Raw genomic sequence first — 56,259 nt, forward strand, 5'->3', positions numbered from 1 at the left:
GCCGATGTCGTTGACGCCGGCTTCCCGCGCCAGATCGCCGCCGGATTGATCGCTGCCGCCCGGCCGCCGGTCTTCAACACTGCCGCGATGGCCACCGGTGTCGCCGCCGAAGGCCGCCTGCTGGTTGCCGCCGCCGCCCATCATCGAGCGGATGCTGCCGAGCAGCATCGATCCGCCGACCACGCCGGCGGCTGCCGCCGCGGCCGTTCCGAGGAACGAGCCACCGCCACCGCCGCCGAACGGCGGCTGCTGCTGCGCCGGTTGGCCATAGGCAGGCTGCCCGTAGCCGGGCTGGCCGTATTGGCCCTGTCCTGGACCTTGGGTCTGCTGCATCACCTGGCCGCTATTCCAAACCGGGCGGCCGCCCATGCCGGGCGCGCGAACGTTGGGTACAGAACCTTGCGACGACTGGTTCTGCCCGAAGATCGCATCGCGCATCGAATCGAGGAAACCGCCGGGCTGATTCTGTTCGCCCGCGTGTCCGCCCTCCAGTTGCTGGATGCGGTCGTTGGCCCGCTTCAGCGCCTCGTCCTGCACCAGCGTGGTCTGCACCAGCGCGTAGACGGCATTGGGCGCACTACGCAGGCCCTGCATGATCGCGGACATCGCTTCGGCATCGCGCGGGGCGTTCTCCAGCTTGGCAAGCCGGTCGAAAAGATCGTCAATCAGTTGGCGTTCTTGCGGTGTCATGGCGTTCTCCATCGCATCGAGTGCCGAAGCGCGGGGCAGATGTAGGACCCGGTTTGTGTCGCAAGTAGTGGGGCTGCAGATTAAATTTCTGTATGCGACAAAACGACCGGCCGGTTTATTGAGCAAACTCAATTCAGTGTAACATTGTTCCTTGCCAGCAGCGGCGGGAATTGCGCGCCGGCGAGAAAGGCGTGCTCGGTTTCGCGCTGCGTAGTCAGGGGATCGAGGCTGACGAGCGTTTCATCGACAAAGCCGGGATGGCACATCACCAGCCCGCCGTCCGGCATGCCATCGAGGAATTGTCCCATCAGGACGCCGAAATCCGGGGCCTTCGAAAAATCATAGGCGCCGGCAAAGGCCGGATTGAACGGGATGCCGGCCTTGGCGGCGAGCTTGCGAAATCGCGAACTGAGAACATCGAGCAGCAGTGCCTTGGGCGTGCCGAGCCGTTTCGCCAGCGGCTGAACGCGTCCGCCCTGGCGAACCCAGGCGGCGGGCGCGGCCTCTTTCACCGCGCGCAGAAACGGCTCGCGGACCTGCGGGAATAGTTGCGTATGCTGATGGCCGTCGACGAAATCCGGCGGTCGGCCGAACAAATCCTGGAACGCCGCCAGTTGATCGATCAATTCGCCATGGATCATCTCGGGATCAAGCCGCCGCAACAGGCCTGATCGCAGCATCGCCGGCAACGGCAGAAACATGCCGCCGTCGGTTGGTCGAAAATGCATCGTCAGCGGACGGAACGGTGCGGTCAACGTCGCATGCAGGCCAATGGCGCAGCGCGGGTTAGCGGCGGCGGCGTCCTGCAGGGCCTTCACTTCGGCGCGGCCGATCGCCGGGCCGACCACCATCACCGATGTCGCATTGAGCCGGCCTCGGCCGATCAGGTCGCGAATGGCGCGATTGACGCCCTCGCTGATCCCGTAATCATCGGCGCACAGCCAGATACGGCGCGGCGGCGCGCTATCGTTCATTCCGCGGCGGTCCGTTCGGAGGCGGGCCGTTCGGGAGCGCCGGCGGCCGCTTCCCCATTCGCGTGCTTCTCGGAATGCTCGGCGACGAAATAGATCGGACGCGCCTTCAGCTCCGACAGGATCTTGCCGATATATTCGCCGACGATACCGATCATGATCAGCTGAACGCCGCCGATCGTCATCAGACCGATCACCAGCGAGGGATAGCCGGGGACTTGCTTGCCGGTGGTCAAGACTTCCCAAAGAATAGTCAGGCCAAACAGGAACGCGATCGTCGCCAGCAGGACGCCGAGCAGACTGGCAAAGCGCAACGGCGCCACCGAGAACGAAGTCAGCCCCTCGATCGACAGGCCCACCAGCCGGCCCGGGCTGAAAGTGGTGACGCCGTGCGCGCGCGGCGCCGGCTCATAGTCGACGCGGATCTGGCGGAAGCCGATCCAGCTCGCGAGACCCTTGAAGAAACGATTGCGCTCGGGCAGCTGCTTGAGCGCTGCCGCGGCGCGCGGCGACAGCAAGCGGAAGTCGCCGGCATCCTCGGGGATTTTTTGCCGCGCGCCATAATTGATCAGCGCGTAGAAGCCGTGCACGGCCAGACGCCGCAGGAACGATTCATTGTCGCGATGCGCTTTCGCCGTATAGACGACGTCGTAGCCGTCATCGATCCAGTGGCTGACCAGCTTCTCGACCAGGGTCGGCGGATGCTGGCCATCGCCGTCCATGAACAGCACGGCGCGGCGCCGCGCATGGTCGAGCCCCGCCATCAAGGCGGCCTCCTTGCCGAAATTGCGCGACAGCGACACCACCTGAACGTCGAGCGCGTCGGCCTTCAGCCCGCGCGCGATGCTGAGCGTGGCATCGGCGCTGCCGTCGTCGACATAGACGACCTCGCAGGCGAGGCCGTAGCGCTGCCGCAAGGTTTTGGCGAGCCCGATCAGCCGCTCGTGCAGCAACGACAGCCCGGCGGCTTCATTGTAAACCGGCACGACAATCGACAATCCTTGCGCCGCGGCGCTCGCCGCGGTGGTGGACAGGCCGGAAACATCAGAGCCGAGCGTCATCGATCAGGTTCCAAATCATGGACAACAGCATACGTTACTCGTCACTAGCTGTCGCTACGATGAACGAAAACAAGCCCGACTAAGCCCGGCTTATTGTCGCAAGAACGCCTCGAGCCGGGCGAACAGCGGGTTTTCCCGGTCGAGCACGTAGTCGAGGGAAGCCACCGAAACCGTGTCGGCGCCGTGCTCGCGCAGAAAGCTGCCGAGCGCGTAAAGCTGCGACGGCGGGCAGTGCAGCGTCAGCATGCCCGACGAGGTCGGGCCGCCGAACGGCGCAACGACACCGAAGCGGTTATGTGCCTCGGCCAGCAGCTTGTCGTTGCAGCCGGCAAAGCGGGTGCGGACTTCGCGATATTTGCTGGCGCGGGTTCTTGCTGCGATGTGATCGAGAATGACGCGGGCGGTCTCGCGGGCCTCGGTCGACCAGTCGGCCTCCTTTGAGGCGACGAGGTTGGCCTGGCTGCGCAGGATCACGCCGTCGTCGAGCACCTTGAGGCCGTTGGCGACGAGGGTCGCGCCCGACGTGGTGATATCAACGATCATCTCGGCGGTGCCGACCGCCGGTGCGCCTTCGGTGGCGCCGGCGCTCTCGACGATGCGGTAATCGACCACGCCGTGGCTGGCAAAGAAGTTCCGGGTCAGGTTGATGTATTTGGTCGCGACTCGCATCCGCCGGTTATGTTGCGCGCGGAAACCCGTCGTGACGTCGTCGAGATCGGCCATGGTGCGGACGTCGATCCAGGCTTGCGGCACCGCAACCACGACATTGGCGCTGCCGAAGCCGAGCGTGTCGATCAGCAGCACGCGCTTGTCGGCATCCACAATGCTTTCGCGCAGCAGATCTTCGCCGGTCACGCCGAGATGCACCATGCCGCGGGCGAGCTGCGAGGCAATCTCGCTCGCCGAGAGATAGGCGATCTCGACATTGTCGAGCCCGGAGATGGTGCCGCGATAATCGCGCGCACCGCGCGGCTTGGCGAGGCTGAGGCCGGCGCGCGTGAAGAACGCCTGGGCTTCTTCCTGCAGGCGGCCCTTGGAGGGGACGGCGAGAACGAAGGGCGCGGTCATGATGTGCTCCGGGCCGGCTTGCGCAGTTGCGTCAGGGCTTCGATCCAGACCGAGAAGCCCACCGCCGGGATCGGCGCCGCCGAACCCAGCTGGCTCATCAGCCCGTCATAGCGCCCCCCTGCCACCAAGGGCTCGATGCCATCGCCCTTGATCTGACCGTTGGCATAACCCTTGGCGTGCAGTTCGAATTCGAAGCCGGTGTAATAGTCGAGGCCGCGTCCGAAGGAGGTCGAGAAGCGCGTCAGGCTGGTGTCGATGCCGCGCGCGGCCATGAAGCCGACGCGGCTTTCGAGCTGATCGATCGCCGCCGTGAGGTCGAGTTTGGTGTCGTCGGCCAGCGCGCGCAGTTGCGCCACCGCGTCATCGGGATCGCCCGCGATCGAGAGAAAGCGCTTGATGGTGGCGAGCGCGTCGGGCGGCAACGCGCCGCTCTTGAGCGTCGATTGTTCGAGGAAGCGGTCGGCGATTTCGGCAACCGTGCGGCCGCCGACATTGGTGGTGCCGGCGATCGACATCAGGTCGGTGACCAGCGCCAGCGCGGCCTTGCGGTCGGAGCCGGCAAGGGCCGCCAGCACGCCCTCATATTCGTTGCGGCCGGGGGCCGTCGCCAGCGTCAGCTGTTCGATGTCATGGGCGAGGCTGACCTTGCGGTTGAAATCCTTGATCAGCCGCCGCTTCCAGACCGGATAAAGCTCGAGCGCGTCGATCAGCGCGGAGAACAGCGCGACGTCGCCGGTGCGGATTTCGACATCGCTCAAGCCGAACGCCGAAGTGGCCTCCAGCGCCAGCGCCAGCATTTCCGCGTCGGCCGCGGCGCGATCCTGCCGGCCGAAGGATTCGATACCGGCCTGCAGGAATTGGCTGGGCTGGCCGTCGCGAAACCGAAACACCGGCCCGAGATAGCTGAAGCCTGCGGGCTGGCCGGCGCGGCCAGAGGCCAGGTAATCCCGCGCCACCGGAATGGTGAGATCGGGACGCAGGCAAAGCTCCTCGCCGCTGGCGTCGGTGGTCAGATAGAGGCTTTTGCGGATGTCCTCGCCCGAGAGGTCGAGGAACGGCTCGGCCGGCTGCAGGATATCGGGCTGGGCCCGGACGTAGCCGGCCTGCGCAAATGACAAAAGCAGCGCGTCCGCCCATGTGGCGGACCCGGCGGCACCATCGATGGCGGCGGTTACGGTCATTTCGCGTCCAAATATCCCGAAAAGTCGGGTTCCAAGAGCATCGAGCGTTTGTTGGCGGAGGCCTTAGCATGGCCGGGGCAGGGTTTCGACAGAGATTGGTGTCGTCACTTAACGCGGGGTTCAATGAGCCTTAACGGCCTGGGCGCCTATTCCGGCCCCGCCCAGTCGCCGAGCGCGGCCTGCACCAGCGCCAGCGCGGCGACGCCCGCGGTGTCCGCGCGCAGGATTCGGGGACCCAGGGAGAGCCGCAGCGTTCGCTGCTGGCGCAGCAACAGCGCGCGCTCCTCCTCGGCAAATCCGCCTTCGGGACCGATCAGGATGTCGATTCCATCAGCGGCGGTTAATCCGTTTTGCAGCGCCTGCATCGGGCTCGCGGTTTCCGCCGCCTCGTCGCAGAAGATCAACAGACGCGCCGGCTGGCGCTGGCTCAAAAAGCGATCAAGCGGCGTGGGGTCAACGACATCGGCCAGGCTCAGGATCCCGCACTGCTCGGCGGCTTCGATGACATTGGCGCGCATCCGCTCGCCATTAACCCGCGAGACCTGGGTGAAGCGCGTCAACACCGGCTGCAGCCGTGAGGCGCCCATCTCGACCGCCTTCTGCACCATGTAGTCGAGCCTTGCGTGCTTGAGCGGCGCAAAGACATAGGCGATGTCGGGCAACCGATCCTGCGGCCTGGTCTGGGCGAGAATCTCGAGGCTGTCCGGCCGCTTCCGGCCGGCAATCTGCGCCTGCCATTCGCCGTCGCGGCCGTTGAACACCAATATCGATTCGCCGGCGGAAAGCCGCAGCACATTGCCGAGATAATTGCTCTGGCTGCGCTCCAGCGCGACCCGTTCCCCCGGGCTCAAGGGGGCATCGACGAACAGGCGAGGGGCACGAAAATCGAGTTCAGGCATCGGTGATTGTTCCGTTTCGCGCCGGTTTTAGCCTAAAGGGTTAGAATCCGGGGACAATTTAATGATTCGGTGCGGCCCAGCGCCGCGCTGTCGCCTAAATCCACGGGTTGTTAAGAGTCGGCAGGAATCGTAAAAAGCCCCCCGTCGGAATTGTGCTTCGATCGGAAGTCGCCCGGGCCCTGCTGGACCTTTGCCGGAGAAACACCTTTGATGATCCGCCACCTGATTGCCCCCCTGACAATTGCCGTCGTGACCATCCACGCGGGGCAGGCCTTTGCGCAGGGCGCTTTTCCGGCGCCACTGCCCGGACAGGCTGCCCCCGCAAGCAACGCATCGCCATTCCCGCCTGTGAACGGCGCGGCGCCGGCGGCATCGGTGGGCGCTCCGTCGCCGTTCCCGTCGACTGGAGCGGCCCCTGTCGCGGGCTCGGCATTCGAGCGGGGACCGCCGCCGCCAGCGGGCGGCGCAGCGGATGCCTGCATGAAGGCGTTCGTTCCCCTGCGCGAGGAAGCCGAGAAGCGGGGCAAGCTGATCAAGGCGGCCAGCGAGCGCAAGGCGTCGCCGGACGAGGCCTGCAAGCTGATCCGCAATTACAGCGCGGCCGAAGTCAAGATGATCAGATATGTCGAGGCCAACTCTGCGAAATGCGGAATTCCGCCGCAGATCAGCGAGCAGCTCAAGAACGGCCACAAGAACACCGAAAAAATGCAAACGCAGGTCTGCACCGTCGCGCAGCAGGGGGCGCAAGCGCAGCGCGCGGCCGCGCCGAGCCTGAGCGAGGCGCTGGGCTCTTCGGCGGGACTGCCCGAAGCGCAGACCGTGCGCAAGGGCGGCAGCACCTTCGATACGTTGAACGGCAACGTTCTCACCCGATGACCGCCATCCGATGAGCGACGTCACGACCCGCGTTGCCGATGCGACCGGCAACTGGGTCGATACGCACGCGCCATCCTGGTCGCGGCCCTATTTGCGCCTCTCCCGTTTCGACCGCCCGATCGGCTCCTGGCTGCTGCTGATGCCGTGCTGGTGGTCGGCGGCACTGGCCGCCGGCATCGCGCACGACGCCAGCCAATTGTGGCTTGTCATCGCGCTGTTCTTCATCGGCGCCTTCGTGATGCGCGGCGCCGGCTGCACCTGGAACGACATCACCGATCGCGACCTCGATGCCAAGGTCGAGCGGACGCGCTCGCGCCCCATTCCGGCCGGGCAGGTGAGCGTGCCGCAGGCACTTGCGTGGCTGGTGCTGCAGGCGCTGATTGGGCTCGCGGTCTTGCTGCAGTTCAACCGCTTTGCGATCATGACCGGCATCGCGTCGCTGATCATCGTCGCGATCTATCCCTTCATGAAGCGCATCACCTGGTGGCCGCAGGCCGTATTGGGCCTCGCCTTCTCGTGGGGCGCCTTGATGGGATTTGCGGTCACGCTCGGGCGGATCGATCTGACCGCGCTCGTGCTCTATGCCGGCTCGATCGCCTGGGTGATCGGCTACGACACCATCTACGCGCATCAGGACGCCGAGGACGACGCGCTGATCGGCGTCAAATCGACCGCGCGTCTATTCGGCGCGGCGACGCATCGGGCGCTCGCGGTGTTTTACGCGCTCGCGGTGGTTTTGATCGGCGTCGCGCTGGCGCTGGGTGGCGCGCGTTGGCCCGCATGGCTCGGGCTGATCGCGTTCGCGGCTCATCTTGTCTGGCAGATCCGGCGGCTCGACATCGGCGATCCCGCGTTGTGCAAGCGCGTCTTCCATTCCAACCGCGATGCGGGGCTGTTGCTGTTTGCGGGACTGTTGGTGGATGCGGTGATGCGGGCGAATTAACCGACGTCATCCTGAGGCGCTCGCCGTCTTCGGCGAGCCTCGAAGGATGGCAGGCCCCGGCGTATGCGGCCATCCTTCGAGGCGCGCAAAGGAGCGCGCACCTCAGGATGACGTCGGCATTTACAGCAAAATGAAACGCTAATCCCTTGCAATAATCTCGCGCTCGCCCTGATGAATATTCGCGGGGTTGAGCAAATCTCCAGCGCGGCGGCGGACCAAAAACTTCGGGCGGCGGGCGCGGATTGCGTTGTGGCGGCGGCGGCGCTGGGCCGGTTCGCGCGCCTTGTCTTCCGGCAATTGCGGAAGCGCGAAGATCTCGCTCCACATCTGCCAGGCGGTTGAAATCTCCTCGGCATCGGAACTGACGCAGAGCGGAATGTTCAGCGAGGGATCGCGATGCACCAGCACCAGCATCTGTGCGTCGTCGAGACCGCGCAAAGCCACGCCGAGAAAATCGCTGACGCGAACATTGACGGCCATCTGCATGCCGTGGACGGCACGGCGCAGCACGACGCGTTCGCGGTGAAGTTCGATTTGCCGCACGCCGCCGTCGGCGCGGGTGTCCTGCGCATCGAAGCGGAGCGGAAGGGAAAGAGGGTCGAGCCGCAATGCGCGGCCCGACCCGGCGGGATTGATCCCGCTTATTGCTGTTTGACGCCTCACGGCTTTAGTCTCCCCGCCGGAATTATGTTCCCGGTCGATGCGTGAGACCTTAGCCGAGCGGTTTCCGTTTCAGCTTAAAAAGGCTGGTTAACCCATGGTGACCTCCGCTGCTTTTGCCCGCATGATTGACAATTGCTTGGCGCGCATGATTGACAAGTTCTTGTTTTGATACCGAAAATGATTGGCTTTTGAGGCGTCAAAATGCTTGAAATCCCGGTGAATCAGGCACATCTGATGGGTCGGCCGATCTGCGTTCCCACCCGCTTCAATGTCAGGGATTTTGTTTGTGAACTCTTCACCATCCAAGACTTCATCTTCCAGGACTTCATCTTCCGACCTGTTCGACCAATCGGCGCTGTCGGCGCTGGCGCAGCAACTGGTCGAGGCCGCCAAGCGCGCCGGCGCCGATGCGGCTGATGCGGTCGCGGTGCGCGGCGTCTCGCAAGGCGTCGAAGTGCGCGACGGCCGCGTCGAGGAATCCGAGCGTTCTGAAGGCGATGATGTCGGATTGCGCGTGCTGGTGGGCCAGCGCCAGGCCGTGGTCTCGACCAACGACGTCAGCGGCGATGGCATTGCGAAACTGGCCGAGCGCGCGGTGGCGATGGCGAAGGTGGCGCCCGACGACAAATATGTCGGGCTTGCCGATCCCGCGTTGCTGGCGCGCGAGTTCGCCGATCTCGATTTGCTCGATCGCACGGTTCCCTCGACATCCGAACTCGAACGCCGCGCCGTTGAAGCGGAGGCCGCAGCGCTTGCGGTCAAGGGCGTGACGCGATCCGGCGGCGCCTCGGCCTCGAGCGGCATCGGCGGCATGGTGCTGGTAACCTCGACCGGTTTCCACGGCTCGTACTTGCGATCGAGCCAGGGCATCTCGATGACCGCGATATCGGGCGAAGGCACCGGCATGGAGCGCGACTACGACTACACGTCGGCGCCGCATGCGTCCGATCTCGTCGCGCCCGAAAGCGTCGGCCGCAAGGCGGGCGAACGCACCGTGGCGCGGGCCAATCCGCGCAAGGTCGAGACTTGCAAGGTGCCTGTCGTGTTCGATCCGCGGGTGTCGGGTTCGCTGGTCGGCCATCTCGTCGGCGCCGTCAACGGCGCCTCGATCGCGCGCAAGACCAGTTTCCTGAAAGACCGCATGGGCGAGCAACTGTTCGCCAAAAACATCCGCATCATCGACGATCCCCTGCGGGTGCGCGGCTTGCGTTCGCAAACCTTCGATGCCGAAGGCGTCACGGTGAAGAAGCTCGCGATCATCGACGAGGGCGTGCTGACCTCGTGGCTATTGGACACCGCGACCGCGCGCGAGCTCGGACTGGTCACGACCGGGCACGCGCATCGCGGCGTGTCGTCGTCGCCGTCGCCGGGATCGTATAATCTGCACATGGAGGCGGGCGAGCCGACGCCGGCCGAGCTGATATCCGACATCAAGCAGGGTTTTTACGTCACCGATTTGATCGGCTCCGGCGTCAACGGCGTGACCGGCGATTACAGCCGCGGCGCGTCCGGCTTCTGGATCGAGAATGGCGAGATCACCTATCCGGTCAGCGAGGTGACGATCGCGGGTCATTTGCTGCCGATCTTCCAATCAATGACGCCCGCCAACGATCTGGAATTCCGCTATGGCGTCAATGCGCCGACGGTGCGCATCGAGGGTTTGACGCTTGGCGGACGCTGATACGCTCGACCTTATCAAGGCGCGTGACGCGGCGCTGCTGACGGAAACGGTGCGGGAGGCGGGCGCGCTGGCGCTGTCGTTGTTTCGCACCGAATTGAAGAACTGGACCAAGGGTGCCTCGTCGCCTGTGTCGGAAGCCGACATCGCCGTCAACGATCTCATCGAAAGCCGGCTGCGCGCGGCAACGCCAGATTACGGCTGGCTGTCGGAAGAAAGCGTCGATGATGATGCCCGTCTCGGCAAGAAGGTGGTCTGGATCGTCGATCCCATCGATGGCACCCGCGGCTATCTTGCCGGCCGCGAAGACTGGTGCGTGAGCATTGCGCTGGTTGCCGATGCTACGCCGGTGCTGGCCGCAGTGTTCGCGCCGGCGACCGACGAGTTCTTCTTTGCGATGCGCGGGCAGGGCGCGACACTCAACGGCAAGCGCGTGCTCGCGAGCGCGGGCACCGATCTGGATTTTTCCCGCATGGCCGGACCGAAGCCGCTGGTGCAGCGGCTGAGCCCGTCACCGGACGACATCACGCTGCATCCGCGAATCGGCTCATTGGCGCTTCGGTTGTGCCGGGTCGCCGACGGCAGCCTGGATGCGGCCTTTGCCGGTGGCCAGAGCCGCGATTGGGACCTTGCGGCGGCGAATTTGATCGTGCAGGAAGCCGATGGTAGAATGACCGCGCTCTCGGGGGACACGATTGAGTATAATCGCCGGGAGGTGACGCACGGGGTGCTGGTGGCAGCGGGACATGATCGGCATGCACGCATTGTCGAGCATTTTCGAACCCGACCGCTGCCCTGAACACGCCATGCGTCAGGGCTCGTCATGCCACGCCATCTTGCGAACCAGAATCTTGCGAACCAAATCGCCAACCTTGCTTGCCGGGCGCCTCGTTAGGAAAGACCATCATGCCAGATAGTGCCCAGCCGCAATTGCTTCATCTCGTCATCGGCGGCGAGTTGACCGATCTCGAACATACGACGTTCAAGGATCTCGACCAGGTCGAGATCGTCGGCGTGTTTCCCAATTACGCCACCGCCCATGCGGCCTGGAAGGCGAAGGCGCAGCAGACCGTGGACAACGCCCACATGCGCTATTTCGTCGTTCATCTCCATCGGCTGCTCGATCCGGGTCAGGACACCAAGCAGGATACCAAGCAAGACACGAAGCCTGCCCGTTGAAACGATTCTTTCGCGATTTGCTGCGCAGCAGCTGGGTTCAGCGCGCGCTCGGTGTGCTTGCGGCCGAATATCTGCGGCTGGTCTGGCTGACCAACAGGTTCAGCTACCAGCCGGCCGATGTCTATGACCAGGTCGAGCCGGTGATGCCGGCGATTCTCGCGTTCTGGCACGGCCAGCATTTCATGACGCCGTTCATCAAGACCAAGGCGAGCCATCGTGCCAAGGTGCTGATCTCGCGCCATCGCGACGGCGAGTTCAACGCCATTGCGGCCGAACGGCTTGGCATCGGCACGATCCGGGGCTCCGGCGACCATGGCGGCGCCTTTCACCGCAAGGGCGGCGTCGGCGCGTTCCGGGAGATGGTGCTGGCGCTGGAGGACAATTGGAACGTCGCGACCACCGCCGACGTGCCGAAGCGGGCGCGGGTGGTGGGGCTCGGCCTCATCATGCTGGCGCGGGAGTCCGGGCGGCCGATTCTCCCTTTTGCGATGGTGACCAGCCGGTTCATCCGGCTGAAAAACTGGGATTCCTCCACCATCAATTTGCCATTCGGCAGGGGTGCCGTGGTAGGCATTGATGCGGTTTTCGTGCCGCCGGATGCCGACGCAGAGACCATGGAAAAGCTGCGCCAACAGGTAGAGACTTATCTGAACGAAGCGACCCGTCGCGCCTACGCGGCTGTCGGACGTCCGGAGGCCGCCCTTGGTTAATTCGCTGCCGCTGCCGATGACGTTGCGCGTCTACCGCGGTCTGTCGTCCGCGATGGTGCCGCTGGCGCCTGCGTTCATCAGCCGCCGGCTGAAGCTCGGCAAGGAAGATCCGGCGCGCGTTAGCGAGCGCCGCGGCGTCAGCGCCGATGTTCGCCCGGTCGGGCCGCTGGTGTGGATTCACGGCGCCAGCGTCGGTGAGGTACTGGCCTCGGCAGCGCTGGTCGAAGAGCTGCGGGCGCTGAACCTGCGCGTCCTCCTCACCTCGGGCACGGTGACTTCGGCGGCGGTGGTCGCCAAGCGATTTCCCCCCGACGTCATCCATCAATACGTGCCCTACGACTCGCCGCGCTATGTCGCGCGGTTTCTCGACCATTGGCGTCCCTCGCTGGCGCTGTTCATCGAATCCGATCTGTGGCCGAATCTGATCCTGTCCAGCGCGGCGCGCCGGCTGCCGATGGTATTGATCAATGGCCGCATGTCGCCTCGCTCGTTTCCGCGCTGGCGGCGGGTGTCCGGCACCATCTCGGCGCTGCTCGGCCGGTTCGAATTGTGCCTGGCGCAGTCGCAAACCGATGCCGACAGGTTTTCGACGCTTGGCTGTCCCAACGTCGTGACTACGGGCAATCTGAAGCTCGACGTTCCCGCACCACCGGCTGACAGCGCCAAGCTGGAGCGGCTGATGGCGATGACGCGCGGGCGCCCCGTCGTGGTCGCGGCCTCCACCCATCCCGGCGAGGATGAGATGCTGGCGGAGGCGCACAAGACGCTCGCCGGATTCTTTCCCAACCTGCTCACCGTGATCGTGCCGCGGCATCCCGATCGCGGCGAGGCGATCGCGCGGATGATCGAGGCTTCAGGCCTGCACGCGTCGTTGCGTTCGCGCGAGGAATTGCCTGTTGCTGCCACCGACATCTATGTCGCCGATACCATGGGTGAACTCGGGTTGTTCTACCGGTTGTCGCCGATCGTGTTCATGGGCGGATCGCTGGTCGCGCATGGCGGGCAAAATCCGATCGAGGCGGTCAAGCTCGGCGCCTCGATCGTGCATGGTCCCCACGTGTTCAATTTTAGCGACGTCTACCAGGCGCTCGATCAGGCCGGCGGCGCGCGCCGGGCCGACACCCAGGAAGCATTGGTCAAACAACTCGGTCAGCTGCTCGCCGATCCCAGGGCGCGCGAGGCCTCGCTGGTCGCCTCCGAGCGCGTGGTCGAACAACTCGGCGGCGCGCTGGATCGCACGCTGGTCGCCCTCGAGCCGTATCTGTTGCAGCTGCGGCTCGAAATGGGAGCCGCGAATGCGTGAGCCGCGCTTCTGGCACGGCCCGCCCTCCCTTCAATCCGGTCTATTGGCACCGCTCGCCGCCCTCTACGGCGCCATCGCCGCAAGACGAATGCAGCGCGGGGGACTGGATGCCGGCGTCCCCGTCATCTGCATCGGCAATTATCACGTCGGCGGCGCCGGCAAGACGCCGACCGTGCTGGCGCTGGCGAAACTTGTGCGCGATCTCGGCGAGACGCCGGTGGTGCTCAGCCGCGGCTATGGCGGAAAATTGCACGGCCCCGTGCGGGTCGATCCGGAGCGGCATGCCGCCGCCGATGTCGGCGATGAACCGCTGATGCTGGCGGCGACGCTGCCGGTGGTGGTCGCGCGCCAACGCGCCGACGGCGTTCCGCTGGCGCGCTCGCTGGGCGCCAGCGTGATCCTGATGGACGACGGTTTCCAGAGCCCGGCGGTCAGCAAGGACGCCTCGCTGATCGTGATCGACGCCGGCCGCGGCCTCGGCAACGGACAGGTGTTTCCCGCCGGCCCGCTGCGCGCGCCCTTGCCGCCGCAACTGGCGCGCACCGATGCGCTGATCATCGTCGGCAACGGTACGGCAGCGGAAGCGGTCGCGGCCGAGGTTGCCGCGCAGGACAAGCCGGTGCTGCGCGCGCGTCTTGTGCCGGATGAAGCATCCGTCGCTGCGCTGCGCGGCAAGCGCGTGCTGGCCTTTGCCGGCATCGGCGACCCCGCAAGATTTTTTGCCACGCTAACGGCGAGCGGCGTCGAAGTGGTCCGGCAACGCGCCTTCGCTGACCATCACGCGTTTTCCATGGGCGAGATCGAAACGCTGATCGCCGAGGCCGGCCGCGAGGCGTTGACGCTGGTGACGACGGAAAAGGACCTGGCGCGGCTACGGGCCGGCGGCAGCCTGCCGGATTGGGCGAAGCCGATCGTGCCGTTTGCGGTGACGCTGGAGTTTGAGGATGCCGCAAAGCTGAAGAGGGTCGTGACCGATCATCTCTTCAAGGCCCGCGAGAAAAAATTCAGCAGCTCGTCGTCCCGGGCTTGACCCGGGACCCATAGCCACCGTCGTCAGTTGTTAAAGCGAACTGGAGCTGCAGCCGGTCCTAACCACAAAGGCTTGTGGTTATGGGTCAAGCCCGGGACGACGGCGGTGTTTATCCCTGCGTCTTCAGCGCGCCGGGAAAATGCCGCTGCAGCACGGCTGATGGCACCGAATAGGCCTCCTGCAGATCGACGCTCCAGTATTTCAACTCGTCGAGCGGGATCCGCACATCCGATATGGCGCAGCGCACATAGGTTCCCGGTGAGACCACGCGGAAATCGCCATCCAGATACTGCACCTGCGCTTCGCCATGTCCCGAGGGACCGAATTTATTCAGCACCGTAAACTCTCCGACAGGCCGGCCAATTCACGGGGCCGGCTAAAGTGTATTTTCCAAAATTCGATCTATCATAGATAGGCTGGGCTGTCCGCTCCCGAAACCCACCCGATGGTGATGAATAGGGCCTAAAACAAGCTGCCCTGATCGACCGGTTTCACCACGCGCTTGGGCGCCAGCGTCTTGGTTTCGCGCCGGGCAAGGGTCGGCTGGCTCGTCGGTGCCGAGGTTGCCGCCGGCCGGTCGGCATCCGCCGTTGCCGCGACGCGGCCGTCGGAGAATTCGATCGACAGCGGCGCGCCCGGCCCGATCGAGGCGGCGGCATGGACGGCGTGGCCGTGTTCGTCGCGCACCAGCGCAAAGCCGCGCGCCAGCACACCGCGATACGACAGCGCCGACAGCAACTGGCCGCTATGGGCGACGCGGGCCTCACGGCGCTGCATCGCGGTATCAAGCGCGCGGCGCGCGCGCTCGGCAAGCCTGAGCGTGCGCTCGCGTGCGCGCGCAATGGCGTTGCGCTGCGCTTGCGCGTTGGAAAGTTTCGATGCTTTCAGCCGGACTTCCAGTCCGGCAAAACGATCCCGCCGGTTGCGCAGCAATGCCCGCGCGGAAAGCCTGATGCGCTCGCCGGATACGATCAGGCGCTGCCTCGCCTGCGACACCTGCCCGCGTAGCACTTTCAATGTCAGGCCGGCGCTGAGCTGCGAGAAGCGGCGATGATGCGCGTTGGTGTTGGCTTTCAAGCCGCGGGGCAGGGCGCTGCCTGCGCTGTCCAGCCGTTGCCGCGGGATCGCCAGCAAGTCGCCCGCCGCGGGCAGGGCGCGGGCCGCGGCGCGCAATTCGTTGCGGCGGCTTTCCTGGCCGCGCAGCCAGCACACCATGGTGCGCCGCGCGAGGCCGGCGACCTCGACCAGCAATTCGCTGCGCACGGGAACCGCCATCTCGGCGGCGGCCGTCGGCGTCGGGGCGCGTTTGTCGGCAGCAAAATCGATCAGCGTGATGTCGGTCTCGTGGCCGACCGCCGAGATCAGCGGGACCATGCTCTCGGCGGCGGCGCGAACCACGATCTCCTCGTTGAACGACCACAGATCTTCCAGCGAGCCGCCGCCGCGCGCGACGATCAGCAAATCCGGCCGCGGGATCCGGCCACCCTCCGGCAGCGCATTGAAGCCGCGGATCGCCGCCGCAACCTGCTCGGCCGAGCCTTCGCCCTGGACCTTCACCGGCCACACCAGCACGCGGCGCGGGAACCTGTCCTGCAGTCGGTGCAGGATGTCGCGGATCACGGCGCCGGTCGGCGACGTCACGATGCCGATCACTTCCGGCAGCCACGGCAGCAATTGCTTGCGCGCCTCGTCGAACAGGCCCTCGGCGGCGAGTTTCTTCTTGCGCTCTTCCACCAGCGCCATCAGCGCGCCGACGCCGGCCGGCTCGATGGCTTCGATCACGATCTGGTATTTCGACGAGCCCGGATAGGTCGTGAGCTTGCCGGTCGCGATTACCTCGAGCCCTTCCTGCGGCTTGAAGCGCATGCGCGCATGGGCAAATTTCCAGATCACCGCCTCGATCTTGGCGCTCTCGTCCTTCAGCGCGAAGTAGCAGTGGCCGGAGGAATGCGGTCCGCGGAAGCCTGAGATTTCGCCGCGCACCCGGACATGGCCATAGGCGTCCTCCACCGTCCGCTTCAGGGCGGAGGACAGTTCCGAGACGGTAAATTCGGGCGCGTTGAGTAGTGGTTCTGTCGCTGGCATCTCATCAATCGAATCAGGCTTTTGGGGTTTGTACGCAAGGTAGGGATTTCAGCCATCCTCGCAAATCAAGATTTGCATACCAGAGTACTCTGTAATACAGAGTATTCTACAATAAGTAAACAGAGGGCGTTCCCATCATGGCGGCTACGATCATGTCGAGATTTTTCAAGCTGGTTGTCTGGGGTCTCGCCGCAGCGGGACTGGTCACGCTGCTGCTGGTCGGCATGATCGCCCGGCCGGTGACAAAGCCGCCGACCCTGGCGTTCATTTCCGAAACGGTACGGGCTGGCGATCGCGAAGGCATTCCCCCCGTTCTCACGTTCCAAGCCCGGGACGGATCGAGGCTCGCGTATCGCCGCTATGCCCCGCGCGAGCCGACAACAGGCCGCGTAGCGATTCTGGTCCACGGCTCATCCGGTTCCAGCCTCGCGGTGCATCCCCTCGCCAAGAGCCTTGCGGCCCGCGGGGTCGAAAGCTTTGTGCCCGACATTCGCGGCCACGGTGCGTCCGGCACGCGCGGCGACATCGGCTATATCGGTCAGCTCGAAGACGACATGGCCGACCTCGTTGGATTGATCCGAACGACAATCCCATCCGCACCGCTGACATTGGTCGGGCATTCGTCGGGCGGCGCGTTCGCATTGCGGGTGGCGGGTTCGCCGATCCAGAACCTGTTCACGCGCACGGTGCTGCTGTCGCCATATCTCGGCACCAAGGCGGCCTCCAGCCGGGAAAACGCCGGCGGTTGGGCCAGCCCTAATCTGCCGCGCATCATCGCCTTGAGTCTCCTGCATGCGGCCGGACTACCATGCTGCGAACAGCTTCCTGTCATTGCCTTTGCAGTGCCGCCCAATACGACACGCATTCTGACGTCGGAATATTCCTTCCGTCTGCTTGCCAACTTCGGAACGCATCGCGACTATCGCGTCGATCTCGACGCGGCCAAGGGCCCCCTGACGCTGATCGCCGGCGCCGATGACGAACTGATGCTGTCAGGGAAGTATGAGGAAACGGTCCGTCGCTCACCAAAGGCGAACATCGATGTCCGCATCCTTGAAAACATCAATCACATGGATGTCGTCAGCACGGCGGCGGCGGTTTCCGTGATATCCGAAGATATCGCAACCCGGTGAGACCTGAGATCATGATCGACAGCCAACAAGCCTCAGAAGCGCTCGCCGAGATCAACGACGTCGTACAGCGCGTTCGCCAATCGCGGATCTACCAGATTTCCGGTCTCATCGTCGCCATGTGGGGCGTGCTGCTGGTCGCAGCCTACATTGCCAACTACACTTGGCCGCGTCAGGGCTACGCGATCTGGACCGTCACCAATCTCACCGGTCTCGTCGTCTCCATTGCCATTGGCGTATTCACCAATATCCGCTCTGGCGGCAAGCCCTTTCCGATCCGCTCGTTGATCACCTTTCTGCTGATCGGTGCATTCGGCGCTTTTTGCTCGATCGTGCTCGGTCATTTCGGGCCGCGCCAGATGATCGTGTTCTGGGCTCTCTATGGCATGTTGTTTTACGGGATCGCCGGGCTGTGGTTCGGTTATGCATTTATCGTGATCGCGATCTGCACGACCGCCTTGACGCTGATCGGCTACTACTACATCGGTGCGGCGTTCCTGCTGTGGATGGCGATGGCGCACGGCGGCGGACTCATCGTCGGCGGACTCTGGATGCGGCGGAGCTGACATGGCCGAGCTCGACGACGTCATCCACCAGCCGTTGCGGCTGCGGATCATGGCGGCGCTCACCGCGCTGCCGGACGGGCAGGGGCTCGATTTCACCCAGCTGAAAAAGCTGACCGGCGCCACCGACGGCAATCTCGGCGCCCATATCGAGACACTGTCGAAGGCCGGTTATGTGGCGGTGGATAAGGCCTTTGTCGGCAAGAAGCCGCAGACCACGGTGACCGCGACCGCCGCGGGCCGCAGTGCCTTTGCCCGCCATGTCGCCATGCTGCAGGAAATCATTGCAGGCTCGGGAAGGTAGTTCTCGTCATTCCGGGATGCGCCACTTGGCGCTGGCCCGGAATCCATACTCCCGATCGTGGTTATGGATACCCCGATGTGCAATTGCACATCGTGGCGTCGCGCTGCGCGCGCCCTCAGATGCGCAATTGCGCATCGGGGAATGACCGGGCCTGTTGAAATCCCCTTGCAGGCGGCGGGAGATTCGTGCGACCGAAACCGGATCGAACTCCACATCTGGCCAAACCCATGAACATCCTCCTGCTCGGTTCCGGCGGCCGCGAACACGCACTGGCATGGAAGATCGCCGCATCTCCGCTGCTGACCAAATTGTGGTGCGCGCCGGGCAATGCCGGCATCGCCAAAGATGCCGAATGCGTCGGGCTCGACATCACCGACCATCCGGCCGTGATCGGGTTCTGCAGGGACAACAAGGTGGATTTCGTGGTGGTCGGCCCGGACGCGCCGATTGCGGCCGGCATGGTCGACGATCTCAGCGCCGCCGGCTTCAAGGCGTTCGGTCCGACCCAGGCCGCGGGCCGGCTGGAGAGTTCAAAAACCTTCACCAAGAATCTGTGCCGCGACAACAACATCCCGACCGCGGCCTATGCGCATTTCACCGACGCCGAGCAGGCAAAAGCCTATATCCGCCAGCAGGGCGCGCCGATCGTGATCAAGGCCGATGGCCTCGCCGCCGGCAAGGGCGTCGTCGTCGCGATGAGCGAAGCCGAGGCGCTTGATGCCGTCGACATGATGTTCGGCGGCGGCTTTGGCGAGGCCGGCGCCGAGGTCGTGGTCGAGGAATTCATGGTCGGTGAGGAAGCCTCGTTCTTCGCGCTGTGCGACGGCGAGCACGCGCTGCCGCTGGCGACCGCGCAGGACCACAAGCGCGCCTTCGATGGCGACCAGGGGCCGAACACCGGCGGCATGGGCGCCTATTCCCCGGCACCGGTCATGACGGAGGCGATGTGCGCGCGCGTCATGGAGGAGATGATCCATCCGACGCTGCGCGCGATGAAGGCGATGGGATCGCCCTACAAGGGCGTGCTGTTTGCCGGCGTGATGGTGACCAGGGACGGCCCGAAACTCGTCGAATACAACGCCCGCTTCGGCGATCCGGAATGCCAGGTCCTGATGATGCGGATGATGTCGGATCTGCTGCCGGCGCTGATCGCTTCAGCCGACGGGCAATTGAAGAATTTCAGCCTGCGCTGGTTCGATGATGCGGCGCTGACCGTGATCATGGCGACCAAAGGCTATCCCGGCAGCTATGGCAAAGGCTCCGTGATCGGCGGTTTGGACGAAGCCGCGAAAGTCGAGGCCGTCGAAATCTTCCACGCCGGGACGATCGAAAAGGACGGACAGATTCTCGCCAGCGGCGGCCGCGTGCTGAACGTCTGCGCCATGGGCAAGACGGTGACCGAGGCGCAGCAGCGCGCCTACGCGGCCGTCGACCGCCTCAATTGGCCGGAAGGCTTTTGCCGCCGTGATATCGGCTGGCAGGCGGTGGCGCGAGAGCGCGCTTCCTGATTTCCTGCTGCTCGACATTGGGGCGAATTCGGCCAGCGGGGATAACCACAACCATTCTGAGACGCCGATCGATCGTGGGTCAATCAGCGCCCACGCGGCTAACGTATCCTGCCGCAACAAATTCGCCTCAATTGATCGAAACCGTGTGAGCGCTGCAATTGTGCAGAATGTCGAGTTGTGCTCATCTGGGTGGAAATTGGCGGTCTCGGCCGTCGTAGGGGCTGGCCATGCAGTGCGTACGGTGCGGTAGCCTGAACAGGTCCGGCAACGACTATTGCGAAAACTGCGGCTCGCCGCTGGGCCTCAAATGCGACGCCTGCCAAACCATCAATGGAGCTACAAGCCGGTTCTGTGGTCATTGCGGTACGGCGCTGACGAGCAAGGGGGGCGGCCCCGGTAGCTCTCCGCAACGTCTGCTCCGCTCGCTCAGCACCAAAGGCGGCGAACGCAAAAATCTCACGCTGCTGTTTGCGGATATTCGAAATTCAACCAGCCTGATCGACAGTCTTGGCGATCCGGAATTGGCGATGCAGCGGCTGGAGCCGGTGCTCAACCTGATGAAGGATGCCGTTCACCGCTACGATGGGATCGTCAACAAGATCCAGGGCGACGGCGTCATGGCGCTGTTCGGCGCGCCGCGGCCGCACGAGGATCATGCCGTTCGCGGTTGCCTGGCCGCGCTCGCGATGCAGGATTCGATCGCGCGGCTGCAAGATCCGAACATGCAAATTCGCGTTGGCCTGCACACCGGCGAAGTCGTCGTCCAGACCATCGAAAACACCATTTACCAGACCTATGACGCCGCGGGCGCCAACGTCCATCTCGCCAATCGAATGGAGCAGATGGCGGAAGAGGGCTGCATCTTCATCACCAGGGATACCTATGTTGGCGCCAAACAATTTGTCGAAGTCGTGCCGCTCGGCATGCAGACGGTTCGCGGAATCGCTGCTCCAATAGAGGTGTTCAAGCTGACCGGGTTGCTCAACGCCCCGGCAAGCGACGTCTTCCGCAGCGGAAGGCGCTTGACGCCGATGATCGGGCGCGATGAGGAGTTCGCCGCCCTCGAACACGAACTCGCGAGTACGGTCAAGGGCGAAGGGCGTCTGGTCGGCGTCGTCGGCGACGCCGGGATCGGCAAGAGCCGCCTGTGCTTCGAGTTTGCCGAGGATTGCCGCCGGCAGGGCATTCGGGTCTATGAGGGTCGGGTACTCGCCCACGGCCGGGCGACGCCATTCCAGCCGGTGCTGGAGTTGTTGCGCGACTACTTCGGCATTCGGGCCAAGGACCCGGTCGACACGTCGCGGCGCAGGGTGACGGACCGCTTCGCGCCGATGGCTTCTTCCGATCAACAGCTGCTTCTGTTGCTCGAATTCCTCGGCTTGGCGGACCCGCAGCGTCCCGCGCCAAAACTCGATCCGCGCGCGCTGAAGATTCAACTGCTCGATCTGGTGCGGACCATCGTGCGGTCGGGTCCCGGCGAAACGGCGACCGTGGTGCTGATCGAGGATCTGCACTGGATCGACGCCGCGAGCGAAGAATTCGTCGAGGCGCTGGCGGACGCGATCGTCGGCACCACGACGATGCTGGTCGTCAATTTCCGGACCGGCTTCACCGCATCCTTTACGCAACGCTCGCATTACCGCCAGATCGTGATGCCTCCGCTGGAATGGGCCGAGGCGAACCGGCTGCTGCGCGAACATTTCGGCGAGGATCCCTCGCTGGCCCTGCTCAGCCGCAATGTCATCGAGCGCGCGCAGGGCAATCCGTTCTTCCTCGAGGAACTCGCCAACGCGATTGCGGAACGTGGCGACGTCGAAGGCGAGCGGGGCGCCTATCGGCTGAAGCACGGCATCGATACCGTCCCGCTTCCTGCCACGGTGCAGGCGGTCGTTGCGGCGCGCATCGACCACCTTGAGGAAATCGCCAAGCAGGTGCTCGAAACCGCCGCGGTGATCGGCCGGCTGGTCGCGATGTCTATTCTGAAACCGGTCGCGGCGTTGCCCAATGACGAGCTGCTGGAGGCCATATCGCAGCTCAGGCAGGCCGAGTTGTTGTATGATCTGCCGCCCTACGATCAGGGCCTTCTCGGGTTTCGTCACCCGCTGATCCAGGAGGTGGCTTACGCGACGCAATTGCGGTCGCGCCTCGTTGCGCTGCATTCTGCCGTCGCGCAAACGATCGAATCGTTCGATTGGGGGAAACTCGACCAGTTCGCGGGACTTCTCGCCTATCACTATGAAGCGGCCGGTCGGACGCTGGAGGCTGCCGGCCATCTGCAGCGTGCCGCGCAATGGATCGGCAAGACGAATTCCGCCGAAGCGTTCAAGAACTGGAAGAGAATTCGCTCACTGCTGCAGGATCAGCCGCAGTCCGAGCATATTGACCGGCTCCGTGCGATGGCGAGCGGTCAGATCCTGAACTTCGGCTGGCGGGAAGGGATATCGGCCGAAGAGGTCAAGCCCTACGCCGAGGAGGCGCTCAGATATGCGCGCGTCGCGGACCGGATGAACGAGCCGATACTGCTTGGCGCCTACGGCCGTATCCTGGCCGCGACCGCGGCGGCGGATGACTACGTCAATCTGGCACAGGATGCCGCAAAACTGACGTCGGGCGAAGGCGACGTGGGGCGTTTTGCAACGGTCAATGCCATGCTTAGCCAGGCCTTCTTCTTGTCCGGCCGCCTGCACGAAGCGCTCAATGCCGGCGAGGTGGCCCTCGTCGCCATTGCCGAACAGGCCGGCTTTGACAGCAATGTCACCCTTGGCCTCAACCCCAATCAAATTCTGGGGTTCGATGTCGAGCATTGGATCAAATGCCTCAGGACGCGAATTCTGGTCCGGCTCGGCCGGTTTCGCGAGGCCGAGCAGCGGCTTGCCGAAGTGTTGCAGGCGGTCCCCGAGCGTGTCGTCTCGGTGGTGCAGTTCATCCCGCATTTTGCGTCCGTGGAGATGGCCTGGGGTGTGGGTAATCCAGAACTCGCGCGGCCGCACGCCGACAAGGTCGCCGAGTTGGCCGAGCAATCCGGAACGCCGTATTTGCGGGTTGCCGCGCTTGCGAGCGCCGGGCTCGCCAAGGCGACCGCCGGCGAATTTGCCGCGGGCGCGGATCTGCTCCGACAGGCGATCGATTTTGCCCGCAACGCGCGGGCGGGGTTGGAATTCGAAGCCCGCATGCTGGCCGATCTTGCCGACGCGCTCTATCGCGCGGGCGATCTCGATGCCGCGTTGGCGACGGTTGACGAAGCCGTTGCGGTCGCCAGGCGACGCACCGATCGGATTGCCGAGCTTCATGCAACGCTGTTGCGCGGCCTCGTTCTGGCCGCCGCTGGCGATGCCAAAAACGACAAGGAGGTTGGTGAACTGATTTTGCGTGCCGAGGAATTGTTGAACGTATCTGGTGCGGCATTCTTTGAGCCGCGGCTGACGCAGCTGCGAACCTGCCTTGAACAGCGTGGATGACGGCTGCACGACCTTGATGTTTTCCAGTGGCGACTTTGAAACCGGAGGGCTTGTCGATGGGATTTGCGATCGGAGATGACACCACGCTGGACGTTCTCGCGATGCTTAACAGGCGATTTGGTCCCGGCGGGATAGAAGAGATGACCAGGTTGCAGGAAGAGTTTGGGATATTCTCCAGCAACCATACCCTGGAGGACTCCTTTGCGCTGTTGGGGATCGTGCCGTGCGGCTTTTTGGAAAGCAACCGCTGGTTCAGCTTTCTCGACACGCTGCACACCTACCCGTCGGATGTGCCAAAGTTGGATGGGTATCAGCGGGTGATCGCGGCATTCAAGCAGGCCCTCGTGCTTGTACCGGGGGGTACGCCGCCCCTGCATGTGACCACCCACCTTATGAAAGATGACCCGCGGGTGACGTTCGCATTGGAAGGCCACCCGCTCATTTTCACCACGCAGTCCTACCGGATCCTTTCGATTCCGACCAAGCCTGCAAGCGTGGCCAAGCAGGAGGCCGCCAAGGCCGCAAGGGATCGGCGCGCCAAGAAGGCCAAGAAGAAATGAGTCGCCCGGCACCAGCCGCAGGCACAGGTGTGGCGCCTGACAGCGAGACGCTGTCAGGCATGTACGCCGGCGTCGAGGCTTATTACAGCGCGCGCGTCGCCAAACATGGCGCCACGCCGCTCGGCGTCGACTGGTCGTGCCAGGCCACCCAGAACATGCGCTTTGTTCAGCTCCTCAAGATTTGCGATTTCTCTGCGCCGTTCTCCTTGAATGACATCGGCTGCGGCTATGGCGCGCTTTGTGCATTCCTTGCGATGCGTCACGGCGAATCTGCGATCGACTATCTCGGCGTCGATCTGTCGCGCGCCATGATCAGCCGGGCGCGCCGGCGCTTCCGCGGCCCCGATCGCCGTTTCGTCGTTGGCAGGGCAGCTCCGCGCGTTGCGGATTACTCCGTCGCCAGCGGCATCATGAACGTCCATGTCGGCTATTCCCGCGGCGTCTGGGAAGTCTTCATCGCCACCATGCTCGGTGACATCAGGCGCACCAGCCGCCGTGGTTTTGCCGTCAACTTCGTGGCGGAGACGGCGGTTGTGACGGATGCGCAGGCGGCCAGTCTTTACCGCACCGGGCCTGAGCCGTGGGTCCGCTATTGCGAACGGGAACTCGGCTGTGCTGTCGATGTGCTCGACAACTACGGCATGCGAGAGTTTACCCTGCTCGCCAGGTGCAGCTAGCCGGCTGCAATCCGCGCAGGGCTTCCCCGCGTCTTCGCGCTCTGGACACGCCCCTGCGGCAATCCCAAAATCGCCGCAAAACGGAGGCACTGCCCGATGGCGATTATCGATTCCCAGGTTCACGCCTATGAGGCGAACACGCCGAAGCGGCCTTGGCACAGCGTGCCGAACTGGCCCGATCACGTCACCGGTGACGAGATGGTGGCGGCGATGGACAAGGTCGGCGTCGACGGCGCGATCTTCATCTCCGCTTTTTCCCTGTACCGCTACGATGCCAGCTATGCCGTGGAAGTGCAGCGCGCCCATCCTACCCGGCTCGCCATCGTCAAGCCGGTCGATCCCGACAACCCTGATGTGGCCGATGTCGTCGCCGATTGGAAGAAGACGCCGGGCGCGGTCGGAATCCGCATCATGCTGACAAGGGAGAACAAGCGCGATCCCGATCATCCCGGCCTCGACCGGATTGCGCGCGCCGCCGTTCGCCACGATTTTCCGGTCAACATATTGTGCTGGGACAATCTGGACGCCGGCACGGCGATCATCGATCGCCATCCCGACACGCGCTTCATCATCGATCATCTCGGCATCCTGCAGCCGCGCGTGCCGCCCGCGCCGCCGCAACCCTGGGCCGACCTGCCGAAGGTGCTGGCGCTCGCCAGGCGCCCGAACGCGGTGATCAAGGTCAGCGGCGCCTGCACGCTGTCCCGCGAGCCGTATCCGTATCCCGACATCTGGGATCCGATGGCCCGCGTGTTCGAGGCCTGGGGGTTCGATCGCTGCCTGTGGGGCACCGACTGGACCCGCGCCTTCGCCGTCGTCAATTACGCGCAGGCCGTCGAACCCTTCCTCAAGACCGACCGCCTCAGCGACACCGAGCGGGCAATGCTGATGGGCGGTGCCTGTGCCAAGGCTTATGGCTGGTCACCGAGGAAGGGTTAGCCACCGCGCCGGCCGCGTCTGCAATCCATCTACAACCGATGAAGATCGTCATCCGAGGGTGTTTCCAATAAGCTGGGCGGACTTCCATTCAGCAGCATCAGGCGTGGCGACTATGCCTCGCAACAGCGAGGAAAATCCCTACCACATCCCGAGCGCTCGCGGTGTCGTTTCCACACGGCAAAACCCAGCTTCAAATGGCCGTGCTCATAGAAATACGCCGAATCTGGTCGTCGCGCGCCAAACCGGCGCGCGTTCGGACCCGGCACCTTCCAGGGAAGCGGACGACCCTCGGCATTCCGGCGAGCTATCAGCTCATCATAGTACTTCATGTGGGAGGGTTCGACCGAGTGTTGCAATTCATTGCGTACATAGAATCCATTTTGCCAATTGTCGGCGATGCGCTTCATGAGGTGCCAACTGCGACGATAGCCCGGACTGAGCTTTTCAGGCTCTTCGTCGGCGAGCCCGACGGTGAAAAAGGATTGTGCGGCCGTGCCGAGGTCGCAGTTCGGCTGCTCGAAGATCCACTCGATCACGTCATCTCGATCGCCGGCATTGTAGTCCCAGCTCTCGACAATGACATGCCAGGTGTCAGGTGTCTGAACCTTGATCCAGCGGAGGAAGTCTTCAGGTTCTGAACTGATCCGGGCATGCGGGCATTTGTACCATTGTGTCAAAAGTTCATCGTGCCGCGCAGCCGCTTCTTTCCTGCCTGCTTCCTGCTTGGCTTCGATGGCATGAATCGCATGAACAGCGTGCCGCCGCTGCCGCATCAGCTTCACCGTAGCGGCGTCCAAGGGCTGCAAGACTTCATCGACCTGAGCCTCGTTCTCGGGAGCCAAAGGGCTGAAGTAAACGTAGCGCGCTGCCCGCAGCCGGATGATAGCGGTGGGAGGCAGTACCTGTATTGTGTCGCAGATTGACCCTACGGTCTGGTCGCGCATGCTGACGCGCGCTGCGCGCGCTTCCAACTGGACGTCCGCAAGAAAGTAGTCCCACGACAGGCCCTCGAACGGCCGATCTACATAGCCCTGAACCATGACGTAGTGGTACAGGTAGTCCCTGCAACGGGTTATTTCTTCATCCGAGGGTCTGTCGCCGTCAGGCTGCGTCTGGTCCCGAATTGCGTCGGCTGACATGCTGGCCTCGCTGCAATTTGCCGCCAAAATCTAGCCATGAAGTGTTTACCGGTTCTTTAACCCTGCAGCCTCGATACCGCGCGCGCCATTCATGAATCAGAAATGCACACGTTGGTGGCCGTCATCCGGGCAATAGACGCGGCCTGTCCGCCATCGGGCAGTACGTCGACGTGCTGGGGCGACCTGACGATGCCCGCGCCCGGCGGCAAAATGGGTCGTAGCCAAGGCTACGATGTCCGAGTCCAGCCCGCAGCAGCCGTCGGTCCCCGTTTCCCGCTCCTAGCCTAAGCCGATACGATGGCTTATTCTGTGGCCCGGGGCAGGGTAATGGCACGACGTTCTGGAGCAGGCGGCGGACCGGATGAGCCGCAAAGCCGTATGGCGACGCCACGAAAGCGCGGCGCTGCGCGGAAGGCGGCGCGCGTCTCCAGTCCTGCGAAAGCGGATGTCGGAAGCGCTGCGCAAACCGAGGTCGAACGACTTGCCCTCGAACTTCAGCAAGCCAGAGAGCGGCAGGCCGCAACGGCCGAGGTCCTCAGCCTCATCGCCGACGCGCCGACCGACCTGGCGCCGGTGTTCGACCGGATCGTCAGGAACGCAGCAAGGCTCTGCCAGAGCGTGCTCAGCGCCGTCTATCGCCGCGACGGCGAACAGGTCCATCTGGTCGCGCACGATCAGTTCTCCCCGGCATCGGTGGCGGCGGTGCGCAAGGCCTATCCGGCGCCGCTCACCAGCAAAAACCTGATCTCGGTGGCGATCCGCGAGCGGCGCGTGGTGCATGAGCCGGATGTGCTGCTCTCCGGCGGCTACAGCGAACTGCAGAAGACATCGGGCTATCGCAGCATCCTGATCGTGCCGATGCTGCGCGACGAGGTCGCGATCGGCGCGATCGCGGTGATGCGGCTGGAGCCGCAATTATTTCCGAAGGCGCAGGTCGAGCTCTTGAAAACCTTCGCCGGTCAGGCGGTCATCGCCATCGAGAATACGCGGCTGTTCACCGAGGTGCAGGAACGCACCAGGCAATTGTCGCAATCGCTGGAAGATTTGCGCGCCGCGCAGGGCAGCCTGGTGCAGACCGAGAAGCTGGCTGCGCTGGGACGGCTGGTGGCCGGCGTGGCGCACGAGATCAACACCCCGGTCGGCACCAGCCTGACGGTGGCCTCGGCGTTGATCGACAAGACCAAACGATTCGAGGCCGACGTCGCGAAGGGCAATGTGCGCCGATCGACCCTGACGGAATTCATTGCGGCAAGCCGCGAGGCGGCGTCCCAGATCATGTTCAATCTCGGCAACGCGGTCGAATTGATCCAGTCGTTCAAGCAGGTGGCGGCCGATCGCAACGTTTCGGATCGCCGGCGCTTCGATCTCGGCGAGGTGACCGAACAGGTCGTCAGTGGGTTGCGTTTCGGGCTGCGGAATTTGACGGTCACCGTCGAATGCGAATCCAATCTTGCCATGAACAGCTACCCCGGGCCTTACGGCCAGGTGCTGACCAATCTGGTGCTCAATTCCGTGGCGCACGCCTTTCCGGACGGCGGCCGGGGATCGGTTCATATTGCGGCGCGGGCGTCGGGCAAGGGCAATGTCGAGCTGCTGTTTTCAGACGATGGCTGCGGCATGAGCCCGGAGGTCAAGCGTCACGTGTTCGATCCGTTTTTCACGACCCGGCGCGACCAGGGCAACACCGGCCTCGGATTGCACATCGTCCACAACATCGTGACCAGTCGCCTCGGCGGCCGCATCCATCTGGAAACCAAGCCTGGTGCGGGAACGAAGATCCAGATCATCATGCCCCGCGAAGCGCCGCTGGAGTCGGCGGCGGAATAGGGCGTTCCCCCGGGCGGAAGCCGCAATTTGCCGCTTGACGCCCGACTCTCCGTCATTCCGGGGCGCGCTACGCGCGCCCCGGAATGACGACGGAGGGAAAGGTGCGACAAATCAACCCGACGGGCAAATCACTTCTGCTTTACAGAAATCGTGTCAATCCCCAGAATAAAAAATATTTCGCTTTTACGGAAGTCAAATCAGGGGTATATCCTCGGCCATCCCGTCCTACTCAGAAGGGCGTCGGCCGTCGTCACGGACGTTGGACGGGTTGCGGTGGACGCGAAGGTGCCCTTGACCAAAGGCGCTGGAGCGTACGGCGAAGACGTGTGGTCCTGACGCCGCGGTGCTGGCGTCAATGCACCTGGAGACAATAGTTTTCGGGGCGCAACGGAGGCAAAAGAGCCGTTCTCCGGGGAGAGCTCGTGTATAAGCCGTAAAGCCATTGCGCAGGGAATGTCGGATGTTCTCCGCTGCCCTGTATGCTCGTGTGCGCACCTTTTTGTGCACATTGCACACGAGATCGCGGGTGCAGCGCGCATCCGGCATTCCCTGCGCCCTCTGGATTGAGGCGTTGAAGTTTCCAGCAAACCTCGGGCGCAATGCGTCGCGAGATCGCGGACACATCCCGCTGTCATCGCGGTTTCCGGTCGACCCAATAGTGTGCCGAGTATGAACGATAAGCGGAGGTGGAAGTCCTCTGTCCAGCCTGATGACGGCGAAGGACTAGCGAAGCGCAGGGCGTCATCGCGAGGTGGGGTCGAAGAAAGCGTGGAGCAAAGTCGCGGCCCGATGGACAAACACCGGATATCGAGGCCTACCCGGCCGGACGAGCGAGCTACTGGTCGCGAGTCCACGGTCATCAATGGTCGGGGTGGCAAATCCGGCGGGCGTGCGGTGAAGGCGATCGGTCTTACCTCGGGAGGTCTGCGCTGTGTCCCGGCTTTTGGGACTGAGGCCGTCGCAAGGCGGCTGACCGCGCAGAAGTCGAGAGGGCATAGTGGCGAGCGGCAGCGCCGCCGAAGGCCCGAACGCTGGAAGAGGCCACTAGAGCGACGATCTCGTGCGAGCCATGCGGCGAAAAATCAAGATCGAACTGAACTCGGGCACCGGGGCGGAGGGTGGCCGAAGCGCTGCCGCCAAGCCAAGCATGCACGGCGAAAGTCTGTCTCGAACGCCCGGCGGTCGCGGGACCGTCGATGGAAGACGTTGATCGAGCGTGAGAACCTGAAGAAGCGTTGGCGCAAGTGAAACGCAACAAAGGTGCGGCAGGCGTCGATGGGATGACCGTTGGCGAATTGCCCGCCTACCTGAAGGAGCACTGGCCTGCGATCCGGGCTCCACTACACGACGGCAACTACAAGCCGCAGCCGGTGCGGCGCGTGGAGATCACCGAAGGCGTCGGGCGGCGTACGGCTGCTCGGCATTCCGACAGTGCTCGACCGCCCTGATCAGCGAAGCGGCGATGCAGGCGCTGCAGGCCGACTGGGACCGGAACGTTCTCCGAGACGAGCTTCGGCTTCCGGCCGAAGCGCTCGGCATCAGGCGGTGGAACGGGCGCAGAGCTATATTGCGTCCGGATACGCCGTCGTCGTGGATATCGACCTGGAAAAGTTCTTCGACCGGGTCAACCATGACATCCTGATGGGGCTCGTAGCCAAGCGGGTAGTGACAAGCGCATCCTGAAGCTCATCCGCGGCTTTCTGACCGCAGGGGTGATGGAGGAGGACTGGTCAGTCCGACGGAGGAAGGCACGCCGCAAGGTGGGCCGCTCTCGCCGCTATTGTCGAACCTGATGCTGGACGTCTTGGACAAGGAACTGGAGAAGCGCGGTCACCGCTTCGTGCGCTATGCCGACGACTGCAACATCTATGTGCGCAGCCAACGTGCGCGAGCAGTAATGACCGGCATCGAACGGTTCCTTGCCAAGCGTCTCAGGCTAAAGGTCAACAAGGCCAGAGTGCGGTCGCCAAACCGAGCGTCCGCAAGTTCCTGGGCTTTAGCTTTACCTATGGAAGCAGGTCGACGGCGCCTGCTGATCCCGCTAAAGGAGTCGGAGAACTGACGCGGCGCACATGCGGGCGCAGCCGGCGCAGACTGTCAAGGAGTTGTCCGCCTATCTCACCGGATGGCGCGGCTACTTCGGCTTCTGCCAAACACCGTCGGTGTTGCGAGCGCTTGATGAGTGGCTCAGGCGGCGGTTGCGCCATCGTCTGGAAACAGTGGAAAACTGGGCGAACAAGCTTTGCCGAGCTGCGACGCCGCGGCGTCGGCCGGGTCCCTGGCAGCAACTTGGAGAGGGCGGGAAGTTTCCAGCATAGCTCGGGCGCAATGCGCCGCGAGAAGGCGAAGGCGTGTTTGCAATCTGTTTGTCGTCCCTGCGAACGCAGGGACCCATACTCCGCGGCCCATCGGTAATAGCGCAGGCGTTAGATACCTTCTTCAACAACGAACGCCGCAGCGTATGGGTCCCTGCGTTCGCAGGGACGACAACAAATAGAATCGTGCGCCGCCTACAGCAAATCCCCACCCACCGCGCTCGCCGTCGTGCCGTGCTCGCGGAACGCCTTGATGACGTTCTTGCCGATCTTCCATTTGTGCACCTCGTCCGGACCGTCGACCAGCCGCTGCGCGCGCACTTGCGTGTACCATTTGGCGAGCGGGGTATCCTGGCTGAAGCCGAGCGCGCCATGGAGCTGGATCGCGGTGTCGATCACCTTGTGCACCATGTGGGCGTGGAAGATCTTGGCGATCGAGTTCTCCTGGCGGATGTCGAGGCCCTTCTCCGCCTTGTAGGCGATGTGCAAAAGCATCAGCCGGCCGATATAGAGCTGCTCGGCGCAGTCGGCGAGCATGAACTGCACGGCTTGCCGATCGGAGAGCAGCTGGCCGAAGGTCGAGCGCTTGGTGATGTGGCCGACCGCCATGTCGAGCGCGCGCTGGGCTTTGGCGACATTGTGCATGCCGTGGCGCAGCCGGCCATAAGCGAGGCGGTGCTGGCCCATGGCAAAGCCGTTGCCTTCGCCGCCGACCAGATTGTCCGCGGGCACCTTGAGGTCCCTGATCTCGATCTCGGAGTGACCGCCATGGATCACGTCGTCATGCGGCCCTTCGATCGCCATGTTGGCGACGTTGCGCTTGATCCTGTAGCCGGGGTTCGGCAGTTCGACGAGGAACGTGGAATACTGCTTGTGCCGCGGCGCGTTCGGATCGGTCTTGGCCATCACCAGCGCCATGTCGGCCACGCTGGCGGAGGACGAGAACCATTTCTCGCCGTTGAGGATGTAGTTCTCGTTGCCGTCCTTGACGGCGGTGGTCTGCATGCCGGTGGCGTCGGCGCCGGCGGCTTTTTCCGTCATGGAAAAGCAGATGCGCTTGTCGCCGTTGAGCAGGGGCTTGAGGAATTTCTCCTTCTGATATTCGGTGCCGTGGGCCAATATCGTCATCATCGAGGCGTCGTCGGGGCCTTGCGTGTTCATCGACAGCGCGCCGAGCATGCTCTCGCCGAGCTCCATCTGCACCAGCGCATTGGCGAGCGGACCGAGGCCCATGCCGCCATATTCCTTCGGCACCCACGGGCACCACAGGCCGCGCGCGCGGGCCTTGGCCCGCAGAGGCCCGAGCACTTCGGCGAGCGGCTTGCTATCCAGTTCCTTTTCCGCCGGGATGCACTCGTCCTGTACCCATTGGCGGACTTTCTCGCGGATTGCCTTGGCTTCGGCCGGGATTTCGAAATCGATCGACATGGCACTTCCTCGCTTTTGCTTCTTGTTGGGCAGACTTGATGAATGGCATAAACCCGCCACGTGCCAGCAGCAACGCCAAACAATGTTTAAAGCGGCCCCGACTGTCATACCCCGCGCAGGCGGGGTATCCAGTACGCCGCGGCACCTATTGTCGACGGCGGTGGCTGGTGTTTACTGGATCATCCGCCTTCGCGGATGATGACGGGAGAATGTGAAGATGCCCGATCTCGCCGATCTGTTTCCCGGCTATGCATCCGAATGGATCAACACGTCAGCAGGCCGCATTTTCGCGCGCGTCGGCGGCAACGGACCGCCGCTGTTGCTGCTGCACGGGTTTTCGTCGACCCATGTGATGTGGCATCAGGTTGCGCGGCAGCTGGCGGACAAGTTCACGCTGATCATCGCCGACCTGCCGGGCTATGGCTGGTCGGACATGCCGCGCAGCGACGAGCAGCACACGCCCTACACCAAGCGCGCAATGGCGGGTGTGATGGTGGAAGCGATGGAACAGCTCGGCCACGTGCACTTTGCGCTCGCCGGCCACGACCGTGGCGGGCGGGTGTCGTATCGCCTCGCGCTCGACCATCCCGGCCGGCTGTCGAAACTCGCGGTGCTCGATATCGCGCCGACCTATGATTACTGGGAGAAGCTGAACCGGCTCTCCGCGCTGAAGATCTACCATTGGGCGTTCCTGGCGCAGCCACATCCGCTGCCGGAAACCCTGATCGACGGCCACGGCGAATTCTTCCTCCGGCAGAAGATGGCGAGCCAGACCAAGAGCCAGACGCTGGATGCCATCGACCGGCGCGCGCTGGAGCATTATCTCGCCCCGTTCCGCGATCCCGCCCGCGTGCACGCGATGTGCGAGGATTACCGCGCCGGCGCCTATGCCGACTATGAGATCGACAAGAAAGATTTCGACGCCGGCAACAAGATCACGATCCCGATGCTGGCGCTGTGGGGCGATGCCGGCGTCGCCAGCGCCGCGACCACCCCGCTCGACACCTGGAAGAAGTGGGCGACCAACGTGCGGGGCGCGCCGGTCGACAGCGGGCATTTTTTGCCGGAGGAGAATCCGGATGCGACGGCGCGGTTGTTGAAGGAGTTTTTTCTGGGTGCCTGACAAAGCTACAGGTTGTCATCCCCGCGCATGCGGGGATCCAGTACGCCGCGGCCTATCGATCAATCACGATGGTCTCTGGAATACTGGATCATCCGCCGGAGCCTGTCATCGGGCAGCGCTTCGCGCTGACCCGGTGGCGGATGATGACGGCGGAGGTAAAGGCACGACCGAGCCCCTACCTCCGCACCCGGAAAAAATCCTTCAGCAGCGTCGCCGCCTCGGTCTCGCCGACCGAAGAATACACCTCCGGCACGTGATGACAGGTCGGCTGCGCAAAGAACCGCACGCCGGAATCCACCGCGCCGCCCTTGGGGTCGGCGGCGCCGTAGTAGAGCCGCCGGATCCGCGCAAACGAGATCGCGCCGGCGCACATCGTGCAGGGCTCCAGCGTGACATAGAGGTCGCAGTCGACCAGCCGCTCGGTGCCGATGGCGTCCGCGGCCTGCCGGATCGCCAGGATTTCGGCATGGGCGGTCGGATCGCGGTCGGTCAGGGTCCGGTTGCCGGCCGTGGCAATCACCTCATAACCCCTGACAATGACGCATCCGATCGGAACTTCGCCCGCCCTGGCGGCGTTTTTGGCCGTTTTGAGCGCCAAATCCATGAAAGAAGGGGCAGTCATCCCTCGTATCATCGGAAGAAACCTGCTACTAGAAGCGCCTTCAGCAAACGTGGATACCGGTTTTGCGTGAGATTGCGCCTTGAGCCAAGTGCGCGCGCGTTACCGCTATGACAGCCGATCCACATCCGCCTGATCGCCATTTCAGCTACAAATGAGAGACTATTCATGCCCCGCGACAACGACAAAGACAACGATTCCCGCGGCCGGCGTGACCGCCCCGGCGGGGGCCGCCCCTCGGGCGGCAAGGGCCGCGCCGGCGGAAGCAAGGGCCGTTCGGGCGCGGCGAGGGGGCCGGAGAAGAAATTCGCCAAGCGCGGCTTTGCCGGCAAGGGCGACGGCGATCGTCCGCCGCGCCGCGATTTTGACGCACCGCGCCCGCCGCGTGGCGATCGGCCGTTCCGGGATCGCAGCAGCGAGGGCGGCGATCGTCCGCAGCGTTTCAGCCGCGATGACCGTCCCCGTGGCGATCGGCCTGATCGCGGTCCGCGAAAGGATTTTCGTTCGCGCGACGACGGCGAAAAGCGTTCGTTCAAGCCGCGCGAGGACCGTGGCGGCGAGAAGCGCCCGTACACCCCGCGCGGTGATCGTCCGAACTTTAACCGCGACGACCGTCCGCCGCGCCGGGATCGCGAGAGCGGCCCTCGGGATCGCGACGATGCCCGTCCGGCGGCGCGTTTTGGCGAGAAGAAATTCGGCGAGAAGCGGCCCTACACGCCACGCGGCGAAGGTGGTGGTGAGAAGCGGCCGTACACACCACGTGGTGAAGGCTTCAAGAAAGACGGCGATCGTCCCCGTGGCGATCGGCCGGAACGGAAATTCGGCGGCGACAAGAAATTCTCCTCGCGTGGCGCCCCCGACAGGGGTCCGCGCAAGAGTTTCGGTGCCGATCGCGGCGATTCAAAGCCATGGCAGAAGCGTGAAGATCGCGGCGAGCGGGATTCCCGTCCGCCGCGCGACGGCGCGCGCAATTTCGACAAGCCGCGCTTCGACCGCTCGCGCGATGATCGCGGCGGCGAGGAGCGTCCGCGCTTCTCGCGTTCGCGCGAGGATCGTCCCGGTGGTGATCGGCCGAAGTTCGATCGCCCGAAATTCGACCGGCCGCGTCAACGGCCCGAAGGTCGCACCGACTGGCAGGAGCATCCGCGCAGCGGAGCCGATGACGAACGTCCGCGCCGCGAGAACGAGGACGACAGCAAGATCTTTGCAAAACGCCCGGCGTTTGGCGGCCGCGGTGCCTACCGCGAACGCAAAACCGAATTCGAAAAACGCGGCCCGCAGCCGCCGAAAGTCAAAAAGTCTGGTGAACGCATCGCCAAGGTGGTGTCTCGCGCCGGCCTGGCCTCGCGCCGCGACGCCGAGGAATGGATCACGCAGGGGCGCGTCAGCGTCAACGGCCGCGTCATCAATTCGCCGGCGCTCGACGTGACAGCCAATGACGCGATCACCGTAGACGGCAAGCCGTTGCCGCCGCGCGAGCGCACGCGGCTGTTCATGTTTCATAAGCCGCGCGGCTTGATGACGACCCACGCCGATCCCGAGGGGCGGCCGACGGTATTCGACAATCTGCCCGAGGGCCTGCCGCGGCTGATCTCGATCGGCCGGCTCGATTTCAACACCGAAGGCCTGCTGCTGCTGACCAATGACGGCGGGCTGGCGCGCGCGCTCGAACTGCCGGACACCGGCTGGCTGCGGCGCTATCGCGTCCGAGCCCATGGCGACGTCACGCAGGCGCAGCTTGATGAATTGAAAAAGGGCGTCGAGGTCGACGGCGTCAAATACGGCTCGATCGATGCGACGCTGGAGCGCGACCAGGGCGCCAATGTCTGGCTGGTGTTTGCGATCCGCGAAGGCAAGAACCGCGAAGTGCGCAACGTGATGGCGCATCTCGGCCTCGAGGTGAACCGGCTGATCCGCGTCTCCTATGGTCCGTTCCAGCTCGGCGAACTCGCCGAAGGCCAGGTCGAGGAAGTCAAAACCCGCGTGCTGCGCGAGCAGCTCGGCGAGAAGATCGCAGCGTTGGCGGGGGCTGACTTCAACCGCCCCATGCCGGGCGACAAAGAGCCAACGCCTCCCAAGCCCGTGACCCAGCGGGGCGTGATCGCCGACCGCAAGGGCCGTCGCGTCCTGGTGCAGCGCACCGGCAGCGAGGAAGCCCGCGCGCGCAACGAGGAAGAGGCCAGCGGCTACGGCCCCCCGCGCCGCCCTCAGCGCGGCTATCACGGCAAGCGCGACCTGAAGCCGCAGGACGAGTAGAGTTCGTTCGCAATGAGTAACGCCGTTCGCCACAGATCGCGCTCGTTCCCTCCCCCCTTGCGGGGGAGGGCTAGGGAGAGGGGTATCCCACGGGAGGTCGCTGGGCGTGGCACCCCCTTCCCCCGCCTCAAGAGCGAGCTTCGCTCGCCTCGGACCCCGCAAGGGGGAAGGGAGCGCACCCTGCGTGCCGATGGTGCGAGTGTCTAATGCGTGTCGTCGGCGGACGGTTGAAGGGTCGCAATCTGGCCTCGCCCTCATCGCGCGAGATCCGCCCCACAGCGGATCGGCTGCGCGAGTCCGTGTTCAACATCCTCGTTCATGCCTATGGCGACCCGATCGAAGGCGCGCGCGTGCTCGACCTGTTCGCCGGCACCGGCGCGCTCGGCATCGAGGCGACCTCGCGCGGTGCATCGTTCACGCTGTTCGTCGACAATGGCGCCGAGGCCCGCGCGCTGCTCCGCAACAATGTCGAGGCGCTCGGCCTTGGCGGCGTGACAAAAGTCTATCGCCGCGACGCCACCAATCTCGGCCCCGCGCATCCGATGGAGCCGTTCTCGCTGGTATTCCTCGATCCGCCCTACGGCAAGGGACTTGCGGATCAAGCGCTGGCCTCGCTGCGCGAGGGCGGCTGGCTGACAGCGGGCGCGTTGCTGGTCGTCGAGGAAGCGAAGGTCGCGGCGTTCGCAGCGCCCAATGGATTCGAAGAACTCGAGCGGCGGGCCTATGACGACACGGAGTTCGTGTTCCTGCGCGCTGTCGCAAAACCATAACTCGTCATCCCCCGCGAAGGCGGGGGACCCAGTATTCCAGAGGCGGTTATGATCGACCGAGAGGCCGCGGCGTACTGGGTCGTCCGGGCGTAGGCGAGCGGAAGCGACGCCGTTCTTCGAACGGCTATGCCGGACGATGACAGCTGAGTGAGGCGCGACGTTACTGCCCTATCTTCGCCCGAACAGCTTCTCGATATCCGACAGCTTCAATTCGACATAGGTCGGGCGGCCGTGGTTGCATTGGCCGGAGTTCGGCGTGTCTTCCATCTCGCGCAGCAGCGCGTTCATCTCTTCCGGCTTGAGGCGGCGGCCGGCGCGGACCGAGCCGTGGCAGGCCATGGTGGCGGCGACATGCATCAGCCGGCGCTCCAAAGGCAGCGCCTCGTCCCATTCGGCCATGTGCTCGGCAAGGTCGCGCAACAGCCCGGCGGCATTGGCCTTGCCGAGTAGCGAGGGCGTTTCGCGCACCGCGACTGCGCCGGGACCGAAGGAATCGATCGCCAATCCGAATGTCGCCAGCTCCAGAGAGCGGTCGAGCAGCTTCTCGACCGTGGCCTCGTCGAGTTCGACGATCTCGGGGATCAGCAGGATCTGCCGCTGCACTCCGTTGCGCGCCAGCGAGGCCTTCAGCTTCTCGTAGACGATGCGCTCATGGGCGGCGTGCTGATCGACCACGATCAAGCCGTCGCGGGTCTGCGAGACGATATAGGTCTCGTGGATCTGCGTGCGCGCCGCACCGAGCGGACGATCCAGCATGTCGGCGGCGGGCAGCGCCTCGAAGCGCACATCGGCCGTCGGCGTGCCGACATCGAAGGCGGCCTGTCCCGGCTCGGCAAAGGCCGCCGCCGCCGATCCGCCGAACGAAGGCATCGCCCCCGCGGGATAGGAAGGCGAACTGCGCCAGTCCCAATTGGTCGGGCGCGGCGCGAAGGATGGACGGAATGAGGCGATCGCGGCGCCATCGGTATTGGCCGCCGTGCGGCGGCCTTCGCGGGCAAGGCCGTCTTTGAGCGCATGCACGATCAGTGCGCGGACCAGCCCGGCATTGCGGAACCGGACTTCGGTCTTGGCGGGATGCACGTTGGCATCGACCTCCTGCGGCTCCAGCGTCACGAACAGCGCCACGACGGGATGGCGGTCGCGCGGCAGATAGTCGGAATACGCCGCGCGCACCGCGCCCAGGATGAGCTTGTCGCGCACCGGACGGCCATTGACGAACAGATATTGCCCGAGCGCATTGGCGCGGGTCAGCGAGGGGGCGGCAGCAAAGCCTTCGACCACCACGCCCTCGCGCTCGGAGCGCACTTCGATCGCGCTGGAACGGAAATCCGCACCCAGGATGTCACCGAGCCGCGTCAGCCGGCCCGGCGCGCCGGGCAGCGCGGCGGCCCAGGTCACCGGCGCGCGTTCCTCGCCGGCGAGCGTAAAGGCAATGTCGGGTCGCGCCATCGCGAGCCTTCGCACCACTTCGCGGATCGCTTCGGCCTCGGTGCGATCGGTCTTGAGGAATTTCAGCCGCGCCGGCGTCGCAAAAAACAGATCGCTGACCTCGACGCGGGTGCCCTGGCTCAGCGCCGCCGGCATGATCGGTGACTTCGCGCCGCCTTCGACCGCCAGCGACCAGGCGTGCGGCTCGCCTGCGTGGCGCGTGGTGATGCCTAATCTGGCCACCGCGCCGATCGAGGGCAGTGCCTCGCCGCGGAATCCGAGCGTGCGAATCCGGAGCAAGTCCTCATCGTCGAGCTTGGAGGTGGCATGGCGGTCGACCGCCAGCGCCAGATCGGCGTGGGTCATGCCGCTGCCGTCGTCGGTGATGCCGATCCGCCGCCGGCCGCCGCCATCGGTAAAAATGTCGACCCGGCTGGCGCCGGCATCGATGGCGTTCTCGACCAGCTCCTTGACCACGCTGGCAGGCCGTTCCACCACCTCGCCGGCGGCGATGCGGTTGACGATCTGTTCTGGGAGCTGGCGGACGGGCATGGGAATATAGCTAGCCGATTCAGCGGCGGGGCGGGACCCCATCGGGGCGGATGTTCCCGGAATTCCAACCTGAATTCTGTACCAAAAATAGTTCCGGGCTCGCGAACCGAAACTCCCCCACGGCGGCTCTATGGGGAGAGAACGGATGGTTCTCTCGTCAAATCAAAGGAGTTGCTATGTTCTATCGCAAGAACTTGCCGGGCTGGGAACGGGCGATGCGGGGTGTCGGGGGCGCAGCGATGGTCGCTTGCGGGCTCCTCGGCCTTCCCGGCATGCCGATTGGCTATTTGGCCGCCGGCGCGGGAGTGGTGACGATCGTGACCGGATTCTTCGGATTTTGCCCGATGTGCGCCATGGTTGGGCGAAGACTGCCATCGCCATGATTTCGATCGCTCGCCCCAGCCGCTGCGATCCCGCGCTGATCGAAGCTGCGCGCAGCGGGGACGCCGACGCGCTGCTGTCGCTGATCGCGGCGGCGCAGCCCGATATCCGCCGCTACGCCGCGCGCAATTGCCGCGCGGCCGACATCGACGACGCGGTTCAGGAAACCCTGCTGCTGCTGTACCGCCGGGTCGGAACGCTGCGGGCGGTGACGTCGTTTTCGGCGTGGCTGTTTGCGGTTGCAAGGCGGGCGTGTCTGAGGCTGCTGCGGATCTCAGCCGCGGTGCCCGATTCGGCTGCTGACGATGCGGATGCCCGTCTGGCGCTGCTGCGTCCAGAGGATCTGCGCATCGATCTTTCGCGCGCCATCCAGTCGCTGCCCGAGCACTATCGCGAAGTGATCCTGCTGCGCGACATCGAGGAACTGTCGATCGACGAGATCGCCAGCGTGCTCGGCCTCTCTCGCGAGAGCGTCAAGGCCCGCATTCATCGCGCGCGGATGCTGATCCGCGAATATTTGATCCGCGACTGACGCTGTTCGGCGCGGCCTGATCGGGACAATCATCATGTTTGCAAGCAACACCCTCGTCGAACACGTGCTGCGTGGCGTGGTTGGAATTGGCGCATTGTGGCTCGCCATCGCCATCGCCGCTACACATCCGTGGGGTTCGCTCGCGCTGGGCGCCGTGGTGCTGATCGCGTTTCGAGGCTGCCCGATTTGCTGGACGATTGGGCTGCTTGAAACCGCGCGGCGGCAATGGCGTCGATGGCTGGGCCCAGATCGTTAAGCTAATCGGCGGATTTGGGGCTGCCGCATATTGGGTCGCTCCGTGGCCAAGTTTTCGCGAAATTGCCCAGAAATCCCTAAACGATGACCACACGGCGCGGCTTGCATGGCGAGTGCGCCGTTCGCGACAAATTGCTCAGTGCGATGAGCAGGTCCGGACGGATGGCGCATGGAACAACCGAACCGCTCATCGCGAATCAAACCCAGGAGAAATGGATGAAGTTAGTGAAAACCTCGGCGATCGCGCTTGTCATCTCGGCCATGGCGGCCGGCCCCGTGCTGGCGCAGGGTGCCGCGCCCGATAGCAAGGCCCGCGGCGGCGTGCAGGGCAAGAGCCAAATGCAGGGCGGCGCACCGGCCGCCGAGGATGAGGAACTCACTGCGCAGCCGGGTGCCTCCGGGAAGGCCGCGAAGTCCGGTACGAAGAGCACGGTCGGCGCTGGCGGTGGTGGCGCGGCCAAGGGGACTGGCGGCGCAGCCGGCGATACCACGACCGGTGGCAAGCGCTACTAGTACCGCACGACCTTCAGCTCGTTCCACTTGCAACTCAGAAAACTCCGGTCGCACGTCGGCCGGAGTTTTTTTTGCGTGCCGCGGCAAACCACGCCAAGGGCCCCGTCAATCGTCATAGCTGGTAGAGCCGCGCTTGGCCTTGACGTCGCTGCGGCGCTTCTTGCCCTCCAGCCGCCGTTGCTTGGAGCCGAAGGTAGGCTTGGTGGCCCGCCGCGGCACCGGCCTCACCATGGCTTCGCGCAGCAGTTCGAGCAGGCGATCGATGGCATCAGCGCGGTTGCGCTCCTGGGTGCGGAAGCGCTGGGCGTGGATCACGATCACGCCTTCCTTGGTCATGCGCTGGCCGGCGAGCCGGTTGAGCCGCAAAGCGGCGTCTTCCGGCAGCGTGATCTTGCGGGTGTCGAAACGCAATTGCGCAGCTGTGGAGAGCTTGTTGACGTTCTGCCCGCCTGGGCCGGAGGCGCGGACGAAGCCGATCTCGATGTCGTTCTCGTCGATCGAAAGGTCGCGGGAGACCCGCAGCATGGCGTTCACCGGGGAGACTTATCAAGGCAGACACAGGCGTCATCCTGAGGTGCGAGGCCGACGGCGCAACAGCGCCGTCGGTTCGAGCCTCGAAGGATGTGTTTGTAGCACATCCTTCGAGACGCGCGCGAAGGCCTTCAGGATGACGGTGGAGCTTGTGGAGAAGTGCGGAAAAAGCTGTGTCAGTTCGCCCTTGGCGCCGCAACCGCCGGCTGTGCGGCGGCTTGCGGGGCCCGGCCGACGATCACCGTGAGCAGGCCCTTGCCCCACAGCAGCTGTGCGGCTTTTTTGGCGTCGTCGAGCGTCACGGCATCGACCAGAGCGTTGCGCCGTTCGATGTAGTCGATCGGGAGCCTGTCGAGCTGGTATTGCAGCAGCGCCGCCGCGAGCTTCGAGGACGTGTCGAGCGCCAGCATCTGCGAGCCTTTCAGATAGGACTTGGCCTCGTCCAGCTCCTTCTGGGTCGGGCCGTCCTCGGCGATGCGGCGGATTTCCCTTTCGACGGCATCGACGGTTTCACCGGCGCGGTCGGCGCGGGTGCCGGTATTGCCCACGAACAAGGCGGAGCGGTCCATCCAGAGCAGCGATTGGTTGATCGAATAGGCCAACCCACGTTTTTCGCGGACTTCCTTGTAAAGCCGCGACGACGATCCGCCGCCGAGGATATGGTTTGCGACATAGCCGGCCATGAAATTCGGATCATCGCGGCGGATGCCGGGGCCGCCGAACGTGACGATGGTTTGCGGCACGTCGAGCGGGATGAAGGCGCGCTGCGGCGGCTGGGCGGCCTGGATTTCGGCGATCGGCGCCAGGCTGGCTTTGGCCGGCAATCCGCCGAACGTCTTGTCCAGCAGTTTGCCGAGCGTGTCGGCGTCGACATCGCCGACCACGGATATCCGCAAGGTGTCTTTGGCGATGATGCGGCCGACATAGGCCTTCATGTCCGACACGTCGATCTTTGGCACGCCGTCGAGCGTGCCGCTCGACTGACGGCCATAGGGATGATCGCCGAAGGCAAGCTCCAGGAATTTGCGGCTCGCCAGCGAGGAGGGATTGGTGGTCTCGCGCCGCAGGCTGGAGATCACCTGCGCGCGGATGCGCTCGACGTCGGCGGCGTCGAAACGCGGCGAGGTCAATGCCAGCTGCAGCAAGTCGAAGGCTTCGTCCTTGTTGTCCTTGAGCATGCGCAAGCTGCCGCGGAAATAATCCCGCGTCGACGAGAAGCTCAGTTCGATGGCGCGGCGATCGAGCCGCTCGCGGTAGGTCTTGGAGTCGAGGTCGGCAGCACCTTCGTCGAGCAGACCGGCGACCAGGTTGCCGGTGCCGGGCTTGCCGGCCGGGTCCTGGCTCGAGCCGCCGCGGAAGGCATATTCCATCGCGATCAGGGGCACGGTCGCGTCCTGCACGAACCAGGCTTCAATGCCGCCGGGAGACACCAGGCGCTGGATTTTTGCGGCGGCCTGCGAAGGCGCCGGGGTCAGCAACAGCAGTGCCGCGAGGACAGCAATGGTCGACGTCAAGCGCTGCGCGCCAATCGAAAAACGGGTCACGAGCGCTTCTCCTCGCTTTTCGGCGTGGTGTCCTTGATCAGATAACCCGTCACTGATCGCTTCTTGTCGAGCCATTTCTGGGCGGCGTCACGTACCTGTTCGGCGGTGACGGCGCGGATGCGATCGGGCCAGCTTCTGATATCGTCGATGCTCAGGCCCGTAGTCAGCGCGCCGCCATACCAGCGTGCCAGCGTCGCCTGATTGTCCTGCGCGTAGATCGCTTCCGCGATCAGCTGGGTCTTGACCCGTTCGAGATCCTCGGCGCGGGCGGGATTCTGGATGACGTCGGTTATCACGTCATCGATCGCCTGCTCTATGGTCGAGAACTCCACACCGGCCTTCGGCGAGACTGCGATCGAAAATTGCGACGGATCGAGCGAGGTGCCCTGGTAGCCGGCACCGGCGTTGATCGCGAGCGGACGGTCGATCACCAGCGCGCGGTAGAGATAGGAGTTGGAGCCGCCGCCCATCAGTTGTGCGAGCACGTCGAGCGCCGGGCTTTCGCCGGCGGCGGCGGTCGTGGACGAGGGAACGAGGTAATAGCGCTGCAGGCTATTCTGCTCGACGCGCGGATCGGACAGCGTCACGGTGCGGGGTGCGGCGGGCACCGGCTCCTGCGGGCGGATGCGGTGAACGGGAATTGCCGGCTGGGCGGGGATCGCGCCATAGGCGCGCTCCACCATCGGGCGAATCTCCTTGGCATCGACATCGCCGGCAATCACCAACGTGGCATTGTTCGGTGCGTAGAAGCGCTTGTAGAACGCCAGCGCGTCCTCGCGGTCGAGCTTCTCGATCTCCTGGCGCCAGCCGATCACGGGACGGCCATAGGGATGGTTGAGATACAGCGCCGCCATCATCTGCTCGCTCAGCCGCGCCCCCGGATTGTTGGCGACCCGCATGTTGTATTCCTCCAGCACGACGTCGCGCTCGGGCAGAACATTTTCATCCTTGAGAACGAGGCCGGTCATGCGGTCGGCCTCGAACTCCATCATCCGGCCGAGCTGTTCGCGCGGCACGCGCTGGAAATAGCCGGTGTAGTCGACCGAGGTGAAGGCGTTTTCGATGCCGCCGATCCGGCGCACGTTCTCGGAGAATTCGCCGGCGGGATGCTTGGCGGTGCCCTTGAACATCAGATGTTCGAGGAAATGCGCCAGCCCCGATTTGCCCGGCGTCTCGTCGGCGGAGCCGACCTTGTACCAGATCATCTGCGTCACGACGGGGGTGCGGCGATCGGGGATCACCACGACTTGCAAGCCGTTGCCGAGGGTGAAGCTGGCGGGACGCTCCGACGTCACCGTGGTCTGGGCCGGCACGCCGCTGGTGGAAAAAGCGATTGTCGAAATCAAAGCGGCAGCGAGCGAAGCGGCAAAGCGATGTGGGGACATCATGACCTGTCTGGAAACCCGAACCCAAGCGTTCGGGATTAAGTTGCGGTATCGTACACCGCGCGCATCACGCCAGGCGTCACGATGCAGAGAGCAATGCGCCTGGCGGTGCCAACAGAGATCCTCGCGATGAGGATACTGAGCCGAAGTCGGCGTCAGCGCTCCTTGCCGGTCATGACGTCGTATTGCTTAAACATCGATTCCTTCGGCCCGGTTCCGTAGGTATAGTTGGGCGAGGGCGTCTGGTATCCAGACGGAGGCTCGACCAGCGACTGCCGCGGCGGCTCGCCCTTGAACTCCGCCGACTCGGCCTTGTTGCCTTTGAACATGCCGAACAAGCCGCCTTCATAGCCGAGCTGCGACGGGCTCAGCAGCGGGTTGTTTTGGTTGGTGCCGGGCTGGACCGGATCGTTGTTGCTGGTGCGGGCGGGCGTGGCGGTCCGGCCGACGTTGAGTTCGGACGGCGTCAGGGCGCGGGCCGACTGGACCGGATCCTTGTTGTCTTTCTTGCGCGCCGCGATCGCTGCCTTGCGCCGCGCCTCGTCCGGATCCTTCGGCCAGTTCGGCGCGTTCACGGCGGCCGCGCCGGCCGGCTGCGGCAGGTCGAGTTTGGGGGGCACCACCAGCGGGGAACGCTCGCGGTATTCGATGCCCCGGTTTTCCATGTTCGTGCCGCCGAGGCCGCTCATGATGTTGCCGATGATCTTTTCCTCGAAGGTCCTGTCGTCTTCGTCGTCGTCATCGGCGGCGCGCAGGGGACCGGAGGCCATCACGAGGCCGACGCCAACGGCAATGGCGGCAAGCCGCATCGCCCGCGTCAGCGAGGTTTTTTGCACTATCCAGAAGCTGGCTTCGGTGTCGCGCATCGCGCTCGTTCCCATTCAAATTTCCGCAAAACTTACCGGGCTGGCCTTGAGGCACAATCCCCCGCTTGCAGGCAATATCGCCAAGGAGCAGCCAAGCGGCCCGTATCGACCGGGATCAGGGCGCTTTTGCGGCGGGTAGCCCCAGGAAGGAATCATACAATAGGGCCGCTACCCCGGCAACAATGGCCACGTCGGCCACGTTAAACACATACCAATTGAAGGTTTTTTCCCCGATCTGGACGTGGAAAAGGGCAAAATCGAGCACCGCGCCGTAGGCGAAGCGGTCGATGGCATTGCCGATCGCCCCGCCGATGATCAGCCCCAGCGCCACGGTGGCCAGCAGGTTGCGCGAGCGGGCCATCCAGACCGCCAGCACGATCACCGCCACCGCCTTGATCGTCGTCAGGACGGCCTGGGCCAGCAAGCCGTCGTGCTGGAACCAGCCGAAGCTGATCCCGACATTCCAGGCCAGCACCAGGTCGAAAAACGGCGTCACCTTCACCGCACCGCGGCGGCCGATATCAAACACGAACAGCAGCCAGAGTTTCGAGGCCTGGTCGAGCACCAGGGCTGCGACGGCAGCGATAATTCCGGCGCGGAGGTGGGGGCTCATGGCGCTGAAGTCGCCACAAATACCGATGTCGTCCCTGCGAACGCAGGGACCCATACGCCGTGCTGATTGTTGATTAAACGATCGCGGATCATCTTCCTTTGTCGATCTCAGGCGCCGGTGGCTATGGGTCCCTGCGCCCGTGCGCAATCGCGCACTAGGCAGGGACGACGATAGATTTATACCGATACTCCCAGCGCCTTCCACTCCCGCAACGCCTGCGCGTCGCGTGGTGAGACATCGGGATATTCGGCGTCCTCGCCCACATCAGGCAGGATCTTCCACGACCGCGCGCATTTGGTGCCGACGGCCTTTTCGACCACGACCGCGACACCCGGCACATCGCTCAGCGTAAACGCGTTCGCCGGGGCGTCGTCGTTGGTCACCATCGCGTTCGAGGTGATGCAGATTTCGGCCAAGTCAAGGTCGAACAGGGTGTTGAAGATCGCCTGGTCCGACACATAGACCAGCGGCGAGGCTTCCAGCGACGAGCCGATGTTCTTGGCGGCGCGTTCGAGTTCCAGCGCGCCGGTGACGACGCGTCTGACGTCGCGGATGGTTTCCCATTTCACGGCGAGCGCATCGTCGCGGAACGCATCGAAATCGGTCGGGAACAGCGTCAGATGCACCGACGGTTCGGCGCCGGGCCGGTACATCCGCCACGCTTCGTCGGTCGTGAAACTCAGCACCGGCGCCAGCCATTTCAGGATCGCGTCGCAGATGATGTCGATCGTGGTCAGCGCCGCCTTGCGCACCGCCGACGACGGCGCGTCGCAATACAGCGCGTCCTTTCGGATGTCGAAATAGAATGCCGACAATTCGGTGTTCATGAACGCCGACAGGCTGGCGACCACGGTCTTGTAATCGAACTCGGCATAAGCCTGCGTCACGATCGCGGCTTGTCCTGCGAGTTGATGCAGCATCAGCCGCTCAAGCTCGGGCATCTCCGACGGCTCGACCGCGTCGCTTTCCTTGAAATGATGCAGCGTGCCGAGCATCCAGCGGATCGAGTTGCGCAGCTTGCGGTAGGTCTCGATGGTGTTCTTGAGGATTTCCGGACCGATGCGCTGGTCGTCGGCGTAGTCGGTGGCGCAAACCCAGAGCCGCAGGATATCTGCGCCGGAATCCTTCATCACCTTTTGCGGCTCGACGGTGTTGCCGACCGACTTGGACATCTTGCGGCCGTTCTCATCCAGCGTGAAGCCGTGGGTGAGCACGATATCGAACGGTGCGCGGCCGCGGGTGCCGCAGCTTTCCAACAGGGAGGATTGGAACCAACCGCGATGCTGGTCGCTGCCTTCCAGATACATCACGGTATCCGCGCCGCCATCGACCTTGCGGACGATGTTGCCGAGTTGCGGAAAATTCTGACGGTCCTCCAGCACGAAGGCGTGCGTCGAGCCGGAATCGAACCAGACGTCGCAAATGTCGTCGACCTTCTTCCAGTCTTCAGCGGCGCGGGACCCGAGAAAGCGTTCGCGGGCGCCGTCCATGTACCAGGCGTCGGCGCCTTCCTCCATGAAAGCCTCCGCGATGCGCTGGTTGACGATTTCGTCCTGCAGGATTTCGGCCGAGCCGTCCCCCTTCTCGCGCACGAACACCGCGATCGGGACGCCCCAGGCGCGCTGGCGCGAGATCACCCAGTCGGGCTTGCTGTCGACCATGCCGTTGATGCGGTTCTTGCCCGACGGCGGCACCCATTGCGCCACCGAGATCGCGTGGGATGCGCGGGCGCGCAACGTGTCGCCGGGCCCCGCTTTGCCGTTATCCGCAATTGGCTTGTCCATCGCGATGAACCATTGCGGCGTGTTGCGGAAGATCACCGGCTTCTTCGAGCGCCAGGAATGCGGGTACTGGTGCTTCAGCCGGCCGCGCGCCAGGAGCTTGCCGGCTTCGATCAGAACCTTGATCACGGCCTCGTTGGCGTCGCCCTTTTCGCCCTTGTCATTGATCACGCGTTTGCCGGTGAAGCCGGGCGCGTGATCGGTGAAGGCGCCGTTCTCGTCGACAGTATAGGGGATCGCGGTGTTGATGCCGCGGCTATCGAGCTCGCGCGCATTTGCCATCCAGGCGTCGAAGTCCTCGCGGCCGTGGCCGGGCGCGGTGTGCACGAAGCCGGTACCGGTATCGTCGGTGACGTGGTCGCCGGGCAAAAGCGGTACGGTGAATTCGTATCCGCCGCCAAAGCCTTTCAGCGGATGGGCGCATTCCACCGCGTCGAGCGTGTCGGCCGGCAGCTCGCGCACCTTCTTGTAGGCGGTGACGCGCGCCTGCTTGAACACGCTTTCGGCGAGCACGTCGGCCAGGATCAACAGATCGCCGTTCTTCGCCCAATTGTCCGCAGGCGCGTCGGTGACCTCAAACAGACCGTAGGCGATCTTCGGCGAGAAGCTGATGGCGCGGTTGCCGGGCAGCGTCCAGGGCGTCGTGGTCCAGATCACGACGGACGCATTGGCCAGCGCGCCATGCGCCGGCGAGGTCACCGGAAACTTCACCCACACCGTATCCGAGGTGTAATCCTCATATTCGATCTCGGCTTCGGCGAGCGCGGTCTTCTCCACCACGCTCCACATCACGGGCTTGGAGCCGCGATAGAGCGTGCCGTTGGCGGCGAACTTCATCAATTCGCGCGCGATCTGGGCTTCGGCGGGATAGCTCATGGTGGCGTAGGGATGGTCCCAGTCGCCGATGATGCCGAGCCGCTTGAACTCCTCGCGCTGCACGTTGAGCCAGTGCGTGGCATAGGCGCGACATTCCTTGCGGAACGCCACCATTGCGCTGGAGTCGCGGAAGTCGGGCTTCTGCTTGCCCTTGGAGCGGTAGTTCTCTTCCTCGATCTTCCATTCGATCGGCAGGCCGTGACAGTCCCAACCCGGCACATAGTTGGAATCGAAGCCGAGCATCTGCTGGCTCTTGGTCACCACGTCCTTGAGGATCTTGTTCAGGGCGTGGCCGATATGGATGTTGCCGTTGGCGTAGGGCGGGCCGTCATGCAGCACGAATTTGGCGCGGCCGCGGGCAGCCTCGCGCAGCTTCTCGTAGAGGCCGATCTTGTTCCAGTGGCTGAGGATTTCCGGCTCGAGCTTGGGCAGGCCGGCGCGCATCGGGAATTCCGTCTGCGGCAGGAACAGGGTTTTGGAATAGTCTGGTCCTTCGGACTTTTCGGACTTTTGCAGTTTTTCGGACATGAATGCTCTGGTTTGGCTCAAAGGGCGCGAGATACGCTGGTCATTCGCGGGGGTAAACGGGGAAATCCCGGTCTTGCGCCGAGCCAAAGCTCAGGCGGAAGCCGGGCCGCTAATGGGGATGGTGCGCCGCGCAAACATGAGCTTTCCATAGCAGCCGGAACGAGAAACCGCAAAGGCCCGGAGGGCCCGTACCTCAGGCCGACCGCTTCGGCCGGGCCGGGTTTCCCATCACGGTCACTTCAGGGCCGACGTCGCGCGTGACCACGCTGCCGGCGCCGATCACGGCACCGTCACCGATGGTGACCCCGGGCAGGATGATGGCGCCGCCGCCGATCCACACGTCGCTGCCGATCCGGACCGGGCGCCCGAATTCGAGACCTTCGCGCCGTGTCCTGGCGTCGCGGGGATGGTCGGCGGCGTAGATCTGCACCGCGGGTCCGATCTGGGTGCGGTCGCCGATCGAGACTTCGACGACGTCGAGAATGACGCAGTTGAAGTTCATGAACACGCCGTCGCCGATCCGGATGTTGTAGCCAAAATCGCAGAAGAACGGCGGCCGGATCACGGCATCCTTGCCGACATGGCCGAGACGTTCGCAGAGCAGCGCGTGGCGTTCCGATACCGGCTGTGCCAGTGCCGCATTGTAGCGCATCAGCCAGGCCTTGTTGACTGCCTGTTCGGCGCCGAGTTCGGCGTCGGGGCGATAAAGCTCGCCCGCGAGCATCTTTTGTTTTTCGCTTCTGCTCAATCGATCGCTCCCAGCTTCGGATACGCATCGGGCGCCGCGGCCAGCACCGCGCGAGCCCGGGCGCTGTCGTCGTCCATCTGGCGGATCAACGCCTCGATGCCGTCGAATTTAAGTTCATCGCGGATGAAACCGATGAAGGCGACGTCGAGCACCGAGCCGTAGAGATCGCCCTTGAAGTCGAACAGGAACACTTCCAGCAGCGGCGCGCCATTGTCGAAGGTCGGGCGGCGGCCGTAGCTCGCCACGCCGTTGAGCCGCTCGGTTCCGCGTCCGACCCGCACCGCATAGATGCCGTGCTTGAGCGCGCAATTCTTGTCGAGGCGGATATTGGCGGTGGGATAGCCGAGATCGCGGCCGCGCTTCTCGCCATGGATCACCTCGCCGGTCGCAAACCACGGTCCGCCCAGCATCGCGGTGGCGTCGTCGATCTGGCCCTCGGCCAGCGCCATGCGAATGGCGCTGGAGGACACCGGCCGCTCGGCGATGTCGACATGGGCTTGGACGTCGACCTCGATCCCGAGCCGCGGCGCCTCGCTGACCAGAAGGCTGGGCGAGCCGACCCGGCCCTTGCCGAAATGGAAGTCGTAGCCGACCGCGATCCCGCTGATGCCGAGCCGTCCGATCAGGTCATGGTGAATGAAATCTTGCGCTGATGTTCCGGCGCGGCCCTTGTCGAAGGTCATCACCACCGCGCCGGCGAGCCCGGTGCCGGCCAGGAGCCGCAGCTTGTTGGTCTCGTCCGTGAGGCGGAACTGGGGGCTGTTCGGGCTGAAAAAGCTGCGCGGATGCGGTTCGAACGTCACCGCCAAAGCGGGCTTTCCGTGCGCGCGGCCCATGTTCAGAGCGGCAGCAATCACGGCGCGGTGGCCAAGATGGACGCCGTCGAAATTGCCCATGGCAACCACCGCCCCCTTGGGAATGTCGGCGGCAGGGGTGGTATCTCGAATAACGGTAAAACCAGCGGTCATTTCGGGGATTCTTGCAGGATTCTGGAAAAGATTTTTGGGCTGCGATGCACGCGGCCGGACCGTGACGCGGCAGCGCGGGCGAAGTCAAGCGCGCCGGGTTTGCTTCAAAACGGAGGCAATCCGGTCGCCCCCGGTTAACGGGCTGTTTAACGCCTGATGCTAGAGGTGGGGCGAGGACTGCGGGTCGCGCAAGCCTGTCGATAGTCAGTGGCGTAAGCGTTGAGTGGGGGAAGAGATGGCGGTTGATTTGTCGATGTCGGTTCTGGTGGTGGATGACTACAACACCATGATCCGGATCATCCGAAATCTTTTGAAGCAGCTCGGCTTTGAGAATATCGACGATGCCAGCGATGGTTCGGAAGCGCTCAACAAGATGCGCGGCAAGAGATACGGTCTCGTGATTTCCGACTGGAACATGGAGCCGATGACCGGTTACGACCTGCTCAAGGAAGTCCGTGCCGATCCCAATCTGGCCACCACGCCCTTCATCATGATCACGGCGGAATCCAAGACCGAGAACGTGATCGCGGCCAAGAAGGCCGGCGTGAACAACTATATCGTCAAGCCGTTCAACGCGGCGACGCTGAAGACCAAGATCGAGGCGGTCTTCCCGGACATGGCGACGGCGTAAGACGCACTCGTGTCCCGGACGCGGTGCAGCGTTCTTACGCTGCTCCGCAGAGCCGGGACCCACTCTCCCCAGCTAAGATGGACCCCGGCTCTGCAGTGCCATAGCGCGTCGAAGACGCGCGTAAACGCGCTTGTGGCGCGCTGCGCTGCGTCCGGGGAACGACCAGCTACCAGCGCAGTTCCCGCATCAACGCCTTCGGCGGGTGACCGAACAGCTCCTTGACCGAGGCCGGGTCGAGCTGATCGAGGCCCTCGAACGCTTCGGAATGGATGCCGCGGGTCACGAACAGGCAGTCGATGCCGAAACCCAACGCCCCGGTGAGGTCGGTGCGGACGGAATCGCCGATCGCCAGCACCCGGTCGAGCGGTGCGGCGTGGCCGCGGTGCTCGGCGGTGAGCGCCATCGCGCGTTCATAGATCGGCCGGTGCGGCTTGCCGTAAAAAATCACCTCGCCGCCGAGTTCGCGGTAGAGTTCCGCGATCGCGCCCGCGCAATAGATCAGGCGGTCGCCGCGCTCGACCACGATGTCCGGGTTGGCGCAGATCAGCGGCAGCTTGCGCTCGCGCGCCTGCAGCATCATGGCGCGATAATCTTCGGCGGATTCGGTTTCGTCGTCGAATAATCCAGTGCAGACGATGTAGTCGGCCTGCTCCAGGGGCGAGATCATGGCATCGAGCCCGCGATAGATCGAATTGTCGCGCTCCGGACCGAGCCAGAACATCTTCTTTCCTGGATGATCGGCGACGAAGAGCCGGGTCAGGTCGCCGGAAGAGACGATCGCGTCATAGGTATGGTCGGCGACGCCGAGCTTGCGCAATTGCCGCTGCACCGAATCGGCGGGCCGCGGCGCGTTGGTGATCAGGATGACGGTGCCGCCGCGCTGGCGAAAGGTGTGCAGCGCCTCGCAGGCCACGGGAAATGCCTCGAGCCCGTTGTGCACCACGCCCCAGATGTCGGACAGGATGACTTCCACGCCATCGACGAGGTCGCTCAGCCGTTCGGCAAACCGGAGTGTGGTCATGACATCGGGTGCCGGTTAGCCCGGACCGGCGGCGCGGCGCGCCAGCGCGGCATTGCCGGTCGCCCGTGTCGCAGGTTCGACGGCCGGGCTGGTGAGGGGAGCAGGGGTGCTTGGGACATTGGAACCGTTGGGGCTATTCGAAGTCGCCCCGCCGGTAGCAGATGCCCCCTCGGGCCGCAACGGCCGCGGCGGCGCGAACAGGAAGCCCTGGCCGAACCGCACGTCGAAATCCAGCAGATCGACCACCGCGCGCTCGCCCTCGATCTTTTCGGCAATCAGGTCGATGCCGAAACGGCCGAGCAGGTCGGACAAATCGGAAGGATGGATGTCCGACGTCGAGTTCTGCCGGGGATCGAGCAGCAGCGCCGCCGGAACCTTGATGAAGCGGACGCCGCGGTCGGCGAGTTCCCGCGGCTCGACCCTGAGATCGCTGACATGGTCGATCGAGAAACGATAGCCGCGCTGTGACAGCGCCGCGAGATGCTCGGTCTCGGTCGGGCCGAGGTTGCGGAACGTGGCCTGCTTGAATTCGAGCACGAACGACGGCGCCAGCGCGCGATTGGCCTCAAGGAAGTCGAGGCATTGCGCGAAGGTGGTAGGATTGGCCAGCGTCGCCGCGGAGACGTTGCAGAACACGCCGACATCCTTGTTGCGCACCATCAGACGACGCAGCACCTGCACACAACGCAACATCACCATATGGTCGATGCGCCCGATCAGGCCGCCGGCTTCGGCGGTGGCGATGAAATCGTCGGCGGCGAGGATCTGGTCGTTGTCGTCGCGCAGCCGCGTCACCGCCTCGTAGAAGCGCACCTTGCGTTGCGGCAGCGTCACCATCGGCTGCAGGTAGATGTCGAGCCGGTTCTCCTCGACGGCGTTTTTCACGGCGGCGAGAAGCTGCGGCTGGCTGCGGGCAACGGCTTCGGCGGCTATTTTCGCCGGTGCCGGCCTGGCGACGGTCGGAGTCTCGGTGGATATTGGCGGCGAAGTTGGCGGTTCGGGGATAGGCGCAGCCGCAACTGCGGCAGGCGCTGGTGGCGTGGCCGCAGCGCCGGACGCAATCAAATCCTCATGGCTGGCGACGGAAACCGCGAGCTGTTTGACCAGCACGCCGAGTTCGTTGATCTCGCCGACCACGGCCTGGATGCGGTCGCTGCTGGCGGAATTCGCCGACACCACCCGGCCCTCGACGGCGGCGAGGCGGCGGCCGAATTCGGCGACCTGGCGGGCGAGGTCGGCGGTACCGCGGGACAGATCCGCAATCTGGCTGCCGACGTCGGAGCGGTCGCGCAGCCGCATCGAAACCGCGTTGTAAAGAATCAGGAAGGTGAGCGCCGTCAGCGCCACGATCGCGGATTCCATTCCGCTGATGCCGGCGACCGCATGCAGCACCAGGCCAAGCGAGGCTGCGACCAGCACCATGCAGATGGCGATAAAAATCGTCGAAATGCGAATCATGTCGCGCGTTACGCCTTCAGGTCCGAACTGGCCCACCCGGGAAAACACGGAAGTCGTCAGCCGTCGTCTGGTTTGCGCTCCCCCAAGCACCACGACCTTAGCATCAATGTTGATTCGCAGGTCTAGTGTTCTTTTGACACGGCGGGAACCGCCGCTCCCACGGTATCGGCCTTGATAGCGCCGCGGTCGCCCAGCGGCTTTGGCCCGCCGACGGTGGTATCGGCCGCGGTCTGGTGCTCGATTTCCGAGTTCAGCTCCGCCCCGAACAGCACGATAATGGCCGACATCCACATCCACATCATCAGGCCGATCGCGGCGCCGAGCGAGCCGTAGGTCGCGTTGTAATTGCCGAAATTCGACAGATACCAGGACAGCGCCGCCGAGCCGGCGATCCACAGCAGGGCAGCGGCCCAAGTGCCGATACTCAGCCATTCCCATCGCGCCGCCTGCCTGCTCGGTCCGAACCGGTAGAGGATGGCGAGCGCAGTCAGCAGCACCACGAACAGCAACGGCCAACGCGCCAAACTGATGATTGATCGGCTTTCCGGCGGCAGGCCAAGATGATCGAGCGCCAGCGGAAAGGCCACCACGGCGCCGACCATCAGCAACGTTGCCGCGATGCCACCGATGGTGAACGCCAACGACAGCAGATTCAATCCGAGGAAGCTGCGCTTCTCGCGTTCTTCATAGACCACGTTGAGCGCGTCGATCACGGCCTTGACGCCCGCGTTGGCGCTCCAGACCGCCAGCGCAAGGCCGAACAGGAAGGCCCCGCCCAGCGCGGTGCTGCCTTTGTCGAGCACCCGCGCGATCTGGTCCTGCACGATCTGGAACGAACCTTCCGGCAGCATCAGCGCCAGCGTCTGCAGATTGGCGCCGATGGTCGAGGGATCGGCGAACAGGCCATACGAGGAAACCAGCGCCGTAACGGCCGGAAACACCGCGAGCAGGCCGAAGAACACCACGCCAGCCGCCGTAGCGAGCAGGCGATCATCATTGGCCTCCTGATACGTGCGCCATAGAATGTCTTTCCAGCCCGCCCAGGGAATGCTGAACGGGCTGCGCGCGCGCCGCCCACGGCCCTGCTGGGAGAGTTCGCGCGTAAAGCCGTCGCCTTTCGTGGCCGCGGGTTTGCTGGGTTCGGGCGCGAAGGTCTGGAAATAGCGCTGCGCGGTCAGGATCACGAGCGTGGTGGCCACAATCAGGATCAGATTATCCGTATGGTCGGAACGGGCGCGGGCCATCAGATTTCCGCGTGTCGTGCCTGCCGCCGCCGGCGCAGGGCCGCGTAGCCCAACAAGGTTGTTGCCATCAGGATCAAGCCGGCATTCACGTTTCTATTGGCTCTATTGGCATGTCCCAGCCGCCTGCGATGGCGATGTCCCACCCGCGCCGAGGACGTGAGCACGATCGCCGCGGCCGTGTCCCTAACGGCCTCGATCTGGTCGGGCTGGACGGGATTGGCCTTTATCGCCACGCGCCAACGGCTGGCAAGGGATGGGAACTGCGGAGAAGGGCGCTTGAGCTTGATGACCGCTACGCCGGCACAGACGCAGGCGACGAGGGCGAGCAGGCCGCCGATAACACCGAACGCCCAAAATTGTCCGTAGTTGATTTCGACCCAGCGAAACAGCGCCGCGGCACCGACCATGAGCGCCGCGATCAGAAAAATTCCGGCGGTCGCGAAAAGACCGGCGGCGACGGCATAGGCGGTAACGGTGCCGGTGGCCTGGTTGGTCCGGTCGCGCAGATAGGATCGCGTCGCGCGTTTGATCTGGTTGAGCTTCAGGCCAATGCCAGCGCGCAACAAACCGCTCGAAGGCCCGGGCATATCCGCATGTCCTCCACCGGCAGAGACATGATTGCCTCTGCCGGGAGTGAACGCGCCTTGGTTTCCAATGTTCCTGGAAGCGTCTTACGCAGTCGCGCGGATCACCTTGGCGACCTTGTCGATGATTTCGCCGATCTGGTCCTCGCTGACGATCAAGGGCGGGGTCAGCGCCAGCGTATCGCCGGCCACCCGCAGCATCAGGTCGTTGTCGTGGAAGGCGCTGTTCAGCCCGTCAAAGCCACGCTTGCCGGGCAGGTCCGGACGCGGCGCCAGATCAATGCCGGCGGTGAGGCCGACGGTGCGGATATCGACGACGCCAGGTTCCTTCCGCAGCGACATCACAGCATCGGCGAATTTCGGCTCGAGCCCCCGCGCGCGCTCGAACAGTTTTTCGTCGCGGTGGATGTCGAGCGTGGCAAGGGCCGCCGCGCAGGCCAGCGGATGCGCCGAATAGGTATAACCGTGGGTCAGTTCCACAGCGTGTTCCGGCCCGCTCATGAAGGCGTCGTGGATGGTGTCGCGCACCAGCACGCCGCCCATCGGCGCGGCGCCATTGGTGACGCCCTTGGCGAAGGCCAGCATGTCCGGGACCACGCCATAGCGCTCGGCGGCAAAGGCAAAGCCGAGCCGGCCAAAGCCGGTGATGACTTCGTCGAAGATCAGCAGGATGCCGTGCTTCTGGGTGATCTCGCGCAGCCGCTTGAGATAGCCCTTCGGCGCCGGCAGCACGCCGGTCGATCCGGCCATCGGCTCGACGATCACGGCGGCAATCGTATTGGCGCCGTGCAGATTGACCAGCCGCTCCACATCGTCGGCGAAATGCGCGCCATATTCCGGCTCGCCCTTGCTGAAGGCCTGCTTCTC

55 protein-coding genes (2 of these 55 cut by a window edge) are annotated in these 56,259 nt (G+C 64.3%); 28 read left to right on the top strand and 27 right to left on the bottom strand.

Features of this window, described 5'->3' with window-relative positions:
- The 6 genes from ACSQ84_RS17880 to ACSQ84_RS17905 form a co-directional block, all read right to left on the bottom strand.
- Nucleotides 1-690, bottom strand: the 5' portion of a protein-coding gene (locus ACSQ84_RS17880) for a DUF2076 domain-containing protein (RefSeq protein WP_436212986.1). The gene continues 153 nt to the left of window position 1, outside the view; only the first 690 of its 843 coding nucleotides appear in the window; its start codon is at nt 688-690; the stop codon falls past the left edge of the window.
- A 128-nt stretch (nt 691-818) separates the two neighbouring features.
- The gene (locus ACSQ84_RS17885) at nt 819-1,664 is read right to left on the bottom strand and encodes a ChbG/HpnK family deacetylase (RefSeq protein ID WP_436212987.1); all 846 of its coding nucleotides are present in this window, start codon (nt 1,662-1,664) and stop codon (nt 819-821) included.
- Entirely contained in the window at nt 1,661-2,722 is a 1,062-nt protein-coding gene (locus ACSQ84_RS17890; protein ID WP_436212988.1) for a glycosyltransferase family 2 protein, read from the bottom strand. Before ACSQ84_RS17890 ends, ACSQ84_RS17885 begins: the two co-directional genes overlap by 4 nt.
- Before the next feature lie 90 nt (nt 2,723-2,812).
- Entirely contained in the window at nt 2,813-3,790 is a 978-nt protein-coding gene (gene hisG / locus ACSQ84_RS17895) for an ATP phosphoribosyltransferase (protein ID WP_436212989.1), read from the bottom strand.
- Complete coding sequence (locus ACSQ84_RS17900; RefSeq protein ID WP_436212990.1) at nt 3,787-4,971, bottom strand: ATP phosphoribosyltransferase regulatory subunit; 1,185 nt, start codon at nt 4,969-4,971, stop codon at nt 3,787-3,789. Before ACSQ84_RS17900 ends, hisG begins: the two co-directional genes overlap by 4 nt.
- 146 nt (nt 4,972-5,117) lie before the next feature.
- Nucleotides 5,118-5,870: a 16S rRNA (uracil(1498)-N(3))-methyltransferase gene (locus ACSQ84_RS17905; RefSeq protein ID WP_436212991.1), complete on the bottom strand. Its 753-nt coding sequence runs from the start codon at nt 5,868-5,870 to the stop codon at nt 5,118-5,120.
- A gap of 210 nt (nt 5,871-6,080) precedes the next feature.
- Between ACSQ84_RS17905 and ACSQ84_RS17910 the strand changes: the two genes are divergently transcribed.
- Together ACSQ84_RS17910 and ubiA are read left to right on the top strand one after the other, a co-directional pair.
- Nucleotides 6,081-6,746: a hypothetical protein gene (locus ACSQ84_RS17910; protein ID WP_436212992.1), complete on the top strand. Its 666-nt coding sequence runs from the start codon at nt 6,081-6,083 to the stop codon at nt 6,744-6,746.
- 10 nt (nt 6,747-6,756) lie between these two features.
- A complete protein-coding gene (ubiA, locus tag ACSQ84_RS17915) occupies nt 6,757-7,689 on the top strand; it encodes a 4-hydroxybenzoate octaprenyltransferase (RefSeq protein ID WP_436212993.1) in 933 nt (310 codons plus the stop codon).
- A gap of 138 nt (nt 7,690-7,827) precedes the next feature.
- Here the strand turns inward: ubiA and ACSQ84_RS17920 are convergent, their stop codons facing one another.
- A complete protein-coding gene (locus tag ACSQ84_RS17920) occupies nt 7,828-8,352 on the bottom strand; it encodes a DUF6101 family protein (protein WP_436212994.1) in 525 nt (174 codons plus the stop codon).
- 87 nt (nt 8,353-8,439) lie between these two features.
- Complete coding sequence (locus tag ACSQ84_RS17925) at nt 8,440-8,658, bottom strand: hypothetical protein (RefSeq protein ID WP_436212995.1); 219 nt, start codon at nt 8,656-8,658, stop codon at nt 8,440-8,442.
- Between ACSQ84_RS17925 and ACSQ84_RS17930 the strand changes: the two genes are divergently transcribed.
- From ACSQ84_RS17930 to lpxK, 6 genes are all read left to right on the top strand, one after another.
- Nucleotides 8,639-10,033, top strand: a complete 1,395-nt coding sequence (locus ACSQ84_RS17930; protein WP_436212996.1) for a TldD/PmbA family protein — start codon at nt 8,639-8,641, stop codon at nt 10,031-10,033. The genes ACSQ84_RS17925 and ACSQ84_RS17930 overlap by 20 nt on opposite strands.
- Nucleotides 10,020-10,829 (top strand): inositol monophosphatase family protein, encoded by an 810-nt coding sequence (locus ACSQ84_RS17935; protein ID WP_436212997.1) that lies wholly within the window; start codon nt 10,020-10,022, stop codon nt 10,827-10,829. The genes ACSQ84_RS17930 and ACSQ84_RS17935 overlap by 14 nt, the downstream gene beginning before the upstream one ends.
- A gap of 107 nt (nt 10,830-10,936) precedes the next feature.
- Nucleotides 10,937-11,209, top strand: a complete 273-nt coding sequence (locus ACSQ84_RS17940; RefSeq protein ID WP_436212998.1) for a DUF4170 domain-containing protein — start codon at nt 10,937-10,939, stop codon at nt 11,207-11,209.
- Nucleotides 11,206-11,919 carry a lysophospholipid acyltransferase family protein gene (locus ACSQ84_RS17945; protein ID WP_436212999.1) on the top strand — a complete coding sequence of 238 codons (714 nt, stop codon included), beginning with the start codon at nt 11,206-11,208 and terminating at the stop codon, nt 11,917-11,919. The genes ACSQ84_RS17940 and ACSQ84_RS17945 overlap by 4 nt, the downstream gene beginning before the upstream one ends.
- Nucleotides 11,920-11,935: 16 nt before the next feature.
- Nucleotides 11,936-13,222 carry a 3-deoxy-D-manno-octulosonic acid transferase gene (locus ACSQ84_RS17950; RefSeq protein ID WP_436213114.1) on the top strand — a complete coding sequence of 429 codons (1,287 nt, stop codon included), beginning with the start codon at nt 11,936-11,938 and terminating at the stop codon, nt 13,220-13,222.
- Nucleotides 13,215-14,252 carry a tetraacyldisaccharide 4'-kinase gene (gene lpxK / locus ACSQ84_RS17955; RefSeq protein ID WP_436213000.1) on the top strand — a complete coding sequence of 346 codons (1,038 nt, stop codon included), beginning with the start codon at nt 13,215-13,217 and terminating at the stop codon, nt 14,250-14,252. Before ACSQ84_RS17950 ends, lpxK begins: the two co-directional genes overlap by 8 nt.
- A 109-nt stretch (nt 14,253-14,361) precedes the next feature.
- On the opposite strand, the gene ACSQ84_RS17960 is transcribed toward lpxK, so the two are convergent.
- Entirely contained in the window at nt 14,362-14,589 is a 228-nt protein-coding gene (locus ACSQ84_RS17960) for a DUF2093 domain-containing protein (RefSeq protein WP_212209655.1), read from the bottom strand.
- A gap of 125 nt (nt 14,590-14,714) precedes the next feature.
- Entirely contained in the window at nt 14,715-16,337 is a 1,623-nt protein-coding gene (gene xseA, locus ACSQ84_RS17965) for an exodeoxyribonuclease VII large subunit (protein ID WP_436213001.1), read from the bottom strand.
- A gap of 152 nt (nt 16,338-16,489) precedes the next feature.
- Here xseA and ACSQ84_RS17970 point away from each other — a divergent pair, with 152 nt between their 5' ends.
- From ACSQ84_RS17970 to ACSQ84_RS18005, 8 genes are all read left to right on the top strand, one after another.
- Nucleotides 16,490-17,470 carry an alpha/beta hydrolase gene (locus ACSQ84_RS17970; RefSeq protein ID WP_436213002.1) on the top strand — a complete coding sequence of 327 codons (981 nt, stop codon included), beginning with the start codon at nt 16,490-16,492 and terminating at the stop codon, nt 17,468-17,470.
- 11 nt (nt 17,471-17,481) lie between these two features.
- On the top strand, nt 17,482-18,033 hold the full coding sequence (locus ACSQ84_RS17975; protein ID WP_436213003.1) for a hypothetical protein: 552 nt from the start codon (nt 17,482-17,484) through the stop codon (nt 18,031-18,033).
- Between the two features lies 1 nt (nt 18,034).
- Complete coding sequence (locus tag ACSQ84_RS17980; RefSeq protein WP_436213004.1) at nt 18,035-18,334, top strand: winged helix-turn-helix domain-containing protein; 300 nt, start codon at nt 18,035-18,037, stop codon at nt 18,332-18,334.
- A 227-nt stretch (nt 18,335-18,561) separates the two neighbouring features.
- Nucleotides 18,562-19,842 (top strand): phosphoribosylamine--glycine ligase, encoded by a 1,281-nt coding sequence (purD, locus tag ACSQ84_RS17985; RefSeq protein ID WP_436213005.1) that lies wholly within the window; start codon nt 18,562-18,564, stop codon nt 19,840-19,842.
- 227 nt (nt 19,843-20,069) lie between these two features.
- The gene (locus tag ACSQ84_RS17990) at nt 20,070-23,300 is read left to right on the top strand and encodes an AAA family ATPase (protein WP_436213006.1); all 3,231 of its coding nucleotides are present in this window, start codon (nt 20,070-20,072) and stop codon (nt 23,298-23,300) included.
- A gap of 56 nt (nt 23,301-23,356) precedes the next feature.
- A complete protein-coding gene (locus ACSQ84_RS17995; RefSeq protein WP_436213007.1) occupies nt 23,357-23,860 on the top strand; it encodes a hypothetical protein in 504 nt (167 codons plus the stop codon).
- A complete protein-coding gene (locus ACSQ84_RS18000) occupies nt 23,857-24,537 on the top strand; it encodes a class I SAM-dependent methyltransferase (protein ID WP_436213008.1) in 681 nt (226 codons plus the stop codon). The genes ACSQ84_RS17995 and ACSQ84_RS18000 overlap by 4 nt, the downstream gene beginning before the upstream one ends.
- Nucleotides 24,538-24,633: 96 nt before the next feature.
- Entirely contained in the window at nt 24,634-25,476 is an 843-nt protein-coding gene (locus ACSQ84_RS18005; protein WP_436213009.1) for an amidohydrolase family protein, read from the top strand.
- Between the two features lie 110 nt (nt 25,477-25,586).
- On the opposite strand, the gene ACSQ84_RS18010 is transcribed toward ACSQ84_RS18005, so the two are convergent.
- Entirely contained in the window at nt 25,587-26,615 is a 1,029-nt protein-coding gene (locus ACSQ84_RS18010; RefSeq protein WP_436213010.1) for a DUF4274 domain-containing protein, read from the bottom strand.
- A 378-nt stretch (nt 26,616-26,993) separates the two neighbouring features.
- On the opposite strand from ACSQ84_RS18010, the gene ACSQ84_RS18015 reads away from it, so the two are divergent.
- From ACSQ84_RS18015 to ACSQ84_RS18030, 4 genes are all read left to right on the top strand, one after another.
- Nucleotides 26,994-28,442: an ATP-binding protein gene (locus ACSQ84_RS18015; protein ID WP_436213011.1), complete on the top strand. Its 1,449-nt coding sequence runs from the start codon at nt 26,994-26,996 to the stop codon at nt 28,440-28,442.
- 1,280 nt (nt 28,443-29,722) lie between these two features.
- Complete coding sequence (locus ACSQ84_RS18020) at nt 29,723-29,890, top strand: hypothetical protein (protein WP_436213012.1); 168 nt, start codon at nt 29,723-29,725, stop codon at nt 29,888-29,890.
- 344 nt (nt 29,891-30,234) lie between these two features.
- Complete coding sequence (locus ACSQ84_RS18025) at nt 30,235-30,504, top strand: hypothetical protein (RefSeq protein WP_436213013.1); 270 nt, start codon at nt 30,235-30,237, stop codon at nt 30,502-30,504.
- A 10-nt stretch (nt 30,505-30,514) separates the two neighbouring features.
- Nucleotides 30,515-30,760 carry a group II intron maturase-specific domain-containing protein gene (locus tag ACSQ84_RS18030; protein ID WP_436213014.1) on the top strand — a complete coding sequence of 82 codons (246 nt, stop codon included), beginning with the start codon at nt 30,515-30,517 and terminating at the stop codon, nt 30,758-30,760.
- Between the two features lie 192 nt (nt 30,761-30,952).
- Here the strand turns inward: ACSQ84_RS18030 and ACSQ84_RS18035 are convergent, their stop codons facing one another.
- Nucleotides 30,953-32,185 (bottom strand): acyl-CoA dehydrogenase family protein, encoded by a 1,233-nt coding sequence (locus tag ACSQ84_RS18035; RefSeq protein WP_436213015.1) that lies wholly within the window; start codon nt 32,183-32,185, stop codon nt 30,953-30,955.
- 217 nt (nt 32,186-32,402) lie between these two features.
- Here ACSQ84_RS18035 and ACSQ84_RS18040 point away from each other — a divergent pair, with 217 nt between their 5' ends.
- Nucleotides 32,403-33,308 (top strand): alpha/beta fold hydrolase, encoded by a 906-nt coding sequence (locus ACSQ84_RS18040; RefSeq protein WP_436213016.1) that lies wholly within the window; start codon nt 32,403-32,405, stop codon nt 33,306-33,308.
- Between the two features lie 175 nt (nt 33,309-33,483).
- Here ACSQ84_RS18040 and ACSQ84_RS18045 read toward each other — a convergent pair whose 3' ends face one another.
- Nucleotides 33,484-33,930, bottom strand: a complete 447-nt coding sequence (locus ACSQ84_RS18045) for a nucleoside deaminase (protein WP_436213017.1) — start codon at nt 33,928-33,930, stop codon at nt 33,484-33,486.
- Nucleotides 33,931-34,095: 165 nt separating this feature from the next.
- Here ACSQ84_RS18045 and ACSQ84_RS18050 point away from each other — a divergent pair, with 165 nt between their 5' ends.
- Both ACSQ84_RS18050 and rsmD read left to right on the top strand, forming a co-directional pair.
- The gene (locus ACSQ84_RS18050; RefSeq protein ID WP_436213018.1) at nt 34,096-36,183 is read left to right on the top strand and encodes a pseudouridine synthase; all 2,088 of its coding nucleotides are present in this window, start codon (nt 34,096-34,098) and stop codon (nt 36,181-36,183) included.
- A 206-nt stretch (nt 36,184-36,389) separates the two neighbouring features.
- Nucleotides 36,390-36,953, top strand: a complete 564-nt coding sequence (gene rsmD / locus ACSQ84_RS18055) for a 16S rRNA (guanine(966)-N(2))-methyltransferase RsmD (RefSeq protein ID WP_436213019.1) — start codon at nt 36,390-36,392, stop codon at nt 36,951-36,953.
- A gap of 168 nt (nt 36,954-37,121) precedes the next feature.
- Here rsmD and mutL read toward each other — a convergent pair whose 3' ends face one another.
- A complete protein-coding gene (mutL, locus tag ACSQ84_RS18060; protein WP_436213020.1) occupies nt 37,122-38,933 on the bottom strand; it encodes a DNA mismatch repair endonuclease MutL in 1,812 nt (603 codons plus the stop codon).
- 176 nt (nt 38,934-39,109) lie between these two features.
- On the opposite strand from mutL, the gene ACSQ84_RS18065 reads away from it, so the two are divergent.
- The 4 genes from ACSQ84_RS18065 to ACSQ84_RS18080 all read left to right on the top strand — a co-directional run bounded on the left by ACSQ84_RS18065 (nt 39,110) and on the right by ACSQ84_RS18080 (nt 40,614).
- Complete coding sequence (locus ACSQ84_RS18065; RefSeq protein WP_436213021.1) at nt 39,110-39,316, top strand: YgaP family membrane protein; 207 nt, start codon at nt 39,110-39,112, stop codon at nt 39,314-39,316.
- Entirely contained in the window at nt 39,313-39,846 is a 534-nt protein-coding gene (locus tag ACSQ84_RS18070; protein WP_436213022.1) for an RNA polymerase sigma factor, read from the top strand. The genes ACSQ84_RS18065 and ACSQ84_RS18070 overlap by 4 nt, the downstream gene beginning before the upstream one ends.
- Nucleotides 39,847-39,880: 34 nt before the next feature.
- Nucleotides 39,881-40,102, top strand: a complete 222-nt coding sequence (locus ACSQ84_RS18075) for a hypothetical protein (RefSeq protein ID WP_436213023.1) — start codon at nt 39,881-39,883, stop codon at nt 40,100-40,102.
- Between the two features lie 215 nt (nt 40,103-40,317).
- A complete protein-coding gene (locus ACSQ84_RS18080) occupies nt 40,318-40,614 on the top strand; it encodes a hypothetical protein (protein WP_436213024.1) in 297 nt (98 codons plus the stop codon).
- Nucleotides 40,615-40,719: 105 nt separating this feature from the next.
- Here ACSQ84_RS18080 and arfB read toward each other — a convergent pair whose 3' ends face one another.
- The 8 genes from arfB to ACSQ84_RS18120 all read right to left on the bottom strand — a co-directional run bounded on the left by arfB (nt 40,720) and on the right by ACSQ84_RS18120 (nt 50,454).
- A complete protein-coding gene (gene arfB / locus ACSQ84_RS18085; protein WP_436213025.1) occupies nt 40,720-41,139 on the bottom strand; it encodes an alternative ribosome rescue aminoacyl-tRNA hydrolase ArfB in 420 nt (139 codons plus the stop codon).
- A gap of 182 nt (nt 41,140-41,321) precedes the next feature.
- Entirely contained in the window at nt 41,322-42,689 is a 1,368-nt protein-coding gene (locus ACSQ84_RS18090) for a M16 family metallopeptidase (RefSeq protein WP_436213026.1), read from the bottom strand.
- Nucleotides 42,686-44,077 carry a M16 family metallopeptidase gene (locus ACSQ84_RS18095; protein ID WP_436213027.1) on the bottom strand — a complete coding sequence of 464 codons (1,392 nt, stop codon included), beginning with the start codon at nt 44,075-44,077 and terminating at the stop codon, nt 42,686-42,688. The genes ACSQ84_RS18090 and ACSQ84_RS18095 overlap by 4 nt, the downstream gene beginning before the upstream one ends.
- A gap of 152 nt (nt 44,078-44,229) precedes the next feature.
- The gene (locus ACSQ84_RS18100; RefSeq protein ID WP_436213028.1) at nt 44,230-44,955 is read right to left on the bottom strand and encodes a hypothetical protein; all 726 of its coding nucleotides are present in this window, start codon (nt 44,953-44,955) and stop codon (nt 44,230-44,232) included.
- Nucleotides 44,956-45,055: 100 nt separating this feature from the next.
- The gene (gene lspA, locus ACSQ84_RS18105) at nt 45,056-45,553 is read right to left on the bottom strand and encodes a signal peptidase II (RefSeq protein ID WP_436213115.1); all 498 of its coding nucleotides are present in this window, start codon (nt 45,551-45,553) and stop codon (nt 45,056-45,058) included.
- 176 nt (nt 45,554-45,729) lie between these two features.
- The gene (gene ileS, locus ACSQ84_RS18110) at nt 45,730-48,738 is read right to left on the bottom strand and encodes an isoleucine--tRNA ligase (RefSeq protein ID WP_436213029.1); all 3,009 of its coding nucleotides are present in this window, start codon (nt 48,736-48,738) and stop codon (nt 45,730-45,732) included.
- A gap of 193 nt (nt 48,739-48,931) precedes the next feature.
- Nucleotides 48,932-49,486, bottom strand: coding sequence for a sugar O-acetyltransferase (locus tag ACSQ84_RS18115; protein ID WP_436213030.1), 555 nt, complete (start codon nt 49,484-49,486; stop codon nt 48,932-48,934).
- Nucleotides 49,483-50,454, bottom strand: coding sequence for a bifunctional riboflavin kinase/FAD synthetase (locus tag ACSQ84_RS18120; RefSeq protein WP_436213031.1), 972 nt, complete (start codon nt 50,452-50,454; stop codon nt 49,483-49,485). The genes ACSQ84_RS18115 and ACSQ84_RS18120 overlap by 4 nt, the downstream gene beginning before the upstream one ends.
- A 235-nt stretch (nt 50,455-50,689) precedes the next feature.
- Between ACSQ84_RS18120 and ACSQ84_RS18125 the strand changes: the two genes are divergently transcribed.
- Nucleotides 50,690-51,085 carry a response regulator gene (locus ACSQ84_RS18125; RefSeq protein ID WP_436213032.1) on the top strand — a complete coding sequence of 132 codons (396 nt, stop codon included), beginning with the start codon at nt 50,690-50,692 and terminating at the stop codon, nt 51,083-51,085.
- Nucleotides 51,086-51,251: 166 nt separating this feature from the next.
- On the opposite strand, the gene ACSQ84_RS18130 is transcribed toward ACSQ84_RS18125, so the two are convergent.
- From ACSQ84_RS18130 to ACSQ84_RS18150, 5 genes are all read right to left on the bottom strand, one after another.
- Nucleotides 51,252-52,106: a TIGR01459 family HAD-type hydrolase gene (locus ACSQ84_RS18130; protein WP_436213033.1), complete on the bottom strand. Its 855-nt coding sequence runs from the start codon at nt 52,104-52,106 to the stop codon at nt 51,252-51,254.
- Between the two features lie 15 nt (nt 52,107-52,121).
- Complete coding sequence (locus ACSQ84_RS18135) at nt 52,122-53,564, bottom strand: EAL domain-containing protein (RefSeq protein WP_436213034.1); 1,443 nt, start codon at nt 53,562-53,564, stop codon at nt 52,122-52,124.
- Nucleotides 53,565-53,686: 122 nt separating this feature from the next.
- On the bottom strand, nt 53,687-54,808 hold the full coding sequence (locus tag ACSQ84_RS18140; protein ID WP_436213035.1) for a YihY/virulence factor BrkB family protein: 1,122 nt from the start codon (nt 54,806-54,808) through the stop codon (nt 53,687-53,689).
- A complete protein-coding gene (locus ACSQ84_RS18145; RefSeq protein WP_436213036.1) occupies nt 54,808-55,371 on the bottom strand; it encodes a phage holin family protein in 564 nt (187 codons plus the stop codon). The genes ACSQ84_RS18140 and ACSQ84_RS18145 overlap by 1 nt, the downstream gene beginning before the upstream one ends.
- 108 nt (nt 55,372-55,479) lie before the next feature.
- Nucleotides 55,480-56,259 carry the 3' portion of an aspartate aminotransferase family protein gene (locus ACSQ84_RS18150; RefSeq protein ID WP_436213037.1) on the bottom strand. The gene runs 567 nt beyond the window's last position, so 780 of the gene's 1,347 nt are visible here — the last part of the coding sequence; the start codon falls outside the window, past its right edge — the gene reads right to left on this strand; the stop codon is at nt 55,480-55,482.

Source organism: Bradyrhizobium sp. LjRoot220 (assembly GCF_964252915.1).
Classification (GTDB): domain Bacteria; phylum Pseudomonadota; class Alphaproteobacteria; order Rhizobiales; family Xanthobacteraceae; genus Bradyrhizobium.

Bases quoted from the DNA above. Each gene is read 5' to 3' on its own strand.
- ACSQ84_RS17990 (WP_436213006.1), top strand. From the start codon at position 20,070: ATGCAGTGCGTACGGTGCGGTAGCCTGAACAGGTCCGGCAACGACTAT.
- ileS (WP_436213029.1), bottom strand. From the start codon at position 48,738: ATGTCCGAAAAACTGCAAAAGTCCGAAAAGTCCGAAGGACCAGACTAT.
- ACSQ84_RS18120 (WP_436213031.1), bottom strand. From the start codon at position 50,454: ATGACCGCTGGTTTTACCGTTATTCGAGATACCACCCCTGCCGCCGAC.
- ACSQ84_RS18045 (WP_436213017.1), bottom strand. From the start codon at position 33,930: ATGACTGCCCCTTCTTTCATGGATTTGGCGCTCAAAACGGCCAAAAAC.
- ACSQ84_RS18095 (WP_436213027.1), bottom strand. From the start codon at position 44,077: ATGATGTCCCCACATCGCTTTGCCGCTTCGCTCGCTGCCGCTTTGATT.
- arfB (WP_436213025.1), bottom strand. From the start codon at position 41,139: ATGCTGCGGGTCTCCCGCGACCTTTCGATCGACGAGAACGACATCGAG.
- rsmD (WP_436213019.1), top strand. From the start codon at position 36,390: ATGCGTGTCGTCGGCGGACGGTTGAAGGGTCGCAATCTGGCCTCGCCC.
- ACSQ84_RS18030 (WP_436213014.1), top strand. From the start codon at position 30,515: ATGCGGGCGCAGCCGGCGCAGACTGTCAAGGAGTTGTCCGCCTATCTC.
- ACSQ84_RS18080 (WP_436213024.1), top strand. From the start codon at position 40,318: ATGAAGTTAGTGAAAACCTCGGCGATCGCGCTTGTCATCTCGGCCATG.
- ACSQ84_RS17995 (WP_436213007.1), top strand. From the start codon at position 23,357: ATGGGATTTGCGATCGGAGATGACACCACGCTGGACGTTCTCGCGATG.
- ACSQ84_RS18100 (WP_436213028.1), bottom strand. From the start codon at position 44,955: ATGGGAACGAGCGCGATGCGCGACACCGAAGCCAGCTTCTGGATAGTG.
- ACSQ84_RS17910 (WP_436212992.1), top strand. From the start codon at position 6,081: ATGATCCGCCACCTGATTGCCCCCCTGACAATTGCCGTCGTGACCATC.
- ACSQ84_RS17890 (WP_436212988.1), bottom strand. From the start codon at position 2,722: ATGACGCTCGGCTCTGATGTTTCCGGCCTGTCCACCACCGCGGCGAGC.
- ACSQ84_RS18010 (WP_436213010.1), bottom strand. From the start codon at position 26,615: ATGTCAGCCGACGCAATTCGGGACCAGACGCAGCCTGACGGCGACAGA.
- ACSQ84_RS17970 (WP_436213002.1), top strand. From the start codon at position 16,490: ATGTCGAGATTTTTCAAGCTGGTTGTCTGGGGTCTCGCCGCAGCGGGA.
- ACSQ84_RS18040 (WP_436213016.1), top strand. From the start codon at position 32,403: ATGCCCGATCTCGCCGATCTGTTTCCCGGCTATGCATCCGAATGGATC.
- ubiA (WP_436212993.1), top strand. From the start codon at position 6,757: ATGAGCGACGTCACGACCCGCGTTGCCGATGCGACCGGCAACTGGGTC.
- ACSQ84_RS18025 (WP_436213013.1), top strand. From the start codon at position 30,235: ATGCTGGACGTCTTGGACAAGGAACTGGAGAAGCGCGGTCACCGCTTC.
- ACSQ84_RS18005 (WP_436213009.1), top strand. From the start codon at position 24,634: ATGGCGATTATCGATTCCCAGGTTCACGCCTATGAGGCGAACACGCCG.
- xseA (WP_436213001.1), bottom strand. From the start codon at position 16,337: ATGCCAGCGACAGAACCACTACTCAACGCGCCCGAATTTACCGTCTCG.
- hisG (WP_436212989.1), bottom strand. From the start codon at position 3,790: ATGACCGCGCCCTTCGTTCTCGCCGTCCCCTCCAAGGGCCGCCTGCAG.
- ACSQ84_RS18000 (WP_436213008.1), top strand. From the start codon at position 23,857: ATGAGTCGCCCGGCACCAGCCGCAGGCACAGGTGTGGCGCCTGACAGC.
- ACSQ84_RS17900 (WP_436212990.1), bottom strand. From the start codon at position 4,971: ATGACCGTAACCGCCGCCATCGATGGTGCCGCCGGGTCCGCCACATGG.
- ACSQ84_RS17885 (WP_436212987.1), bottom strand. From the start codon at position 1,664: ATGAACGATAGCGCGCCGCCGCGCCGTATCTGGCTGTGCGCCGATGAT.
- ACSQ84_RS18075 (WP_436213023.1), top strand. From the start codon at position 39,881: ATGTTTGCAAGCAACACCCTCGTCGAACACGTGCTGCGTGGCGTGGTT.
- ACSQ84_RS18020 (WP_436213012.1), top strand. From the start codon at position 29,723: ATGACCGTTGGCGAATTGCCCGCCTACCTGAAGGAGCACTGGCCTGCG.
- ACSQ84_RS18130 (WP_436213033.1), bottom strand. From the start codon at position 52,106: ATGACCACACTCCGGTTTGCCGAACGGCTGAGCGACCTCGTCGATGGC.
- lspA (WP_436213115.1), bottom strand. From the start codon at position 45,553: ATGAGCCCCCACCTCCGCGCCGGAATTATCGCTGCCGTCGCAGCCCTG.
- ACSQ84_RS17975 (WP_436213003.1), top strand. From the start codon at position 17,482: ATGATCGACAGCCAACAAGCCTCAGAAGCGCTCGCCGAGATCAACGAC.
- ACSQ84_RS18135 (WP_436213034.1), bottom strand. From the start codon at position 53,564: ATGATTCGCATTTCGACGATTTTTATCGCCATCTGCATGGTGCTGGTC.
- ACSQ84_RS18065 (WP_436213021.1), top strand. From the start codon at position 39,110: ATGTTCTATCGCAAGAACTTGCCGGGCTGGGAACGGGCGATGCGGGGT.
- lpxK (WP_436213000.1), top strand. From the start codon at position 13,215: ATGCGTGAGCCGCGCTTCTGGCACGGCCCGCCCTCCCTTCAATCCGGT.
- ACSQ84_RS18070 (WP_436213022.1), top strand. From the start codon at position 39,313: ATGATTTCGATCGCTCGCCCCAGCCGCTGCGATCCCGCGCTGATCGAA.
- ACSQ84_RS17940 (WP_436212998.1), top strand. From the start codon at position 10,937: ATGCCAGATAGTGCCCAGCCGCAATTGCTTCATCTCGTCATCGGCGGC.
- ACSQ84_RS17950 (WP_436213114.1), top strand. From the start codon at position 11,936: ATGACGTTGCGCGTCTACCGCGGTCTGTCGTCCGCGATGGTGCCGCTG.
- mutL (WP_436213020.1), bottom strand. From the start codon at position 38,933: ATGCCCGTCCGCCAGCTCCCAGAACAGATCGTCAACCGCATCGCCGCC.
- ACSQ84_RS18050 (WP_436213018.1), top strand. From the start codon at position 34,096: ATGCCCCGCGACAACGACAAAGACAACGATTCCCGCGGCCGGCGTGAC.
- ACSQ84_RS18140 (WP_436213035.1), bottom strand. From the start codon at position 54,808: ATGGCCCGCGCCCGTTCCGACCATACGGATAATCTGATCCTGATTGTG.
- ACSQ84_RS18125 (WP_436213032.1), top strand. From the start codon at position 50,690: ATGGCGGTTGATTTGTCGATGTCGGTTCTGGTGGTGGATGACTACAAC.
- ACSQ84_RS17980 (WP_436213004.1), top strand. From the start codon at position 18,035: ATGGCCGAGCTCGACGACGTCATCCACCAGCCGTTGCGGCTGCGGATC.
- ACSQ84_RS17905 (WP_436212991.1), bottom strand. From the start codon at position 5,870: ATGCCTGAACTCGATTTTCGTGCCCCTCGCCTGTTCGTCGATGCCCCC.
- ACSQ84_RS18035 (WP_436213015.1), bottom strand. From the start codon at position 32,185: ATGTCGATCGATTTCGAAATCCCGGCCGAAGCCAAGGCAATCCGCGAG.
- ACSQ84_RS18015 (WP_436213011.1), top strand. From the start codon at position 26,994: ATGGCGACGCCACGAAAGCGCGGCGCTGCGCGGAAGGCGGCGCGCGTC.
- purD (WP_436213005.1), top strand. From the start codon at position 18,562: ATGAACATCCTCCTGCTCGGTTCCGGCGGCCGCGAACACGCACTGGCA.